The organism is Streptomyces flavotricini, assembly GCF_020639365.1.
In the GTDB taxonomy this organism is placed as follows: Bacteria; Actinomycetota; Actinomycetes; order Streptomycetales; family Streptomycetaceae; genus Streptomyces; species Streptomyces flavotricini.
Window position 1 is genome coordinate 3,631,519 of record NZ_JAINUL010000001.1, and the last position, 55,562, is coordinate 3,687,080.

At 71.5% G+C, this 55,562-nt stretch carries 57 protein-coding genes (2 of these 57 only partly in view); 22 read left to right on the forward strand and 35 right to left on the reverse strand.

Features of this window, described 5'->3' with window-relative positions; genetic code table 11:
* Window positions 1-119 carry the start of an RNA 5'-3' helicase PhoH2 gene (phoH2, locus tag K7B10_RS16170; RefSeq protein WP_229336711.1) on the reverse strand. The gene continues 1,198 nt to the left of window position 1, outside the view, so only the first 119 of its 1,317 coding nucleotides appear in the window; the start codon lies at window positions 117-119; its stop codon lies beyond the left edge, outside the window.
* 329 nt (window positions 120-448) lie between these two features.
* On the reverse strand, window positions 449-1,210 hold the full coding sequence (locus tag K7B10_RS16175) for an isoprenyl transferase (protein WP_030159549.1): 762 nt from the start codon (window positions 1,208-1,210) through the stop codon (window positions 449-451).
* 129 nt (window positions 1,211-1,339) lie between these two features.
* On the opposite strand from K7B10_RS16175, the gene mgrA reads away from it, so the two are divergent.
* Complete coding sequence (gene mgrA, locus K7B10_RS16180; RefSeq protein ID WP_308284590.1) at window positions 1,340-2,377, forward strand: L-glyceraldehyde 3-phosphate reductase; 1,038 nt, start codon at window positions 1,340-1,342, stop codon at window positions 2,375-2,377.
* 131 nt (window positions 2,378-2,508) lie between these two features.
* On the opposite strand, the gene K7B10_RS16185 is transcribed toward mgrA, so the two are convergent.
* Window positions 2,509-3,249, reverse strand: coding sequence for a prepilin peptidase (locus K7B10_RS16185; RefSeq protein ID WP_229336712.1), 741 nt, complete (start codon window positions 3,247-3,249; stop codon window positions 2,509-2,511).
* A gap of 70 nt (window positions 3,250-3,319) precedes the next feature.
* Between K7B10_RS16185 and K7B10_RS16190 the strand changes: the two genes are divergently transcribed.
* The 3 genes from K7B10_RS16190 to K7B10_RS16200 all read left to right on the forward strand — a co-directional run bounded on the left by K7B10_RS16190 (window position 3,320) and on the right by K7B10_RS16200 (window position 5,954).
* Complete coding sequence (locus tag K7B10_RS16190; RefSeq protein WP_229336713.1) at window positions 3,320-3,694, forward strand: DUF192 domain-containing protein; 375 nt, start codon at window positions 3,320-3,322, stop codon at window positions 3,692-3,694.
* A 59-nt stretch (window positions 3,695-3,753) separates the two neighbouring features.
* A complete protein-coding gene (locus K7B10_RS16195; RefSeq protein ID WP_229336714.1) occupies window positions 3,754-4,371 on the forward strand; it encodes an SMI1/KNR4 family protein in 618 nt (205 codons plus the stop codon).
* 296 nt (window positions 4,372-4,667) lie between these two features.
* Window positions 4,668-5,954: an ABC transporter substrate-binding protein gene (locus K7B10_RS16200; RefSeq protein ID WP_229336715.1), complete on the forward strand. Its 1,287-nt coding sequence runs from the start codon at window positions 4,668-4,670 to the stop codon at window positions 5,952-5,954.
* Window positions 5,955-6,168: 214 nt separating this feature from the next.
* Here the strand turns inward: K7B10_RS16200 and K7B10_RS16205 are convergent, their stop codons facing one another.
* The 4 genes from K7B10_RS16205 to K7B10_RS16220 form a co-directional block, all read right to left on the reverse strand.
* Entirely contained in the window at window positions 6,169-6,795 is a 627-nt protein-coding gene (locus tag K7B10_RS16205) for a hypothetical protein (protein ID WP_229336716.1), read from the reverse strand.
* A gap of 223 nt (window positions 6,796-7,018) precedes the next feature.
* Complete coding sequence (locus tag K7B10_RS16210) at window positions 7,019-7,339, reverse strand: nuclear transport factor 2 family protein (protein ID WP_229336717.1); 321 nt, start codon at window positions 7,337-7,339, stop codon at window positions 7,019-7,021.
* 173 nt (window positions 7,340-7,512) lie between these two features.
* The gene (locus K7B10_RS16215; RefSeq protein ID WP_229345125.1) at window positions 7,513-8,367 is read right to left on the reverse strand and encodes a polysaccharide deacetylase family protein; all 855 of its coding nucleotides are present in this window, start codon (window positions 8,365-8,367) and stop codon (window positions 7,513-7,515) included.
* 306 nt (window positions 8,368-8,673) lie between these two features.
* Window positions 8,674-10,263 (reverse strand): MDR family MFS transporter, encoded by a 1,590-nt coding sequence (locus K7B10_RS16220; RefSeq protein WP_229336718.1) that lies wholly within the window; start codon window positions 10,261-10,263, stop codon window positions 8,674-8,676.
* A gap of 122 nt (window positions 10,264-10,385) precedes the next feature.
* Between K7B10_RS16220 and K7B10_RS16225 the strand changes: the two genes are divergently transcribed.
* Complete coding sequence (locus tag K7B10_RS16225; protein WP_229336719.1) at window positions 10,386-10,964, forward strand: TetR/AcrR family transcriptional regulator; 579 nt, start codon at window positions 10,386-10,388, stop codon at window positions 10,962-10,964.
* Between the two features lie 545 nt (window positions 10,965-11,509).
* Window positions 11,510-12,514, forward strand: a complete 1,005-nt coding sequence (locus K7B10_RS16230; protein ID WP_229336720.1) for an SGNH/GDSL hydrolase family protein — start codon at window positions 11,510-11,512, stop codon at window positions 12,512-12,514.
* A gap of 109 nt (window positions 12,515-12,623) precedes the next feature.
* On the opposite strand, the gene K7B10_RS16235 is transcribed toward K7B10_RS16230, so the two are convergent.
* Complete coding sequence (locus K7B10_RS16235; RefSeq protein WP_229336721.1) at window positions 12,624-13,448, reverse strand: alpha/beta fold hydrolase; 825 nt, start codon at window positions 13,446-13,448, stop codon at window positions 12,624-12,626.
* Window positions 13,449-13,518: 70 nt separating this feature from the next.
* On the reverse strand, window positions 13,519-13,944 hold the full coding sequence (locus K7B10_RS16240; RefSeq protein WP_229336722.1) for a nuclear transport factor 2 family protein: 426 nt from the start codon (window positions 13,942-13,944) through the stop codon (window positions 13,519-13,521).
* 109 nt (window positions 13,945-14,053) lie between these two features.
* Here K7B10_RS16240 and K7B10_RS16245 point away from each other — a divergent pair, with 109 nt between their 5' ends.
* A complete protein-coding gene (locus K7B10_RS16245; RefSeq protein ID WP_229336723.1) occupies window positions 14,054-14,605 on the forward strand; it encodes a TetR/AcrR family transcriptional regulator in 552 nt (183 codons plus the stop codon).
* A gap of 111 nt (window positions 14,606-14,716) precedes the next feature.
* Here K7B10_RS16245 and K7B10_RS16250 read toward each other — a convergent pair whose 3' ends face one another.
* The 14 genes from K7B10_RS16250 to K7B10_RS16315 form a co-directional block, all read right to left on the reverse strand.
* On the reverse strand, window positions 14,717-15,364 hold the full coding sequence (locus tag K7B10_RS16250) for an OmpA family protein (RefSeq protein ID WP_229345128.1): 648 nt from the start codon (window positions 15,362-15,364) through the stop codon (window positions 14,717-14,719).
* 5 nt (window positions 15,365-15,369) lie between these two features.
* Window positions 15,370-15,954 (reverse strand): hypothetical protein, encoded by a 585-nt coding sequence (locus K7B10_RS16255; protein ID WP_229336724.1) that lies wholly within the window; start codon window positions 15,952-15,954, stop codon window positions 15,370-15,372.
* Window positions 15,955-15,984: 30 nt separating this feature from the next.
* The gene (locus tag K7B10_RS16260) at window positions 15,985-16,626 is read right to left on the reverse strand and encodes a pilus assembly protein TadG-related protein (RefSeq protein ID WP_308284591.1); all 642 of its coding nucleotides are present in this window, start codon (window positions 16,624-16,626) and stop codon (window positions 15,985-15,987) included.
* Window positions 16,623-16,823 (reverse strand): hypothetical protein, encoded by a 201-nt coding sequence (locus tag K7B10_RS16265; protein WP_229336726.1) that lies wholly within the window; start codon window positions 16,821-16,823, stop codon window positions 16,623-16,625. The genes K7B10_RS16260 and K7B10_RS16265 overlap by 4 nt, the downstream gene beginning before the upstream one ends.
* A gap of 110 nt (window positions 16,824-16,933) precedes the next feature.
* The gene (locus tag K7B10_RS16270; protein ID WP_229336727.1) at window positions 16,934-17,620 is read right to left on the reverse strand and encodes a response regulator; all 687 of its coding nucleotides are present in this window, start codon (window positions 17,618-17,620) and stop codon (window positions 16,934-16,936) included.
* Window positions 17,617-18,819 carry a sensor histidine kinase gene (locus K7B10_RS16275; RefSeq protein ID WP_229336728.1) on the reverse strand — a complete coding sequence of 401 codons (1,203 nt, stop codon included), beginning with the start codon at window positions 18,817-18,819 and terminating at the stop codon, window positions 17,617-17,619. Before K7B10_RS16275 ends, K7B10_RS16270 begins: the two co-directional genes overlap by 4 nt.
* Before the next feature lie 2 nt (window positions 18,820-18,821).
* Complete coding sequence (locus tag K7B10_RS16280) at window positions 18,822-19,715, reverse strand: DUF5936 domain-containing protein (RefSeq protein WP_229336729.1); 894 nt, start codon at window positions 19,713-19,715, stop codon at window positions 18,822-18,824.
* Between the two features lie 16 nt (window positions 19,716-19,731).
* Complete coding sequence (locus tag K7B10_RS16285; RefSeq protein ID WP_229336730.1) at window positions 19,732-20,670, reverse strand: type II secretion system F family protein; 939 nt, start codon at window positions 20,668-20,670, stop codon at window positions 19,732-19,734.
* Window positions 20,667-22,013: a TadA family conjugal transfer-associated ATPase gene (locus K7B10_RS16290; protein WP_229336731.1), complete on the reverse strand. Its 1,347-nt coding sequence runs from the start codon at window positions 22,011-22,013 to the stop codon at window positions 20,667-20,669. The genes K7B10_RS16285 and K7B10_RS16290 overlap by 4 nt, the downstream gene beginning before the upstream one ends.
* Window positions 22,014-22,020: 7 nt before the next feature.
* Window positions 22,021-22,398 (reverse strand): TadE/TadG family type IV pilus assembly protein, encoded by a 378-nt coding sequence (locus tag K7B10_RS16295; protein WP_229336732.1) that lies wholly within the window; start codon window positions 22,396-22,398, stop codon window positions 22,021-22,023.
* Window positions 22,395-22,769 (reverse strand): TadE family protein, encoded by a 375-nt coding sequence (locus tag K7B10_RS16300; protein ID WP_229336733.1) that lies wholly within the window; start codon window positions 22,767-22,769, stop codon window positions 22,395-22,397. Before K7B10_RS16300 ends, K7B10_RS16295 begins: the two co-directional genes overlap by 4 nt.
* A 3-nt stretch (window positions 22,770-22,772) precedes the next feature.
* Window positions 22,773-24,050 carry a CpaE/TadZ family protein gene (locus tag K7B10_RS16305; protein WP_229336734.1) on the reverse strand — a complete coding sequence of 426 codons (1,278 nt, stop codon included), beginning with the start codon at window positions 24,048-24,050 and terminating at the stop codon, window positions 22,773-22,775.
* Between the two features lie 7 nt (window positions 24,051-24,057).
* The gene (cpaB, locus tag K7B10_RS16310) at window positions 24,058-24,759 is read right to left on the reverse strand and encodes a Flp pilus assembly protein CpaB (RefSeq protein ID WP_229336735.1); all 702 of its coding nucleotides are present in this window, start codon (window positions 24,757-24,759) and stop codon (window positions 24,058-24,060) included.
* 39 nt (window positions 24,760-24,798) lie between these two features.
* A complete protein-coding gene (locus K7B10_RS16315) occupies window positions 24,799-25,716 on the reverse strand; it encodes a hypothetical protein (RefSeq protein WP_229336736.1) in 918 nt (305 codons plus the stop codon).
* 382 nt (window positions 25,717-26,098) lie between these two features.
* On the opposite strand from K7B10_RS16315, the gene K7B10_RS16320 reads away from it, so the two are divergent.
* Window positions 26,099-27,793, forward strand: coding sequence for a chitinase (locus K7B10_RS16320; protein ID WP_229336737.1), 1,695 nt, complete (start codon window positions 26,099-26,101; stop codon window positions 27,791-27,793).
* A 157-nt stretch (window positions 27,794-27,950) separates the two neighbouring features.
* Window positions 27,951-29,288 carry a M14 family metallopeptidase gene (locus tag K7B10_RS16325; protein ID WP_229336738.1) on the forward strand — a complete coding sequence of 446 codons (1,338 nt, stop codon included), beginning with the start codon at window positions 27,951-27,953 and terminating at the stop codon, window positions 29,286-29,288.
* A 46-nt stretch (window positions 29,289-29,334) separates the two neighbouring features.
* On the opposite strand, the gene K7B10_RS16330 is transcribed toward K7B10_RS16325, so the two are convergent.
* Window positions 29,335-30,894 (reverse strand): tetratricopeptide repeat protein, encoded by a 1,560-nt coding sequence (locus tag K7B10_RS16330; RefSeq protein ID WP_229336739.1) that lies wholly within the window; start codon window positions 30,892-30,894, stop codon window positions 29,335-29,337.
* A gap of 212 nt (window positions 30,895-31,106) precedes the next feature.
* Here K7B10_RS16330 and K7B10_RS16335 point away from each other — a divergent pair, with 212 nt between their 5' ends.
* Window positions 31,107-31,322: a hypothetical protein gene (locus tag K7B10_RS16335; protein ID WP_229336740.1), complete on the forward strand. Its 216-nt coding sequence runs from the start codon at window positions 31,107-31,109 to the stop codon at window positions 31,320-31,322.
* Window positions 31,323-31,329: 7 nt separating this feature from the next.
* Here K7B10_RS16335 and K7B10_RS16340 read toward each other — a convergent pair whose 3' ends face one another.
* Window positions 31,330-31,740 (reverse strand): RidA family protein, encoded by a 411-nt coding sequence (locus K7B10_RS16340; protein WP_229336741.1) that lies wholly within the window; start codon window positions 31,738-31,740, stop codon window positions 31,330-31,332.
* Window positions 31,737-32,510, reverse strand: a complete 774-nt coding sequence (locus K7B10_RS16345; protein WP_229336742.1) for an IclR family transcriptional regulator — start codon at window positions 32,508-32,510, stop codon at window positions 31,737-31,739. The genes K7B10_RS16340 and K7B10_RS16345 overlap by 4 nt, the downstream gene beginning before the upstream one ends.
* Window positions 32,511-32,670: 160 nt before the next feature.
* Here K7B10_RS16345 and K7B10_RS16350 point away from each other — a divergent pair, with 160 nt between their 5' ends.
* From K7B10_RS16350 to K7B10_RS16360, 3 genes are read left to right on the forward strand one after another with little or no spacing between them, the layout of a single operon-like run.
* Window positions 32,671-33,951, forward strand: a complete 1,281-nt coding sequence (locus tag K7B10_RS16350) for an amino acid deaminase (protein WP_229336743.1) — start codon at window positions 32,671-32,673, stop codon at window positions 33,949-33,951.
* Between the two features lie 13 nt (window positions 33,952-33,964).
* Window positions 33,965-35,536 (forward strand): N-acyl-D-amino-acid deacylase family protein, encoded by a 1,572-nt coding sequence (locus K7B10_RS16355; RefSeq protein WP_229336744.1) that lies wholly within the window; start codon window positions 33,965-33,967, stop codon window positions 35,534-35,536.
* 23 nt (window positions 35,537-35,559) lie between these two features.
* Entirely contained in the window at window positions 35,560-36,570 is a 1,011-nt protein-coding gene (locus tag K7B10_RS16360; protein WP_229336745.1) for a YdcF family protein, read from the forward strand.
* A 24-nt stretch (window positions 36,571-36,594) separates the two neighbouring features.
* Here the strand turns inward: K7B10_RS16360 and K7B10_RS16365 are convergent, their stop codons facing one another.
* Window positions 36,595-37,167 (reverse strand): GNAT family N-acetyltransferase, encoded by a 573-nt coding sequence (locus K7B10_RS16365; RefSeq protein ID WP_229336746.1) that lies wholly within the window; start codon window positions 37,165-37,167, stop codon window positions 36,595-36,597.
* Between the two features lie 100 nt (window positions 37,168-37,267).
* Between K7B10_RS16365 and K7B10_RS16370 the strand changes: the two genes are divergently transcribed.
* Window positions 37,268-37,453 (forward strand): hypothetical protein, encoded by a 186-nt coding sequence (locus tag K7B10_RS16370; RefSeq protein ID WP_030159484.1) that lies wholly within the window; start codon window positions 37,268-37,270, stop codon window positions 37,451-37,453.
* Between the two features lie 221 nt (window positions 37,454-37,674).
* The gene (locus K7B10_RS16375; RefSeq protein WP_229336747.1) at window positions 37,675-38,121 is read left to right on the forward strand and encodes a nitroreductase family deazaflavin-dependent oxidoreductase; all 447 of its coding nucleotides are present in this window, start codon (window positions 37,675-37,677) and stop codon (window positions 38,119-38,121) included.
* An 18-nt stretch (window positions 38,122-38,139) separates the two neighbouring features.
* Here the strand turns inward: K7B10_RS16375 and K7B10_RS16380 are convergent, their stop codons facing one another.
* Entirely contained in the window at window positions 38,140-38,616 is a 477-nt protein-coding gene (locus K7B10_RS16380; RefSeq protein WP_229336748.1) for a macro domain-containing protein, read from the reverse strand.
* 86 nt (window positions 38,617-38,702) lie between these two features.
* A complete protein-coding gene (locus K7B10_RS16385) occupies window positions 38,703-38,966 on the reverse strand; it encodes a hypothetical protein (RefSeq protein WP_229336749.1) in 264 nt (87 codons plus the stop codon).
* Window positions 38,967-39,306: 340 nt separating this feature from the next.
* Here K7B10_RS16385 and K7B10_RS16390 point away from each other — a divergent pair, with 340 nt between their 5' ends.
* Both K7B10_RS16390 and K7B10_RS16395 read left to right on the forward strand, forming a co-directional pair.
* On the forward strand, window positions 39,307-40,518 hold the full coding sequence (locus tag K7B10_RS16390; protein ID WP_229336750.1) for a pyridoxal phosphate-dependent aminotransferase: 1,212 nt from the start codon (window positions 39,307-39,309) through the stop codon (window positions 40,516-40,518).
* A 90-nt stretch (window positions 40,519-40,608) separates the two neighbouring features.
* Entirely contained in the window at window positions 40,609-41,022 is a 414-nt protein-coding gene (locus K7B10_RS16395; RefSeq protein WP_229336751.1) for an SCO4983 family protein, read from the forward strand.
* A 46-nt stretch (window positions 41,023-41,068) separates the two neighbouring features.
* On the opposite strand, the gene K7B10_RS16400 is transcribed toward K7B10_RS16395, so the two are convergent.
* Window positions 41,069-41,506: a hypothetical protein gene (locus K7B10_RS16400; RefSeq protein WP_229336752.1), complete on the reverse strand. Its 438-nt coding sequence runs from the start codon at window positions 41,504-41,506 to the stop codon at window positions 41,069-41,071.
* A 143-nt stretch (window positions 41,507-41,649) separates the two neighbouring features.
* Between K7B10_RS16400 and K7B10_RS16405 the strand changes: the two genes are divergently transcribed.
* The 4 genes from K7B10_RS16405 to K7B10_RS16420 are packed head-to-tail and all read left to right on the forward strand — an operon-like array spanning window position 41,650 to window position 46,178.
* Window positions 41,650-42,738, forward strand: coding sequence for a substrate-binding domain-containing protein (locus K7B10_RS16405; RefSeq protein ID WP_229336753.1), 1,089 nt, complete (start codon window positions 41,650-41,652; stop codon window positions 42,736-42,738).
* 14 nt (window positions 42,739-42,752) lie between these two features.
* Window positions 42,753-43,940: a toxic anion resistance protein gene (locus K7B10_RS16410; RefSeq protein ID WP_229336754.1), complete on the forward strand. Its 1,188-nt coding sequence runs from the start codon at window positions 42,753-42,755 to the stop codon at window positions 43,938-43,940.
* Complete coding sequence (locus K7B10_RS16415) at window positions 43,937-45,571, forward strand: substrate-binding and vWA domain-containing protein (protein ID WP_229336755.1); 1,635 nt, start codon at window positions 43,937-43,939, stop codon at window positions 45,569-45,571. Before K7B10_RS16410 ends, K7B10_RS16415 begins: the two co-directional genes overlap by 4 nt.
* The gene (locus tag K7B10_RS16420) at window positions 45,558-46,178 is read left to right on the forward strand and encodes a hypothetical protein (protein WP_229336756.1); all 621 of its coding nucleotides are present in this window, start codon (window positions 45,558-45,560) and stop codon (window positions 46,176-46,178) included. Before K7B10_RS16415 ends, K7B10_RS16420 begins: the two co-directional genes overlap by 14 nt.
* Before the next feature lie 82 nt (window positions 46,179-46,260).
* Here K7B10_RS16420 and K7B10_RS16425 read toward each other — a convergent pair whose 3' ends face one another.
* Entirely contained in the window at window positions 46,261-48,096 is a 1,836-nt protein-coding gene (locus K7B10_RS16425) for a phosphoenolpyruvate carboxykinase (GTP) (RefSeq protein WP_229336757.1), read from the reverse strand.
* 210 nt (window positions 48,097-48,306) lie between these two features.
* Between K7B10_RS16425 and trhA the strand changes: the two genes are divergently transcribed.
* Entirely contained in the window at window positions 48,307-48,984 is a 678-nt protein-coding gene (gene trhA / locus K7B10_RS16430) for a PAQR family membrane homeostasis protein TrhA (RefSeq protein WP_229336758.1), read from the forward strand.
* Window positions 48,985-49,050: 66 nt separating this feature from the next.
* Here trhA and K7B10_RS16435 read toward each other — a convergent pair whose 3' ends face one another.
* The 4 genes in view from K7B10_RS16435 to K7B10_RS16450 are tightly spaced (at most 40 nt apart) and all read right to left on the reverse strand, a layout consistent with a single transcriptional unit that may run on beyond the window.
* Complete coding sequence (locus K7B10_RS16435; RefSeq protein WP_229336759.1) at window positions 49,051-51,474, reverse strand: galactose oxidase family protein; 2,424 nt, start codon at window positions 51,472-51,474, stop codon at window positions 49,051-49,053.
* Between the two features lie 40 nt (window positions 51,475-51,514).
* Window positions 51,515-52,726 carry a glycosyltransferase gene (locus K7B10_RS16440; RefSeq protein ID WP_229336760.1) on the reverse strand — a complete coding sequence of 404 codons (1,212 nt, stop codon included), beginning with the start codon at window positions 52,724-52,726 and terminating at the stop codon, window positions 51,515-51,517.
* A gap of 6 nt (window positions 52,727-52,732) precedes the next feature.
* On the reverse strand, window positions 52,733-54,439 hold the full coding sequence (locus K7B10_RS16445) for an ArnT family glycosyltransferase (protein ID WP_372481422.1): 1,707 nt from the start codon (window positions 54,437-54,439) through the stop codon (window positions 52,733-52,735).
* Window positions 54,436-55,562, reverse strand: partial view of a glycosyltransferase gene (locus tag K7B10_RS16450; RefSeq protein ID WP_372481423.1) — the 3' portion only. The gene runs 157 nt beyond the window's last position; only the last 1,127 of its 1,284 coding nucleotides appear in the window; the start codon falls outside the window, past its right edge — the gene reads right to left on this strand; the stop codon is at window positions 54,436-54,438. Before K7B10_RS16450 ends, K7B10_RS16445 begins: the two co-directional genes overlap by 4 nt.

Below are 55,562 nucleotides of genomic sequence, written 5' to 3' on the forward strand. Positions count from 1 at the left end.
GGGAGCACGACCTCGTGCTCGTCGAAGCGCGTGATCGCGTTGGGGTCTGCCAGCAGGACGCTGGTGTCGAGGACGTAGGTCCGCCTGTCGGGCAGGCGGCGCTTTGTGCTGGTCACCACGGAAGGACGTACCCCCTCGGAAGAGGTCGGGCCATGAAGACCGGACCGGTCATCGGCACCCCTGCGGGGCCGATTTCCGGCCCTCCCACTCCGTCCGTGCGAACCGCACGTGCGTCCTGGTGCAAAGGGCCTCCCGGGCGGACGACCCCATGTCGCCCGCTGAGACTCGACACCCGTGGATCGGGCATCGACCTGAAAGGGATATTCCCCGATCAGGCCCGGCCATGCCATGGCATATGACGGACGCTCGGTGAATCCTCCCCCGGCTACCGCTGGGAGGTACTCCCAGGTGAAGGCCTCGCAGGAGGGGGCGTCAGTCCGCCCGGGCGTCAGGCTCCGTAGCGCCGGTGGCGGGCGGCGTAATCGCGCAGGGCCCGGAGGAAGTCGACCTTGCGGAAGGCCGGCCAGAACACCTCGCAGAAGTAGTACTCGGAATGCGCGCTCTGCCAGAGCATGAATCCGGACAGCCGCTGCTCGCCGCTGGTGCGGATCACGAGGTCCGGGTCGGGCTGGCCGCGCGTGTAGAGGTGCTCGGCGATGTGGTCGATGTCGAGGATCTCGGCGAGCTCCTCGAAGGAGGTGCCCTTCTCCGCGTGCTCCAGCAGCAGTGAGCGGACTGCGTCGGCGATCTCCTGGCGGCCGCCGTAGCCGACGGCGACGTTGACCAGTATCCCGTCCACGTCGTGGGTGGCCTGCTCGGCCTCCTTGAGCACGGACTGGGTCTGCGCGGGCAGGATGTCGAGGTTGCCCACGTGGTGGACGCGCCAGCGGCCGTCCGCGGCTAGGCCCCGGACGGTGTTCTCGATGATGTTGAGGAGCGGGCGGAGCTCGACCTCCGGACGGTCCAGATTGTCCGTGGACAGCATCCACAGGGTGACGACCTCGACGTCCGTCTCGGTGCACCAGCCCAGCATCTCGGAGATCTTGTCGGCCCCCGCCTGGTGGCCCTGCTCCGTCGTGCCTCCGGACGCCTTCGCCCAGCGCCTGTTCCCGTCCAGGATCACGCCGATGTGCTTGGGCGACGCGTCATGGTCGAGGCGGCCTTCCACCCGGCGTGCGTAGAGCCTGTACACCAGGTCGCGCAGCTTCACGATCTTCCAGCCCCTCCGTGCAATGCCCCCGTGCGGAATGCGGTCCTTCCCCCGAGGCGGCCACATTACTGCGCGGCGGGATCGGGTACCCAACTCGGTCTGTCACAAGTCCGTGATAGGGAGGACAACGTGACTGATAACAATCCCTATCGGGCAGAGCCCTCGCGCTACGACTCCATGGAGTACCGGCGCACCGGCCACAGCGGCCTCAAGCTCCCCGCCATCTCCCTCGGCCTCTGGCACAACTTCGGCGACGACAAGTCCCTGGAGTCCCAGCGGGCGATCCTCCGCCGCGCCTTCGACCTCGGGGTCACCCACTTCGACCTCGCGAACAACTACGGCCCGCCCCCCGGCTCGGCCGAGCTCAACTTCGGGAAGATCTTCGCGCAGGACTTCGCCTCCTACCGCGACCAGCTGATCCTCTCCACCAAGGCCGGCTACTTCATGCACGAGGGGCCGTACGGCGAGTGGGGCAGCCGCAAGTACCTGCTCAGCTCGCTCGACGCCTCGCTGAAGCGGATGGGCGTGGACTACGTCGACATCTTCTACTCCCACCGCTTCGACCCGGAGACCCCGCTCGAGGAGACCATGGGCGCGCTCGCGTCCGCGGTGCAGCAGGGCAAGGCGCTGTACGTGGGCGTCTCCTCGTACACGGCCGAGCAGACGGCCGAGGCGGCGAGGATCCTGCGCGAGATGGGCATCCGCCCGCTCATCCACCAGCCCTCCTACTCCATGATCAACCGCTGGACGGAGGAGGACGGACTGCTGGACACCCTGGAGGAGGCCGGCATGGGCTGCATCTCCTTCGCGCCGCTCGCGCAGGGGCTGCTGACCGGCAAGTACCTGAAGGGCATCCCGGAGGACTCCCGGGCGGCCGCGGGCAAGTCCCTGAACCCGGACCTGCTGTCGCAGGACGTGGTCCGCCGCCTCGTCGGCCTGAACGAGATCGCGGCGCGCCGCGGGCAGTCGCTGGCGCAGCTGGCGCTGAACTGGGTGCTCCGGGACGAGCGGATGACCTCGGCCCTGATCGGTGCTTCGAGCGTGTCCCAGCTGGAGCAGAACGTCGCCGCTCTGGGCGGCGCGCCGCTGTCGGAGCAGGAGCTGAAGGAGATCGACTCCTTCGCGGTGTCCACCCCCGGCACCAACATCTGGGCCCAGCGCGGCTGACCTGCGCTTTTGGGCGTGGGGTGGTGGAAACAAAAAACGGGCCGGTCCGTGGGGGGGATACGGACCGGCCCGAGGGGGGGGTTCCACCATAACCCTTCGTAAAGCCTGATGCGTGCATTGGCGCAAGATGATTACGCTCCGAAACCGCCCAGCAGCACTGCGGTGAGGGCACCGGCGGTCATGAAGGGGCCGAACGGGAAGGCCGTCCGGCGGCCTCCGGAGCCCCGCAGCACAAGGGCGAGGCCGTACAGGGCGCCGTAGAGGAAGCCGAGGAAGGCCCCGAGGGCCCATACCCCCCAGCCGTACCACCCAAGAGGGACCCCGAGCGCGAGCGCCAGCTTGACGTCTCCGAAGCCCAGGCCGGCGGGGTTGAGGAGGAAGAGCAGGAGGTACGCCCCCGCGAGCGCGCCCCCGCCGATCAGCGCCCCCGTCCAGGACCCCCCGGCGCCGGGCACGAGGGCCGCGCCGCCGAGCCCGAGGGCGAGACCGGCCGCGAGGGGCAGGGTCAGCACGTCGGGCAGCCGCTGCACGGCCAGATCCACGATCCCGAGCAGGAGCAGTACGGGCGCCACGGCGACGAACACCGCGGCCTCGGGCCGCCCGCCGACGGCTCCCCCCAGCACCCCGCACACCACACCGGCGACGCCGGCGGTCCACGCGGGGCCGGCCCCGTAGCGGTGGCGGGCGGACAGGGCCCCGCCTCCCCGGCAGTGGGACGGGCCCAGCCAGCCGGGGATGGGGTGGCCCTCGGGGCAGCGGTCGTGCCATGCGGCGTCCGGTTCGACGGACAGGCGGTACGCCGCCCGCGGCAGCAGCAGCCCCGCGGCGACGCCGTAGGCGACCGCGGCGGCGGTGATCACGAGCAGGACCATCCGCCGACCGTAGGCGCGGACACCGGCACCCGCATGGGCCCGGGGGCCCAACCACCCCTACCCTGCCGCCATGACCACCAGCAACGGCCTTCTCCGGCTCGGGCCGGACCTGCCGGCGGTGCCCCTGGAGATCGCGGCCTCCTACCGCGCCCGCACCCGCGGGCTCCTGGGCCGCGACGGCATCCCCGGCGCCGCCCTGCTCCTGACCCCGGCCGGGAGCGTGCACACGTTCCGGATGCGGTTCGCCATCGACGTGGCGTACCTCGACCGCCGCCTGCGCGTCATCGCCCTGACCACGATGGCGCCGAACCGCCTCGGCCTCCCCCGGCTCCGCTCCCGGCACGTCCTGGAGGCCGAGGCCGGCGCCATGGCCGCGTGGGGTCTGCGGGTCGGCTCCCTGCTCTCCGTCGAGGGCGGCGGTCCGCCCCGTCTCGGCCCTCGCTAGGCGCGGCGCGGGGACGGCGGTAGGTTGGGGCGGTTGAGCTGGGGTCTCAGGGGAGCGGCATGACGGAGAACGCGCGGATCAAGGCGCTGGAGCAGATCATGCCGGCGACGCACGGCGCCGACGAGGACATCGACTGGCCGGCTGTCGAAGCCACCTGGCGCACCCGGTTCCCGGCGGATTTCATCGCCTTCATGGGCCGCTTCGGCGCGGGCTCCATCAACGGCGAGGCGAGCATCCTCCTGCCCCTCCCCAAGCCCGGGCTCCAGTGGGCCCCGGCCGAGATGGCCGAGGAGACCGCCAACGCCCGCCAGCTCTGGGAGGCGGAGGGCGGCCGGGCCGCCTTCGGCGTCGACCCCGAGTCGATCATCGCGTGGGGCGTCACCGGCGGCTCCGACATCCTCTGCTGGCTCACCACCGACCCCGATCCGGAGCGCTGGCCGGTCCTGGTCGTCGGCCGGCACACCGCCGACGCCTTCGCCGTGTACCCGTACGGCATGGCGGAGTTCCTGTACCGGCTCTGCTCCGACGAGTTCGACGTGAGCCCGGTCAGCATCACCTTCTGGGACGGCGGGCACCTCAGCTTCGTGCACTGGCGCAAGGCCCAGCGGCGCTGGCAGGAGGGCCGCAACCCCGAGACGGGCGAGCCCGACCCGTACGCCGGCGAGTTCGCCGACTGAAGACCCGCGGCTCCGCCGCCCTGACCTGATCCGGACCCCCGACCCGTTCCGCGGCCCCAATGGGCCGGAATCGGGCCATTCGGCATGTCTACGCGCGTCCGATTTGTTGATCACATATCGGAAAACACCAGCAGGAAAAGCCGCACTTGGAGCATTGACCACAAGTTCCGACCCAATGGAATCAACCGCCCCCACGCAGGGGAGAATTCCGGCCAACGGGCCACGGACGGACACCCCAGCCCGGAGCAACTCATAAGCAGTAACGGGACTCAAAAGAAATTCAGGGGAATACACCCGTGCAACGAAGAATCTTCGGCCCGAGTGCGACCGCGGTGGTACTCGGTCTGCTGCTCCCGCTTTCCGGATGCGGCGATTCAGGCAACCGTGCAGGTGACAGCGGCACGATCCGCCTCGTCGCCGCGGAATACGGGGACAACGAGGCGACCAGTTCCAAGGCCTTCTGGGACAAGGTGACGGCGGATTTCACCAAGGCCAACCCCGGCATCAAGGTCGAGGTCCAGCTCATGCCCTGGGCCGACATCGACCGCGAGGTCTCCCGTATGGTCAAGTCCGGCAATGCTCCGGACATGGCCCTCATGGGCTCGTACTCGGACTTCGCGGCGCAGGACAAGCTCTATTCCGCCGACGAACTCCTCTCGGTCACCGCCGAGGCGAACTTCCTCCAGCCGCTGGCCGAGGCCGGCTCCGTCGGCAACACCCTCTACGGCCTGCCGTGGGTGGCCAGCAGCCGGCTGCTCTTCTACAACCAGGGCCTGTTCAAGCAGGTCGGCGTCAGCGAGCCGAAGACCTGGTCCGACCTGAAGTCCGCCGCCAAGGCGCTCAAGGACAAGGGCGTGAAGTACCCGTACGCCCTCCCCCTGGGACCGGAGGAGGCGCACGCGGAGGCGATGATCTGGGAGCTCAGCAACGGCGGCGGCTACGCCGACAGCAGCGGCAACTACAACCTGGCCTCCGACCAGAACATCTCGACCTTCCGCTGGCTCAAGGACAACCTGGTCGGCCCCGGCCTGACCGGGCCCGTCCCGCCGTCCCGGCTCAACCGCGCCGACGCCTTCGCCGCCTTCACCCGCGGCGAGGTCGGCATGCTGAACGGCTACCCGCAGCTCCTGCACGAGGCGCGCGCCAAGGGCATCGACGTCCGCACCGCACCCATGCCGGTCGCGGACGACCTCGGCGCCGGGGAGAACCCGCCGGCCGTGGGCGTCGCCGACTGGATGATGGCGTTCAAGGAGCACGGCAAGCGCGTGGAGATCGGCAAGTTCCTGGACTTCGTCTACCAGGACAAGAACCTGTCGGACTTCGCCGGCCGCTACCACCTGCTGCCGTCGACCGTCTCGGCCTCCCGCAACCCGTCGGGCGCCGGCCTCGACAGCAATGACCAGTTCTTCCTGACCGCCCTGCGCGGTGCGCAGTTGTACCCGGTGAACGACCCGTCGTGGGTGACGGTCAGCGACACCATCAAGCGCAACATCGGCCGCGCCGTGGAGCCGAACGGCGACGCGAAGGCCGTGCTGGAGGAGATCGCGGCCAAGGCGAACGAGGAGACCAGGAAGAGGCAGTGACCGAAGGAGCGCTGCCCGCAGCGGTACTTGACCGCTGAAAACGCCGAACATCCCGTCCGACACGGGACTTTCGACCCTGTCGCACCCCACCCCGTGCGGCAGAATGGCTGCCACGGCTCTTGATCCAAGGCCTGGGACCAGTCGCCGCCGACCACCCACAAGGTGCGCGGGGCGGCCGGCCCTCTCCCTCTTCGTCCCCTCCCCCGCCTCCGGGTCAGACCTTGCCGTTCTCCGTCGAGAACGCCGTCCGGTACTGCTCACAGCTGGAATCCCAGCGCAGCGTTCCCGTGAGCGTCCCGTAGCCCGAGCGCGTGACCGACCACTCCACCGTGTACTCGCCCGTGTCGCAGGCGATCCGCTTGCCGCCCGGGACCTTCGCGCGCCCCGTCGCCGGCCGGTTCGCCAGCTCCTGGTGCACCTCGACCGCCTTGGCGTGGTCCGACGAGCGCCGCAGCACGGCGTGCACGACGATCGGGTGCTTGCCGTCCTTCGTGGTCACGGCCTTCTTCACCAGCGTCGAGTCCGACACCGCCCAGCCGAAGTCGAACGACGGCTGCCACGCGAGGGTCTTGGGATCGGCAACATGGCGCTCGTAGTCGGGGGCGCCCGAGGGGCCGGGGCGGGTGACCGTCTTGTACTGCACTCCGGGGTAGAAGCGGAACTGCCCTTCCACCTTGTGCATCTCGTCCTTGGTCCACTGCGACTTCATCGTCTTCTCGCCGCCGGCCGGGTCCTGGAGGTACGTGCCGTCCGCTGCGGTGGCGGCGGCCTGGCCGAGGGCCGGGGCGAGGGCCGCAGCGGCGGTGGCGAGGGCGAGAACGGCGGTACGGGTGCGCTTCATGACCGGTCCAACGGGGGCCCGAGGCGGGCTGGAACGAGGCCGGGCGCGCTTTCACCCGTACGGGATCCGGGCGACGGGACGTCCCGTGGTCGCCCGGACGGCGGCCTGCCCCGCGGAAGCCGGGGCCGCCCCGGGGAACGGACCCCGGGGCGGCGGTACTGCGGGCTGCGGTACTACGGGCACCGGTACCGCGGGCGCCCGTACTGCGGGCAGCAGCGGAGGCTCAGGCCTGGCCCGTCTCGAAGCGGCTGACGCGGCCGCCGTCGGTGACGAACCGCCAGGCGGTGCGCATCTCGCCCCACGTGTCGTTGCGGTAGTCGACGATGAGCGCGAGGCCGCCGTCGGACTCCTTCTCGACGTCCATGTGCCCGCCCGAGGAGAAGATCTCCTTGTCGGCCCACTGGGCGATGTCGCGGTCCGAGCCGTCGTCGGACATCGTGGCGTCCGGGGTGAGGACGGCCTGGAAGGCGCTCCGGTCACCCGCGTTGACGGCGTTGACGAAGGCGCGGACGGTGGGGTCGGTCAGCTGGTCCGGTGGGATCACGGGGGCCTCCTGGGCGGTCGTACGGGAGCTCCCGTACGGGACTTTCCGTACGCGGGGCGCGCGCGGGCTCCGTACGGGCCGCGCGCCGGCCGCGCCGGCTCTGTGCGCGACCAGGCAACACCCCGGACGGCGCCGGGGCGACGACCTTCACCCGTTCGCCGCCGGACGGCGTGTCAGGAGCCGTCCGGGGCCGTGCGGACGGGGAATCCGGTGGGGCGGCCCTGACCCTCCAGCCAGGCCAGCGCCTGGTCGAGGGCCTCGACGGTCTGCGCGCGGTTGCCGCCGCCGTCGTGAAAGAGGACGGTCGGGCCGTTGCCGATCTCGCTCTTGAACGCGCTGACGATGGCGGCGACGCCGGGCTTCCCGAAGTCCCTGGTGTCGACGTTCCACCCGAGCGGGCGCATGCCGTTCGCGGCGGCGATGCGGCGGCTGTCGGGGGTGAACGCGCCACCGGGGGCGCGGTAGTACTCCACGTCGGCGCCGCCGCCCGCCGCGTCCTCGATCATCTTCTTCGCGTCCAGGATCTGCCGCTCCTGGTAGGCGACGGGCTTCTTGTCCATGGCCGTGTCGTGGTCCATGGTGTGGTCGCAGAGCCGGTGGCCGGCCGCGACGACGCGCTTGACGAGGTCGGGGTGGGCCTTGGCCTGCGGTCCGATCATGCAGAAGGTCGCCTTCACGTCGTGCTTCTTCAGTACGGCGAGGACCCGGGGGGTCCACTGGGGGTCCGGGCCGTCGTCGATGGTGATGTTGACGGCGTCGCCTCCGCCCTCGGAGGCGTGGGCTATGCCGTCGGGTATGCGCGACCGCGGCGCTCCGCCCGCGCCTTGGGCACCGCCGTCCTTCGCGCCGTCGCCGGGGGTGGCGGGGCCGGTGGTCCGGCGCGCCACGTTCTCGTGCGCGGGCCGCTGTACCGCCCCGTGCCCCGGCCCGACGAGGGTCGCCGCTCCCCACACCGTCCCGGCCACCGCGACGGCCGCCGCCACGACGACCGCCCCGGCCCGGATGCCCTTCCTGTCCGCGCGCGCCATGAAGCCCATGAACCGTCCCCTCCGCGTCCGTTTCCGTGTGCGCTCTGCCTTCCAGGACGACCCTCGAACGGGACGGGTTCCCGCCGATTCCCCCATAAAATCCGGCTAATAGGACCTTGGTCCTTGATCGTCCGTATTTGGGCCCCACCTGAAACAGGACGGAACCAGATCAACCTCCCCCGCATCACGGGGACTCATCTACCCCAGGGGTCACGGCGTCACCCCATGAAAAAGACCCGGCCCCGGCGGAAGAATCCGCCGGGGCCGGGTCGGGCCGGTGCGCGTGAACCGGGTGGTTCCGGAGCGTCAGTGGGCGAGGGACTCCGCCGGAGCCTGCGCCGCGGTGCCCTCGCCGGCGTCGTCGCCCTTGGCCGGACCCGCGCCCCGCAGCGGGACCTCCTTGACGAACCAGGCCGCCACGAAGCCCAGTACGGCGACACCCGCACCGAGGAGGAACGCCGAGTGCGTACCGGCGGCCACCGCGTGCTGGTAGGCGTCGCGGATCGCCGGCTCCAGCTTGGCCAGGCTGGCCGCGTCGAGCTGGGCGGAGCCCGCGGCGTGGGCGGCACCCGGGCCGAGGCGGTCGGTCATGGTCTGGGTGACCTGACTGGTGAACAGCGAGCCCATCAGGGCCACGCCGAACGAGCCGCCGAGCGTACGGAAGAGGGTGGCCGAGGAGGACGCGACGCCCATGTCCTTCATGTCCACGCTGTTCTGGGCGACCAGCATGGTGATCTGCATCAGGAAGCCGAGGCCGGCGCCGAGGACGGCCATGTAGACGCCGGACATCAGGCGGGTGGTGTCGGTGTCCATCTGGGCGAGCAGGAAGAGCCCCACGACCATGAGCGCGCCGCCCACGATCGGGAAGATCTTGTACTTGCCGCTGCTCGTGGTGACGCGGCCCGCGATCAGCGAGACGACCATCATCGAGAGCAGCATCGGCAGGAGCAGCAGACCGGAGTTGGTGGCGGAGGCGCCCTGGACCGACTGCTGGAAGAGCGGGAGGTAGAGCACGCCGCCGAACATCGCGAAGCCGACGAGGAAGCCGATGACCGACATGAGCGTGAAGTTGCGGCTGCGGAAGATGTGCAGCGGCATGACGGGCTCGGCGGCCCTGGTCTCGGCGAAAAGGAAGGCGGCGATGGAGACGACGCCGACGACGATCAGGCCGATGATCTGGCCGGAACCCCAGGCGTACTCGGTGCCGCCCCAGGTCGTGACGAGCACGGTGGAGGTGATGGCGACGGTCAGGAGGGCCGCGCCCAGGTAGTCGATCTTCGGCCGCTGCCCACCGGTCTTCTTCGGCAGGTGCAGGACGGCGGTGACCATGGCGAGCGCGACGGCGCCCAGCGGCAGGTTGATGTAGAAGGACCAGCGCCAGCCGAGGTGGTCGGTGATGGTGCCGCCGACCAGCGGTCCGCCGATCATGGCGAGGGCCATCACGCCGGCCATCATGCCCTGGTACTTGCCGCGTTCACGGGGCGGGATCAGGTCGCCGATGATCGCCATGACGCCGACCATCAGACCGCCGGCGCCGAGGCCCTGGACGGCGCGGAAGCCGATCAGCTGGGCCATGTCCTGGGCCATGCCGCTGAGCGCGGAGCCGATCAGGAAGATCACGATGGAGGTGAGGAAGGAGCCCTTCCGCCCGTACATGTCGCCGATCTTCCCCCAGATGGGAGTCGAGGCGGCGGTGGCGAGGGTGTACGCGGTGACCACCCAGGAGAGGTGCTCCAGACCGCCGAGCTCGCCGACGATCGTCGGCATCGCGGTACCGATGATCATGTTGTCGAGCATGGCCAGAAGCATTGCGATCATGAGAGCCATGAGGACGACACGGACGCTGCGCGGCTTCACCTCCTCGGAGATCTCCGCCGCTTTTATGTTTTCAGCCATGTCACTCCCCGTTTACCCATGCGCTCCAGGCCCTTACTTGCCGCCCGGCTAGTTCACTACACTGGGGAAAGTAGACCCGTCACTAGCCGGTCGTCAAGTAAGTAAGTAGTTTGAGGAGAACCATGTCCAGCAGCAGTCCGCAGGCGCGCCGCGGCAACACTCGCCAGCGCATCCAGGACGTCGCGCTGGAGCTCTTCGCCGAGCAGGGGTACGAGAAGACGTCGCTGCGCGAGATCGCGGAGCGGCTGGAGGTCACGAAGGCGGCGCTGTACTACCACTTCAAGACCAAGGAAGACATCATCATCAGCGTCTTCGAGGACCTGACCAGGCCGATCGACGAACTGATCGACTGGGCGGAGCGGCAGCCCCGGACGCTGGAGATGAAGCGCGAGGTGCTGCGCCGCTACAGCGAGGCGATGGCGGCGGGCGCTCCGCTCTACCGCTTCATGCAGGAGAACCAGGCGACGATGCGTGAACTGAGCATCGGGGAGACGGTGAAGCGCCGGCTGTTCACGCTGGTGGAGCTGTTGCGCACGGAGGACGGACCGCTGGCGGACCAGGTGCGGTGCGTGAGCGCGTTGTTCACCCTGCACGCGGGGATGATGTTCCTCCAGCACGTGGAGGGCGACCCGGAGGAAACCCGCCAGGCGGCACTGGAGGTCGCGACGGACCTCATCACCCAGGCGCACCAAGCGTCGTGAAGCGGGGGCGGACGGGCCGTGAGCCGTGGGGCCGTGGACCGTGAGCCGTGGGCAGGCCCGTGAGCCGTGGGGCCTTGAGGCCGTGGGGCCGTGGGGCCGTGGGGCCGTGGGCCGATGAGCGTCATGTGACGGCCCACCAGCCGGCCTGATCGGCGCAGCCGGACCCCGGGGCACCGACGGGCCGGAGGATGACTGTTCCCGGCCTTCGATGCCAGGTCCGGCCCGGCCTCCGCGACACCCGGCCACCCCGCCAAGCAGTCGGCGCGAGGACACAGACGGCAGCGAGCGAGCGGACTTCCGCGTGGTCCCCCTGGGGCTAACGGCACATTCGGCCGACACCCCATCACCGGGGAGGCGCGGGCGGCCCGCGGCCGAAGCCCTCATGGCGACACCCGAATGCCACCGGGGCGCCTCCCTGTCCCGCCGTTCACCCGATCCGGGGGTTTGAGCGCCCGGCCGCTACTCTCAGTAATCATGTCGACTACCTTGAGTTAAGCGCGTCGCCCGGATCGGCCGGTGGGGCGCCCCGACCCAAGGACACCACCATGTCGTCCCGCGCCACGTACGCCCTCGTATCCGCCCTCGCCCTCACGATCCTGACCGGCGCCCCGGCCGCGGCCGCCCCACCCCCGGCGCCCCTCGACTACACGGCCCTCGGCGACTCTTACAGCGCCGGCGCCTTCGTACGGCCCTGGGCCGTGGATGACGGCTGCGGCCGTTCCACCCTCAGCTATCCGCAGCAGGCCGCCCGCCGTCTCAACGTCCGCCTCACCGACGTCACGTGTTCCGCGGCCGAGGTCAGAGCCGGCGTCCTGGAGCAGCAGACCGAGTTCACCGGGCCACCGTCCGTCCCGCCCAAGGCCGGCTGGGCACCCCGGCCGGCCCAGATCAAGGCGGTCACCGCCGCCACCGATCTCGTCACGCTCGGGATCGGCGGCAATTCCGTCGGGTTCGTCGACATCGTCACGAAGTGCATCGAGCAGGGAATCGCGTCCTTCGGGACCGGCAGCCCCTGCTCCGCCCACTACACCCGCGGCTCCGGGAAGAGCCGGCTCGACGCCGGATTCACCGCTCTGGAAGCGGACTTCGCGACCACCCTCAAGGACATCCGGACCCGCGCACCCCACGCCAAGGTGGCGGTCATCGGGTACCCGGCCGTCGTCGCCGACGCCAAGGGCTGCTCCTTCGGGTCCTGGCGCCAGCTCGGCACCGTCACCAAGGGGGACATGCCCTTCCTCGACGCCCTGGAGCGCCGGGTCAACACCGTGCTGCGCACCGAGGCCCAACGCGCCGGCGCCGCCTACGTGGACACGTACACCTCCAGCACCGGGCACGGGGTCTGCTCGGCCCCGGGCCAGCGGTGGATCTACGGGATCAAGGACGACCTCACCGGCTCCGGCACCCAGAGCGACCCACCATCCAACCTCTGCCGCAGGGTCCCCGCCACCGGCGAAGCCTGTACGTTCCTCCACCCCAACCTCCCCGGCACCACCCACCAGGCAGCCCTGGTCACCCAAGCCCTCACCGAACTGGGGGCGATCAGGAGATGACCGCACCACGATCCGGGATCGAGACCCGCTCGGCCGGGGACCCGTGCCGCCCCCGGCGAGGACGAACGGATCCGCCCATCGGGAGGGAGGGCCGGTATGAGGCCGGCCGCTACATCGCCGCCGAGCGGATGAATGCCGTGAGGTCGTCGGCGTAGCGGTCCGGGTGGGTGAGGTGGGGGACGTGGCCGTCCCCCACCAGCGTGCGCATCCGGGCCCGGCCGCCGAGGGCGGTCGCGAGCTTGCCGACGATCACCGGGAACCACGGCGGGCTCTCGCTGCCGAAGGTCAGCAGCGCGGGGCCGGGGAAGCCGTCGAGGCGGGCCAGGTCCAGGCGGGCCCAGTCCGGGTCGCCGTGTTCGTCGGCGAACGTGGGGGCGTTGGCGGTGATCGTCCGGCGGAACCTCTCGGGCATGTACTCCCAGCCGCCCGGGCCCACGGCGACGTCGTCCACGAACCGCTGCGCACCCGCCCGGTCCTCGCCCGCGCGCAGGGCCGCGAGGACTCCGTCGAGGGCGGCCTCCATGGCCCGGAGCACGGGACGGAGCTGGCGGTCCTCGTCTCCGACGATGCCCATGAGCGGCGGCTCGTGCGCGCTCAGGCTGCGCAGCAGCTCGGGGCGGCGGGTGGCGAGGCCGAGGGCGGTGGAGGCGCCGAAGGAGTTCGCGGCCACGTGGGCCGGGGCGCCGAGGATCTCGATGAGCGACGCGAGGTCGTCCTCGTCCTGGCGCCGGCTGCCCTGACCCGGTGGGCGCTCGCTGCGGCTGTGGCCCCGGCGGTCGTAGACCAGGACGCGGAACGACTGCGCGAGGCGGGGGACGACGCGCCGCCAGGTCTCGTGGTCGACCCACGAGCCGTGGACGAGGACCAGGGGTTCGCCCTCGCCCACGACCTCACAGTAGAGGTCCACGCCGTTCACGCGAGCCCGTCCCGTCATGCCGAGTCTCCTCACAGGGGGGTGAGTGATCGCGCAGAGACATACCGCGGGGTGCGGGACGGCACACCTGTCAGGTGAGGCGGCGGTCCTCGGCGGTGATCGGGATGTCGTTGATGCTGGCCTCGCGGCGGCGCATCAGCCCGTTGCCGTCGAACTCCCACTGCTCGTTGCCGTGGCTGCGCCACCACTGGCCGGAGGCGTCGTGCCACTCGTACTCGAAGCGGACGGAGATGCGGTTGCCGGTGTACGCCCACAGCTCCTTGCGGAGCCGGTAGTCGAGCTCGCGCTCCCACTTATCGGTGAGGAACTCCCGGATCTCGTCGCGGCCGCTGAGGAAGCGGTCGCGGTTACGCCAGAACGAGTTCTCGGTGTAGGCGAGGGCCACGCGCTCGGGGTCGCGGCTGTTCCAGGCGTCCTCGGCGGCCTGGACCTTGGCGCGGGCGGATTCCTCGGTGAAGGGAGGCAGGGGCGGGCGTACGACGGGGGTGTCGGTCATGGCGGTCACCTCGGCGGGGAGAAAGCGGTAAAGGGTCTGAGAACGTTCGTTCTCAGACCCTAGAGAACGAGCGTTCTCAACGCAAGCGATCCTGGGCTACGCTGCCTTCATGGACGATGACGAGGCCCGGACCCGGCTGCTGGACGCGGCGGAGGCGCTGTTCTACGCCGAGGGCATCCAGGCCGTCGGCATGGACCGCATCCGCACCGAGTCGGGCGTGCCGCTCAAGCGGCTCTACAAGGTGTTCCCGGCCAAGGAAGCCCTGGTCACGGCCTACCTCGTACGCCGCGACCTGCGGTGGACGGCCGACCTGCGGGGCGCGGTGGCGGAGGCCGCCGATCCGGTCGGGGCGGTCTTCGAGTGGCTGGCCGCGTGGTTCTCGGAGCCGGACTTCCGGGGCTGCGCGTTCCTGAACGCGTACGGGGAGCTGGGCACCGGCCCCGCCGCCGTGCTGGACGTCGTGCGCCGCCACAAGGCGGAGCTGCGGGAGCTGCTGGCGGAGGCCGCCGGGCCGGGACACGAGGGGCTGGCGGACCAGCTGCTGATCCTGGTCGAGGGTGCCACGGTGGTGGCGGCCCTGGACCCCGGCCCGGATCCGGCCCGCCGGGCCGGCAAGGCGGCGGCCGCACTCCTCGCCCGGGCGGGCGCAGGCACGCGCTAGACGGAACGCGCTCAACTCACCCCGCGCCGGGCCCCGGACGCGCCGGGTGCCGGGCCGCCCGCAGCCCGGCGGGGCCCTTCGGGGTCCGACCCGCGATCCTCGATACGGGGACTAGCTGCCGCCGGCGGGGGCGCTGCGGGGGAAGGTGATCTCGACGCGGCGGTTCTTCTTGCGGCCTTCCTCGGTGCCGTTGTCGGCGATGGGGTAGTCCTCGCTGTAGCCGCGTACGTCGTAGATGACGCCGGAGCTGGTGACGGTCTTGGCGAGCTCGGCCTGAACGGCGTCGGCGCGCTGCTTGGACAGCTCCTTGCCGTGCTCGTAGCTGCCCTGGTCGTCGGTGAACCCGAAGACCCGGACGCGGGTCGCCTTCTGCGTGTTGATCTCGTTGGCGATGGCCTGTATCCGGGCGGCTGCCTGGGCGTTGAAGACGGCGCTGTTCTCGGGGAAGAGCACCTCGGACTGCAGGGCCATCATGACGGTCTGATTGGTCTCCTGCCGCCGCTGCTCACCCCCGAGATCTTCGACGACCTCGGCGATGTCCAGAACCTTGATCGGAGCCAGGGTTCCACCCTGAGGGATCTTCAGACCGGGCGAGCTCGAGTCGATGGGCACGGGCGCGGAGGCCGACGGCTCGGTGCCGGGGGGCACGGAGGGCTTGACCCCGTCGGCGTGGGCGCTCGCCGCGCCGATGAAGTGGGCCCCGGCGATGACGAGGCCGACGACGGCTGTGGATGCGGAGACGCGGTGGCGTTTATTCATGGGGGTCACCCGGAGATTTTGATGGTGGCCGTTGCGAAGGTGGGGAGGTTGAACTCAACCTCTGCAGTGTTCGTCGGGGGCGCGGGAAACTGGACGAAGAACGGCATCGACTTGCCCGCTCCGATCGAGTTCACGCCTGTGGTGCACAGACACCTTCCTTCGGTGTCGCGCAGCACGTAATAGCGCTTCTTGCCTGCCTTGTCGACCAGCGTGGCCCCCGCAACCGACTCTCCGCTGCCCGTAAGCTCGTTGCCGCGCCATGCCGTGGTGTGGCTGAAGTCCTTGTCGCCGTTGTTCTTGAACTGGCCGCTCACCGTGAGGAAGCCGCCTGCATCGCGCTTGGCCTCATTGACTTCGAGGACAACCCCGTCCTCCCCGACTGCCGTCGCGATCACCGCGGGTGGGGCTGAACTCTGGTTCCCGGCTGACGGTTCCTGCGAGGCGCCTCCTGCCGGTTTCGGGGCGGAGGAGCTTTGCGCACCTGACGGCTTGTCGTCACTGCCGCCGCATCCGGCCAACGTGAGGGCCAAGACCGCCGCAACCGCAACGGCCGCTCCCCCGCGCACCTGCGCCTTGTGCCGCATGCTCATCTACGCCGTTTCCTTGTCTCTCGTTCGCTGTCAGTCGACCAGTCGCACGCTGAAGAGCGTTCTCGTCAGCCGGGACAACGGGCCTGGTTTCGCCGGATCCAACGTGAGGGTCTTCCCACTGCACACGAAGGTGACACTCCCCGCCCCAGGCGAGGGAGATGGGCTCGGTGTCGGTGCCGGTGTGGTCGTGGGTGTGGGAGCCGGGGTGGGGGCCGACCGCAGAGTGCACCGCGGTTCGATCAGGGCCGTGGCCGTGGCTTTGCCCTTCATGCCGCCGACACCCGGCACGACCGAGTTTCCGACTGTGCCGTTGGTCGTGACCTTGACCGTGAACTTGGGCATGGCCGGTTCACACTCCGCCGCGGCATCGTTCAAGGTGGCGAAGTCGACGGCCTTCCCGCATGCGCCCTTCCCATTGAGGAGATCGCCGTTGACGATCTTCTCCCAGTCAGCGGGCGTGAGGCTGAGCAGGTCGAGGCCCAGAAATACGTTGTCCCTCGCTTCGCGCGCGGCGGCGAGCGCCGCGGCATCCGCCGCGCCCTGGGCATTGCTGCGTGTCGCACCGGCCATGCCGACCGCGAAGAACGCCAGCGCGGCGAAGAGCAGGCCGGCGACCACCACGATGTAGATGGGGAAGGCCTGCCCTCGATCACCAAGTCGAGGTCGAGTCACTTGCCCGCTGTGATGGCGGTGATCTGATCCTTGATCTTGTTGGTGATGCTCTGGCCGATGCCCGTGCCGACGATCGCGCCGATGATGACCACTACCACCAGGATGATGCCCAGGTATTCGAAGGCCGTCTGGCCCCGGTCCCGTTCGGCCTTCGTTCCGTACCGCTGCCGCATCCTCGCCAGGGTGTTCTGCAACATGGGGGTTTCCTCCCGGGCCGGTGACGCTGTTGGTTTGCGGACCGTACGGGGAGTCACCAGTGATAACCAAGGGTCCCGGGGCCCAATTACGGACCCACTGCGCACTCCGTCTACCCATGTCCGCTCACCCCTGGACGGGCGGTTCCCAGCCAGCGCGCTATCGCCTCGCTGCGGCTCGTGCTCTGGAGCTTCGCGAAGATCCGGTTGATGTGGTTCTTCACCGTCTTCTCGCTGATGAAGCAGGTGGTCGCGATCTGCTGGTTGCTCATCCCGGACGCGATCAGATCCATGATCTCCACCTCCCTCGAACTCAAGCCGAAGAGAACCGAGTTGTGCAGTCGCTCTGGAGAGCGTGCCACACTTCGTTGCGGTTGCGAAGAGGTCCGGAGTTCTGCGAGGAGTGCGCTCGCCGCCGTCACCGTGAAGTGGGGGCGGCCCTCGCGGACGTCACGGACCGCGCGGACCAGGTCCTCGGGTGTGAATTCGCCGTGCACCAGATAGCCGCCCGCGCCCAGCAGGAGCGCTTCTCGGACCACCTCCGACTCCCGGCTGTACGTCAGCATCAGTACGGGCGCCAGCTGTACGAGGTGCGGCAGAGCCGAGATGCCGTCGACGCCCGGCATACGCACGTCCAGCAGGATCACGTCCGGGGCGTGCCGGCGGGTCAGGCGGAGGGCTTCGCGGCCGTCCGCCGCCTGGGCCGCGACCTCCATGTCCTGCACCGTCGCCAGCAGTGCGGCGAGGCCGGCCCGCACCACCGGGTTGTCGTCTGCGATCAGGACGCGGAGCGGCTTCACGGGCTCCCCTCCGGGGTCAGTGCCGCGAGCGGGAGGTCCAGACGGACCACCGTCCCGGGGCCGGACCGCCTCGGTCCGATGTGCAGGCGGGCGCCGATCGCCGCCGCTCGTTCCGTCATGCCGAGGAGGCCGAAGCGGTCCCCGCGGTGGCGGGCGTCCGGCGGGAGGCCGCAGCCGTCGTCCTCGACGGTCAGGGTGAGGTCGTCGGCGCCCACCTCCGCCTCGACCAGCACGTGCGAGGCCCCCGCGTGGCGGCGGGCGTTCTCCAGGGCCTCCGAGGTGATGGACAGGACGTGGTGCGCGACCGCGGCGGGGAACACCGGGAGGACTCCCCGCGTGCGGAACTCCGCGTCCGCGCCGACCAGCCGGCGGAGTTCGGACGACAGCGAGACCCCCGGCGCCCGCGTCCCCCCTCGCAGGTCGGTCAGGAGTGCCCGGGACTCCGCCGCCGCCGCGCGGGCCGCGCCGGAGAGGAAGGAGGCCTGGCGGCGCAGGGCCGCCGGGTCCGTGGTGCGGGCGAGGGCGTCCGCAGCCAGGGCCAGGCCGTGCAGGGTCTTCGCCACCGAGTCGTGCATCTCGCGCGCCAGGTGGTCCCGTTCGGCGCGCACCGCCTCGGCCGCCGCCAGCCGGGCCCGCGTCTCCGTCAGGGCCTGGCTGGCCGCGCCGAAGCGGAAGAGCAGGTCCCGGAGCGAGGCCCCGGCCGCGCCCGCCAGCAGGCACAGCGCCGGCAGGGTCAGCCCGCCCGCCAAGGCGGCCACGGCCACCGCCGCCAGGGCCGCGTAGACCGCCGAGCCGCGCCACCCGTAGACCAGCCCGGCCAGCAGCGGTGTGCAGAGCACGGCGAAGCCGAGGGGCGACTCGGGCCGCGCCGTGACCAGCAGCAGCCCGCAGCACGCCAGGTCCGGGGCCAGCAGCCACCGGTGGCGCAGCAGCAGCGGCCCGAAACGCTCCCAGTCGCGGAAGAGGACGTACGAGAGCATGAAGGTGAGCAGGATCGCGCCGCCCACGAGGTACGTCGGCCCGCCGGCGGCCGTGCGCCCCAGGGCCAGCGGCGCGCCCAGGCCGATCATCACCATCCGGAAGGCGAAGACCCGGCGGGAGAGCGCCCGCAGGGCGTTGGTCCCGAGCGCCGGGGAGGGCTCCCCCGCCGTCTTCCCGCGTACGGAGCGCCGCGCGAGGGGGATGTGGAGGACCGCCATGTTCACCCGCCCCCGAGCAGCGCGCCGAAGTCGACGTCCGCGCCGTACACGAAGCCGCAGACCAGCAGGATCAGCGTTCCCGGCAGCATGAACATGGTCACCGCGAAGGTGGCCTTCGGGACCGCCCGGGCCGCCCGGCGACGGGCGTTCTGGGCGTCCGTACGGCGCATGTCCTCGGCGATCGCGATCAGCGTGTCGACGATCGGCGAGCCCAGCTCCTCGCCCTGCAGGAGCGCGGTGACGAACTGCGCCACCTGCTCGGAGTCGTTGCGCCGCCGCAGCTCGTCGAAGGCCTGGCGGCGGCTGACGCCCATGTCCATCTGCTGCAGGGTGATCCGGATCTCGTCCGACCAGGGGCCGTCGTACTTGGCCGCCACGCGCTCCAGCGCCTGCCGGAAGCCTAGCCCCGCGCTCACCACGACCGCGAGCACGTCCAGGAAGTCCGGCAGGGTCCGCTCGATGTGGTCGCGGCGGACCCGGATCGCCGACCACAGGCCGACCTCGATCCAGAACAGGCCGAACGCGACCATCAGCAGGGCCGGTACGAGCCGGCCGTTGATCAGCATCGAGAAGGCGCCGAGCGCGCCCAGGAACCCGTACACGGCGCGGCGGGCCGCGTATCGGTCTATGGTCAGGCCCGCAGGATTGCCCGCCAGGTCGATCTGGCGGCGCTTGCGGGCGACCCGGTTCGGGCCCATCAGCCGCAGGACGAGCGGTGCCCAGCGGATGCCCAGCCGGTCGACGGCGGAGCCGACGGCCGTCGTACGGGTGGCGCCGACCTCCAGGGCGAGCGCGAGGTCGCTCGGCAGTTTGACCTCGGCGCGGTAGAGGCGGATGCCGTGGAAGACGCCGAAGACCGACACCCCCAGCAACAGGGCCAGCAGCAGTGCCGTCATGTCCGTCGTCGCCCCCTCACACGTCGATCTTCGAGAGCCGGCGGATCAGCACGAAGCCCAGCGTGAACAGCCCGATCGCCACCAGCACCGCCGTCTGGCCGATGAAGGCGCCGGTCATCCGGTCCAGCGCGCCCGGCATCATCGCGTTCACCAGCAGCAGCGAGCCGAGTCCGATGGCCGGCACCAGATAGGCCGTCACGGTCACCTGGGAGAGCTGGGTGCGGACCTCGCGCCGCGTCTCCTTGCGCTGCTCCAGCGTCACGGTCAGGTTGCGCAGGCTGCCGACGATCGCGCCGCCCGCCCGCGCGGACAGCACCAGCGTCGAGACCAGTACGACCAGTTCCCGCGAGGGCAGCCGTTCGGCGATCTCGCCCAGCGACTCCTCGATGGAGTGGCCGACGGCGAGGCGGTCGGCGACCCGCGAGAGCTCCTCGCCCGCCGGTGCCTCCAGCTCCTCCGCCGCTATGGCGATGGCCGTACGCAGGGCCAGCCCGGCCTGGGTGGCGTTGGCGAGGATGCGGGCGAGCTCGGGCAGCTGGTTGATGAAGCGCTCGTTGCGGCGCGCCCGCTGCCAGTTGAGGAACGCGTCGGCCGCCCACAGGCCGATCAGCGCGGCCACCGGGCCGAAGAACGGGGCCAGGAAACTCGCCGCGACCAGCCACACCCCGGCGACGGACATCAGCACGTAGACGAAGAACTCGCCGGGGGTGAGGTCCAGACCGGTCACGGCCAGCTTCAGCTCGATCCGCTTGCCGAGCGCGGTCCGGCGCAGGCGCCGGTCCACACCGGCGAAGCGGCGCGTGCGGCCGGACCGCTCCGGCGCGCCGTCCGCGGCGAGGCGTTCGACGAGGGCGGCTCGCTGGGCGCGGCCGGCGGCGTACGCCTGGACGCCCGCGACCACGAGGACGCAGGCCAGCAGGGTGACGCCGAGGGTGAGGAGGATCAGTGGGTTCACAGGACGGTCCGGGTGATGCGGGTGGCGAGCTGGTCGTCGGAGATGGCGACCCCGAAGGCTTGTGGGATCGGCTGGTTGTTCATGTAGAGGCGGTCCGCGATCCGGCGCGGCAGCGGGTAGTACTCGAAGTACCCGTGTACGCGGCCGTCGGCGCCCATCGGCTGGGCGGCGAACCGGCAGACGGTGGTGATGCGGAAGGGCTCGCGGCCGTGCGAGTCGAGGATGGCGATCTCGGTGAGGCGGCGCGAGCCGTCGCCGAAGCGGGTCAGCTGGACGACCACGTTCACCGCGCTGTTGATCTGGTCCTGGAGGGCCTCGAAGGGGACCTCCACCTCGGACATCGAGGCGAGGGTCTGCAGGCGCATGAGCGCGTCCTCGGCGCTGTTCGCGTGGACGGTGGCGAGGGAGCCGTCGTGGCCGGTGGACATCGCCTGGAGCATGTCCAGGGTCTCGCCGCCGCGGACCTCGCCGACGATGATGCGGTCGGGACGCATGCGCAGGGAGTTGCGTACGAGGTCGCGGATGGTGATCCGGCCCTTGCCCTCCACGTTCGCCGGGCGGGATTCGAGGCGGATGACGTGCGCCTGCTGGAGCTGGAGCTCCGCCGAGTCCTCGATGGTGATGATCCGCTCGCCTTCCGGGATCAGGCCGGAGAGGGCGTTGAGGAGCGTGGTCTTCCCGGTGCCGGTGGCCCCGGACACGATGACGTTCATCTTCGCCTGGACCAGGCCGGACAGCAGCAGGAGCATCTGCTCGTCCAGCGAGCCGAGGCCGATCATCTCGTGCAGGGTGAACGCGCGCGGGAAGCGCCGGATCGTGAGCGTGGCCCCGGTCAGGGACAGCGGCGGGATGATCACGTTGACGCGCTCGCCGCTGGGCAGGCGGGCGTCGACCATCGGGTTCGCCTCGTCCACACGGCGGTTGACGGTGGAGACGATGCGCTCGATGGTCTGCATCAGCTGCTCGTTCGAGGCGAAGCGCAGGGGCAGCTGCTCGACGCGGCCGGCGCGCTCGACGAAGATCTGGTCCGGTCCGTTGACCATGATCTCGGAGATCGAGGCGTCTTCGAGGAGCGGTTCGAGCACGCCGAGGCCGAGCGCCTCGTCCACGACCCGGCGGATCAGCTGCGCCCGCTCGACGGTGGACAGGACCGGGCCCTCGCGGCTGATGATGTGCCCGAGTACGCGCTCCAGCCGGGCCCGGCGCTCGGCGGGCGCGAGCGCCGACATCTCGGCGAGGTCGATCTCCTCCAGCAGCTTCGCCCGGTACGCGGAGACCAGCCGGCCGTCCTCGCGCGGACCGTGCCGGTCGTCGGGGGTGTTGACGCGGGAACGCAGGCTCATGGTGCGGTCACCCCTTCGGATCGTCGTTGGGCATGACGGCCGTGCGTTCGGCCGTGTACGAGTCCAGGCCGGGCACGATCGACCTGACGGTGATGCGGGCCGTCGCCGTGACCGCGTCGGGCCCCGGGTCGACGTCGATCTGCGCGAGCGAGGCGAGGCCGGGCCGGATCGCCGCCTTGCCGGCCGCCGCCCCGCCCTCGCCCCTGCGGGCCTCCACGCGGGCCGCGGTACGGGCGGCGGTGTCCGCCTGCTGCTCCACGTACGCGACCCAGCCGAGCTGGATCCCGCAGAGCGCGACGAACAGCAGGATCGGGATGAAGCCGATGTACTCCAGGGCGACTTGGCCCCGGTCGCGGTGCCGGTTCCGGTGTGGGTGCCGGTTCACTCGTCCTCCTTCGCGGAGCCGCCCTCGCCCGTGATCGGGGTGCCGATGTCCAGGCCCGGGAAGAAGACCGGGAGCCCCAGCTCCACGGTCGCCTTGTAGACGTCGCCGGACTCGCCGCAGCTCACGCTCACGTGCCAGGCGGTCCCGATGTGGCGCCGCGCCGCGGCGTCACAGGCCCCCGCCCCGTGCACCGCGCCCACCCGGGCCGCCTCGTCCGCCGCGTTGCCCGCCAGGGAGAACGCGTACCCGATCAGTACGCACTCCCACACCGCCGCCACGAGCAGCAGGATCAGCGGCACCATGCCGACGAACTCGAGCGCCACCTGCCCGCGATCGCGCCGGGCGGCCCGTACGGGTCTCCGCGCGGACATCCGTCAGCCCTCCCGGCCGCGGCGCAGCCGTGCCACCGGGCCCGTGGCCCGTACGGCGAGGGCCGCGCCCGGGTTTCCCGCGCCGGCGGCTTCGGGCGCCGCCGCGGACGGGGCGGTCAGCAGGCCGAGTTCGCCGGCCAGCGTCCACAGCGCCTGCTTCACGCTGGAGCGGTTGTCGAGGTCCTGCACCCGGCCCGCGTCCACCACCGCCTGGAGCTCCTTGAAGGCCGCCGGGACCGGGGTCCGGGTGGCCCGCGTCTTCGTGATCTTCTCGATCAGCGAGGGCTGGATCTCCGTGTGCTTGCTCCAGCGGTTGACCACCATCGCGGTGTCCTCCGCCTTGCGGACCTGGAGCCGCTCCCACATCCGGACCAGCCGCTTGGCCGCCCGTACGCAGACCACGTCGGGCGTGGTGACCAGGACCGCCACGTCCGCCATCTCCACCGCGGCCGCGTTCGCGCCGGTGACCTGGGTGCCGCAGTCGATGACGACGAGCTCGTACCGGCTGCGCAGGGCGCCGACGATGTGCCGGGCGGCGCGTTCGTCGACCTCCTCGCCTCGCTCTCCCTCCGCCGGGGCCAGCAGCAGCGCGAGCCCCGTCCGGTCCTCGTACACCGCGTCCTGGAGCACGCGCGGGGAGATGTCGTGGATCCCGGCGAGGTCGGCGATCGAGCGCCGGAACTGCACGTCGAGGTACGAGCCGACGTCGCCGGCCTGGAGGTCCATGTCGACGAGTGCCGTGCGCCGCCCAGAGGCGGCCGCGGCCAGCGCGAACTGGACGGCGGTGAAGGTGGTGCCGACGCCGCCCTTGGCCCCGGTGACGGTGACCACCGTGCCGCCCGGGCCGGTGAACACGTCGGCTCCCCGGCCCAGGTGGCGGCGTACGCCGACGGACCACTGGGCGGCGGCCTGCACGCGGGCGGCGAGTTCCTCGTAGGCGAGCGGCAGCCCGATCAGGCCCCGCGCGCCCGAGTCCATGGCGGCGGAGAAGACCGCCGGGCCGGCGTCCGAGGACACCAGCACCACGCCCACCGCCGGGAAGCGGAGCGCGACCTCGCGGATGAGGTCGAGCGCGGGCACCGGGCCGATCCGCTCGTGGACGAGGACGACCTCGGGCAGTTCGTCGATGGACTCGGCGGCCAGCCGCCCCAGGGTGTCGAGCAGCGTGGTGGAGTCGGGGACCGGGGCGCCCGGCTCGGCGGCCGGGAGCTGGCTCAGGAGGGTGGAGATGGCGCGGGCGGCGTCCGGGTCGCCGGCCGCGGGGAGGATTCGGGTGGTCATCCGGGCCTCACTTGTCCCCGTCGAGGGTGTACGTACGGTCGCCCGGGCCGGGCGCGGAGTCGGTGCCGGGGGCCACCAGGGCCAGGCGTACGTGCTCCGCGAAGGACTCGGCGTACGCGACGCGCTGGGTGTCCTTGGTGTTCAGGGCGAAGGTGATCGGGACCGCCTCGGCGGGGCCCTTCCTGTCGCTGTCCTTGTCGAGGGCGGTGAGCTTGCCGACGTTCAGGACGCGGGCGTTCGCCACGATGATCACCGAGCGGGAGGGCTCGGTGTCCTTGGCGCCCTTGAAGGTGGCGATGATGTTGACCTTGGCCCCGGAGTAGATCTTGCCGGCCACGCCGGTCGCCGCGTCGATCATGATGGCGATCTCCTGCTCCCCGGGCTGGAGCTGCGGCTTGTCGACGAACATGTCCGACTGGAGCAGTGAGCCCTTGCGCAGGGTGGTGAGCGCGATCTTGTCCTTGAGCAGGCCGAGGTCGGTGACGGCGGTGTCGGACAGCCAGCGCCGGGGGATGGAGACTTCCTCGAACTGGCCCGCCGACAGCGGGCTGTAGGGAGGGACGTCCCCCTTGGCGCGATAGGCGGTGACCTCGGCCCCGACCTTGGAATTGACGTCGCCGATCACCACGAGGACCCCGCCGAACGCCGCGAGGGCGCACAGGACCGACAGGAGCAGCAGGATGACGCCGCGGCGCTGGCGTGAGTTCATGGGCCGTACTACCTCGCCGTTCTTCGATCGTTCAGCCGGTCAGTGTCTTGGTCTGGGGACGCCGGCGAAGGCCGACGCCGCCTTCCGCTCCCCGGGCTCGGCCGGCGGCGGGGCGGCCAGGGGTGCGGCGCAGAAGCCGCAGCGGTCGCCGATGAGTTCGAGGCCGCACCAGTGGCACTCCTCGCGGCGGACCGAGGCGACCAGCTGGTAGAGCACGGACGGGTCGGGGATGGCGGCGGCGAACTCGACCAGCTTCGCCGTGGCCCACCAGGCGGGCGAGTCGGCCGGGAGCGGGTTCTCCATGACGCCCTGGACCCGCCAGGCGGGGGCCAGTTCGGCCGCCACCCAGTCGGAGGCGAGCTGGCCGCGCGCGAAGGTGAGGTGGGTGGCGTACGCGGGGCCGGGCGGCAGGGCGGAGCCCCCGGCGTGCGCGCCGCCCCCGCCCGAGCCGGTCAGCTTGGCCAGGTGCGGGGTCGGGTGGGCCAGTACGGCGAACTGCGCGCTCGGCGACCACGAGCGGGCGTGCGCCTTGAGACCGACCGGGACCCGGTCCAGTTTGGCGACGGAGCCCAGCAGGGCTCCGGCGTGGATGTAGTGGGACAGCAGCCGGGCGGCGGAGGCGATGACTCCGGGGCTGAAGTCGCAGACGCTGAGCTGGCGCAGCTGACGGACCAGCAGGGCCGTGGCCAGCGGGGGCAGATCGATGTCGAGGAGGGCGATCCGGTCGGTCTCCAGGATGGCCCGCACGGTGTGCAGCCGCCGGACGGTCGCGGCCGGCAGCCAGGGCGGCACGACGGCCACGAGGTGTCCGTGGCGCTCCAGCAGGGCGCTCGTCTCGGCGAGGGCGCCCGCGAGGTCGAGCTGTCCGGGCGGGTGCAGGACGACGGCCGGCGGTGTGTGCCGGTCGGGGGCCGGCAGCACCAGATCGGCACTGGTGACGGCAATGGCGGTCGGCACGCGAATCCCCCTGTTCACCCCGTACGCCCCATACGTCGGCGCCGACGTCACGTACGCGCACCCCTGCGCGACCGCAAACAATCGACGCCCTTCCCCCTTGCCCCAGCACCATATCCGCGTCGTCCCTGGCAGGGCAGGGCCTTGGTAATTCCCGTACGGGCGGGCCCGGTCACAGGTGGCGGGAAACCCGGACATCCAGGATCGGAGGGTCGATCAATTCAAGCCACATTGCAAAGGGCCTTGACAGGGGGATTGGTCTGGACCAACTTGGCCCCAACGCGGCGACGCGCCAACGGGGTTTCCCCCACCCACGGCCCCGGGTGCGTTCGTTCACCAGTTCCACCTCCCCCTTCACATCCCCTTCTCCCCCCACGGAGACCACGTGAACCGCATACGCTCGCTCGCCCTCCTGGGCGCCGCCACCCTGACCGCAGGCGGCCTGACCGCCCTCGCGACCGGCACCGCGCAGGCCGCCGACATCAACGTCGTCCGCAACGGAGGCTTCGAGTCCGGGCTCGCCGACTGGACCTGCAGCTCCGGGAGCGGGGCCGTCGTCTCCTCCCCCGTCCGCACGGGGGCCGCCGCCCTCAAAGGAACGCCGGCGGGTCAGGACAGCGCGCAGTGCAGTCAGACCGTCAAGGTCAAGCCGAACTCGACGTACACGCTCAGCGAGCAGGTGCAGGGCTCGTACGTGTACCTCGGCGTGACCGGGACCGGCACGCAGGACGTGTCCACCTGGACCCCCGGCTCGGGCGGCGGCTGGCAGCAGCTCTCCACCACCTTCACCACGGGCGCGAGCACCACGCAGGTGACGGTGTGGACGCACGGCTGGTACGGACAGCCCGCCTACGTCGTCGACGACTTCAGCGTCTTCGGCCCGGACGGGGGCGGCGGCACCGACCCCGGCCCGTCCGTCCCCGGCGCCCCGGCCGGCGCCGCCGTTTCCGGCCAGAGCGCGAACGGGCTCACCCTTTCGTGGAACGCGGTCAGCGGCGCGAGCGGCTACTACGTCTATCAGGACGGAGTCCGCGTCAAGACCGTGTCCGGCTCCCCCGCCCAGATCACCGGGCTCACCGCCGCCACCTCGTACTCCTTCCAGGTGAGCGCGTACAACGCGGCGGGCGAGGGCCCGAAGTCGGCGGCGGTGACCGGCACGACGACCGGCGGCGGCAACCCGGACCCGAACCCGTCGGTGCCCAAGCACGCGCTGACCGGCTACTGGCAGAACTTCAACAACGGCGCGACCGTCCAGAAGATCTCCGACGTCCCGGCCCAGTACGACATCATCGCGGTCTCCTTCGCCGATGCCACGACCACGCCCGGGGCCATCGCCTTCAACCTCGACTCGGCCGGTCTCGGCGGCTACACGGTCGCCCAGTTCAAGGCCGACATCGCCGCGAAGAAGGCCGCCGGCAAGTCCGTCATCCTCTCCATCGGCGGCGAGAAGGGCACCATCTCGGTGAACGACCCGACCTCCGCGAACAACCTGGCGAACTCGGCGTACGCGCTGATGCAGGAGTACGGCTTCAGCGGGATCGACATCGACCTGGAGAACGGCCTCAACCCGACCTACATGACGCAGGCGCTGCGCTCGCTGTCCGCCAAGGCCGGCTCCTCGCTCGTCATCACGATGGCCCCGCAGACCATCGACATGCAGTCCACGTCGGGCGGCTACTTCAAGACGGCTCTGAACATCAAGGACATCCTGACCGTCGTCAACATGCAGTACTACAACAGCGGCTCGATGAACGGCTGCGACGGCAAGGTCTACTCGCAGGGCTCGGTGGACTTCCTCACCGCACTGGCCTGCATCCAGCTGGAGGGCGGGCTCGACCCCTCGCAGGTGGGCATCGGCGTGCCGGCCTCGCCGAGCGGCGCGGGCAGCGGGTACGTCTCCCCGACCATCGTGAACAACGCCCTGGACTGCCTGGCCAGGGGCACGAACTGCGGGTCCTTCAAGCCGTCGAGGACCTACCCGGGACTGCGCGGCGCGATGACCTGGTCGACCAACTGGGACGCCAAGGCGGGTAGCGCTTGGTCCAACTCGGTGGGTCCGAAGGTTCACGCCCTGCCCTAGGCGGTACGTGTGGGGGTGGCCGTCCCGGTGGGTGGCCGTCCGGCGGGCCGCCATCCCGGCGGATCTGGCCGGAATGGAGTTCTTGACCGGGACATGCCAGAAGAGCACGCTGTGCGCGTCCGCACGGCTACCCCCACACTCCCACCCAGGAGAACGCATGCGGCTCCACACCCGACGCAGGGCCGCCGTCACGGCGGCCCTGCTCGCTCTCGCGCTCGGCGCACCCGCCTACGGCATGAGCGCGACGGCGGCCCCGCCGCCGACCCCCTCGACCGCCACCCAGGACGAGGCCGTCACCCAGTACGAGATCAAGGGCCCGGCCACGGCGGCCGAACGCACGGCCCTGCTCCGTACGGGCGTCTCGATCGACGAGGTCGACGCCCGCTCGGTCGTCGTCAGCGCCGACCCCATGCAGGCCAAGGAGCTGCGGGCGCTCGGCTACAAGCTGACCGCGCTGCCAGGGCCGCCCGACCGCTCCGAGCGGGGGGTCGCGGCGAACCCGATGGATTTCCCGTCCAAGGACTCGATGTACCACAACTACGCCGAGGCCGGCGCGGAGATCGACCAGCGCATCGCGCAGTACCCCTCGATCATGAGCAAGAAGGTGATCGGGAAGTCGTACCAGGGCCGGGACATCGTCGCCATCAAGATCAGCGACAACGTCGCCACCGACGAGAACGAGCCCGAAGTGCTCTTCACGCACCACCAGCACGCCCGCGAGCACCTGACCGTCGAGATGGCGCTCTACCTGCTCAAGGAGTTCGGCTCCAAGTACGGCACCGACTCGCGGATCACCAACATGGTCAACGGCCGCGAGATCTGGATCGTGCCGGACCTCAACCCGGACGGCGGCGAGTACGACATCGCCACCGGCTCGTACCGCTCCTGGCGCAAGAACCGGCAGCCGAACGCCGGCTCCTCGTACGTCGGCACCGACCTGAACCGCAACTGGGACTACAAGTGGGGCTGCTGCGGCGGCTCCAGCAGCAGCAAGAGCTCCGAGACCTACCGCGGGGCGGCCGGCGAGTCGGCCCCCGAGGTGAAGGTGGTCGCGGACTTCGTGCGCAGCCGCGTGATCGGCGGCAAGCAGCAGATCACCGCGTCGATCGACTTCCACACGTACAGCCAGCTGGTGCTGTGGCCCTTCGGGTGGACGTACAACGACACCGCGCCGGGCCTGACGGCGGACGACCTCGCCGTCTACAAGACCATCGGCACGAGCATGGCCCGCAGCAACGGCTACACGCCGGAGCAGTCGAGCGACCTGTACATCACGGACGGGACGATCGACGACTGGCTGTGGGGCAACCAGAAGATCTTCACGTACACCTTCGAGATGTACCCGTCCGAGTCCGGCAGCGGGGGCGGCTTCTACCCGCCGGACGAGGTGATCGAGCGCGAGACGGCGCGCAACCGCGACGCCGTGCTGCAGCTTCTGGAGAACGCGGACTGCATGTACCGCTCGATCGGGAAGCAGGCGCAGTACTGCACGTGATCCGGGAGCCGGACCGGGGGCGCCCCACCGCCAGGGGGGCGCCCCTTCAGCTTTCGGAGCGGCCGCTCGGGAGGGCGGGCGCCGCCTGCCCCGCGATCCGCAGGAGCGCGCCCGTGACCTCGACGTCCGGGTGCGCGGGGCCGAGCACCCGGACGCGCGCGCGGTGGATCTCTTCGAGGAGCGGCCGGGCGGCGTCCGGGCCGTCGAGTGCCAGTACCGCGTAGGCGAGGGCCGTCCTGGTCAGCAGCGTGTGGGGGTGTTCGGCGCCCAGCACCCGGGTCCGGGCGTCCCGCACCTGTTCGTACAGCGGCCTTGCCGCTCGCGGGTCGTGACGGTGCGTCACGACAGCGCGGTTGTGGCGGATGCCCAGGGTGACACGGGACTCGTCGCCCAGTGCGCGCTTGGACTGTTCACACAGGTGCCCGAGCAGCACCCGGGCAGCGGGCATGTCGACGGCCGCCAGGATGACGGACAGGACGTTGCCGGCGGCGAGGGTGGAGGGATGGTCCTCGCCCAGGACGCACAGAGCATCGATGTGCGTCTGCTCGGCCAGTTCCAGCGAACGGTGCGGGTCCCCGTCGGCGTGGACGAGCCTGGCGTGGCGAGCACGCGCCTTCAGGGTCAGCGGGTGCGCCCGGCCCAGGTGCTGCGTCGCGTCGGCGACGATGCGCTCCAGCGATTTCCGGCCGTGCGCGGCGGAGCGCGTGCCCTTCCAGTGCACCTGCGCCGCCTGGATCCGGGCGGCGAACAGCACGGGGTGGTGCGCCTCGTACTCCGCCACGAGGTCCGGCAGCAGGCGGGCCAGCTGGTCCTCGGCTTCGTCGATCTCGCCGACCATCTTGGCCGCGTGGGCCCCGCCGAGCCGGGAGAGCAGGGTGATCCGGTCGTCGGAGCCATCGCGTGCCACTTCCCGGTAGAGCCTGCGCCCCTGCGCCGCATCGCCCGCGGACGCCGTCCAGGCCGCCAGCCGGAGGCGGGCGAGCCGCGTGAGCGTGTGCTCCTCCCCGAGGGCCGCGCGGCACTCGGCCAGCAGGGTGTCGGTCGCGGCCCTCGCCGCGCGGCGGTTTCCCGCCTCCCCGACCCAGTACGCGGCCACGTGCCGGACGGCCAGCGCCTCCGGATCCCGCAGCCCGTGCGCCTCCAGGACGCTGCGCTGGAGTTCCCACGCGACATCGCGGGCCTGGCGGTACATGCCCAGGGCCGCGAGCTCACCGATGGCGGCGGCCGTGCGAGACGTGTGCCGGTCTTTCGGCCAGCCGATCCCGGGGCCCGGTCGGCGTCCCGCCAGTGGGTCGTCCCAGCCGAACACCCCCTCGGTTCCCGTGACCGGGGGCTGCGCGGCATGGCCGCGGTCCCGGTCGTCGAGCGCCTCCCACCGGGCCTGCCAGGCCCTCCGGTCCAGCCAGGGGGCGGCGGCCGGGTGGTCCTGCTCGGTGTTGGCGAGCAGGACCGCGACCAGGTCCGCGAGCTTCCCGGTGCATTCCCTCCCGGCCCTCGTATCCGCCCTGCGCAGCAGGTCGGAAACGGTCGACTTGGGCAGGGAAGTGCCCATCGCCCCGGCCGCGTTCACGATCTGCCTGTAGCGCATCCCGGTGGCTTCGTTCAAGGACCGCAGATCCGAACGGAACTGGCTCCACGAGTCTTTCATGGGCCGATCTTCCCGGACGCCGGGACGGCGCGGGCCGTTTCCGGGACGCCCGCGGCGCCGTCCGGGACGCAACCGGACCGTCCCGGAATCCGCATGGCCGGCCCCGCAGGTGTTGACCTGGGGCTCCACGGCCGGGGACAAGCCGCGGCCGTGACGTGAAGGAGCCTGCCGTGCCCGTTTCCCCGAACCCGTCCGGGTCCAAGTCCACCTTCGAACCCGAGTCCGGGCCGGGTTCCGCGACCCGTCCGCGCCGCCCGTACTTCGAGCTGCGCGTCGGCGACTTCGAGATGAGCCTGGGGCGGCGGCCCGCCCGGCTGATCGGCTGGCTGGGGTCCGCCCTCGTCTCCGCGGGCGGGGTGTGGCTGGGCGTCAACTGGCCTTTCTGAGGCCCGGTCAGCCGAGGACGGCGAGGGCGTCGATCTCGATGAGGAGGCCCGCGGGGAGGCCCACGTAGACCGTGGTGCGGGCGGCCGGGGCCTCCTTCAGGCCCTGCTCCTCGAAGTAGGCGTTGTACAGGGCGTTCATCTCGGCGAAGTGGTCCGTGTCGGTCAGGTAGACGCGGATCATCATCACGTCGTCCCAGCCCGCGCCGCCGGCCTCCAGTACGGAGCGGACGTTCTCCAGCGTCTGGAGGGTCTGCTCGCGCAGGGTCGGGCCGGCGGGGGTGGGCGCCTGGCCGTCCACGTGCGGGAGGAAGCCGACCTGTCCGGCGACCTGGAGGATGTTCCCCTTGCGCACGCCGTGCGAGAAGCGGGCGGGCGGGGTGGTGTGGGTGTCGGGGGTGATGGCGGTCTTCTCGGTCACGGGGTGTCCTCGTCGTTCTGTGGGACGTGCGGGGAGCCGGAGTACTCCCGGCTGATGGTGTCGGCGGTGCGCAGGACCAGGGGGAGCAGTTCGAGCAGCCCCTCGGCGGTGACGACCACGCTGGGCGCGGAGACGGACAGGGCGGCGACGGCCTGGCCACCGGGCCCGCGCACGGGCGCGCCCAGGCAGTTGACGGACTCCTCGTGCCCGCCGAGATCGGTGGCCCAGCCCTGGTCCCGTACGCGGGCCAGCTCGCGCAGGAAGGCCTGCGCGTCGGGGGTGGAGCGGGCGGTGTGGCGGGGGTAGTCGACGCGCTCGGCGAGGCTGCGCCGCTCGGCCTCGGGGAGGTCGGCGAGCAGCACCTTCGCGACGGCGGCGACCGTGAGGGGGACGGGGCGGCCGATGCGGGAGTACATGCGGACGGGGTAGCGGCTCTCGACCTTGTCGATGTACACCACCTCGTCGTCCTGGTGGAGGGCGAGGTGCACGGTGTGGCCGGTGAGGCGGTTGAGCTCGACGAGGTGGGGGTGGGCGACGGTGCGGACGTCGAGGCTCTCGACTGCTTCGGCGGCGAGCGCGAAGAGCTGGGCCCCCAGGCGGTAGCGGCCGTCGGGCTGGCGGTAGACGAAGCCGTGCTCGTGCAGGGTGCGCAGGAGGCGCAGGGCGGTGCTCTTGTGCACGCCGAGCTCCTCGGCGACCTCCCCGAGACCCGCCGCGCCCTTGGCGAGCAGCGGCAGGATGCCGAGCGCCCTGTCCACCGACTGGCTCACGCCGCGTCCTTCCCTGCTGCCGTAGCCGTCCGCCGCGCGCGGGCTTTGCGGAACCCGCCCACGCGGCCGGCCGTTGACCCCACGTATGCAGGATGCTAGACAGCAAGCGGCACAACACGCAACGCACGTTGCAGAGAATGCAACGCGAGGAGGAATCCGCATGGGCAGCGACGCAGTCCGACGGCTCGCCGACGAACCGCTCGACCACCGGTTCAAGGGGCTGCCGCCCGACGCCGAGCGGGCGGGGCTCACCGTCGGGCAGCTGGCCGCCGAGAAGCGGGACCTCTACTCCGGCGGTTTCACCACCCCCGTCCTGACGCTCGACGCCGAAGCGCTGGAGCACAACCTCACCGCCCTCGGCACCTACGCCGCCCGCCACGGCCTCGCCTTCGCCCCGCACGGCAAGACCTGCATGGCTCCGCAGCTCTTCCGGCGCCAGCTCGACCACGGCGCCTGGGGCATCACCGCCGCCGTCCCCCACCAGGCCCGCGTCTACCGGGCCTTCGGCATCCAGCGGATCTTCCTCGCCAACGAGCTCGTCGACCCGGCCGCGCTGCGCTGGGTGGCCGCCGAGCTCGCCGCCGACCCCGGCTTCCGCTTCGTCTGCTACGTGGACTCCGTCCGCGGGGTGCAGCTCATGGACCGGGCCCTGCGGGGGCAGCCCCAGGTCGTCGACGTCGTCGTCGAGCTCGGCGCCGGCGAGGGCGCCCGCACCGGTGCCCGGACCGACGAGGACTGCCGGGCCGTCGCCGACGCCGTGGCCGAGTCCGCCACCCTGCGCCTCGTCGGCATCGCCGGGTACGAGGCCGAGGTCCCCGGCGCGGATCCGGAATCCGTCCACGCGTACCTGCGCCGGCTCACGGCGCTGGCCGTCGAGTTCGACCGGGCCGGGCGGTTCGCCGCCGACCTCTCGGAGATCGTCGTCAGCGCCGGCGGCTCCGCCTGGTTCGACGCCGTCGCCGACGTGTTCGCCGAACTCCCGGAGCTCTCGCGACCGGTGCTGAGGCTCCTGCGCTCCGGTGCGTACGTCTCCCACGACCACGGCTGGTACACCCGCCTGACCCCCTTCAACCGCGTCCCGGAGGAGGGCGGCCTGCGCCCCGCCTTCCGGCTCTGGACCCAGGTCGTCTCCCGCCCCTCCCCCACGCAGGCCTTCGTCAACGCCGGCAAGCGCGACATCGCGTACGACCTCGGCCTGCCCGAGGCCGAGCTGGTGCGCGACGCGCTGACCGGCGAGGAGCGCCCGGCCGCCGGAGTCCGCGTGGTCAAACTCTCCGACCAGCACGCCTGGCTGGAGACCGAGGCCGCGGACGACGTGAACGTCGGGGACTGGGTGGCGCTCGGCATGTCCCACCCCTGCACGATCTTCGAGAAGTGGCCGCTGATCCCGGTCGTCGAGGCCGACGGCACGGTCACCGACTACGTCCGCACCTTCTTCTAGCCGAGCCGCGCCGGTGGACCTGGTCATCCGCGGGGCCCGCGTCGTCGACGGCACGGGCGGGCCCTCGTACACCGCCGACGTGGGCGTCCACGAGGGCCGGATCGCCGAGATCGGCCGGATCCGCTCCGGCGGCCGGCGCACCGTCGACGCGTACGGGCTCGCCCTGGCCCCCGGCTTCGTCGACATGCACGCGCACAGCGACCTCGCCCTGCTCCGCGACCCGGACCACAGCGCCAAGGCCGCACAGGGCGTGACCCTCGAAGTCCTGGGCCAGGACGGGCTCTCGTACGCGCCCGTCGACGACCGCACCCTCGCCGAGGTGCGGGCGGCCATCACCGGCTGGAACGGCGCGGGCGAGGACGTCGCGTTCGACTGGCGGGACGTGGGCGGCTACCTGGACCGGCTCGACCGCTCCGGCATCGCCGTCAACGCCGCGTACCTCGTCCCGCAGGGCACCGTCCGCGCGTACGCCCTCGGCTGGGGCGACCGTCCCGCGACCCCCGCCGAGCTCGACCGGATGCGCACGCTCGTCGCCGAGGGCCTCGCGCAGGGCGCGGTCGGCATGTCCTCGGGGCTCACCTACACCCCCGGCATGTACGCGTCCGGCACCGAACTGGCGGAGCTGTGCCGGGTGGTGGCCTCGTACGGCGGCTACTACTGCCCGCACCACCGCTCGTACGGGCGCGGCGCGCTGGCCGCGTACGCCGAGATGGTCGCCCTGGCCCGGGAGGCGGGCTGCGCGCTGCACCTCGCGCACGCCACCATGAACTTCGCGGAGAACGAGGGCCGGGCGGGCGAGCTGCTCTCCCTCCTCGACCGGGCCCTCGCCGACGGGGCCGACATCAGCCTCGACTCGTACCCGTACACCCCCGGCTGCACCACGCTCGTGGCGCTGCTGCCCGGCTGGGCGAACGAGGGCGGGCCGCGGGCCGTGCTCGCACGGCTGCGCGACGACGCCGAGGCAGAGCGGATCCGGTACGCGCTGGAGGTGACCGGGTCGGACGGCTGCCACGGCGTCCCGGTCGACTGGGCGACGATCGAGATCGCGGGGACGGCGGACCCGGCGCACGGGGCGTGCGTGGGCACGCGCCTGCGGGACTGGGAGGGTGCCCGGCGGCTGCTGCTGGCGGACCGGCTCGGGCCGACGGTCCTCCAGCACGTCGGGCACGAGGAGAACGTCCGGGCGATCATGCGGCACCGGGTGCACACCGGTGGCTCCGACGGGATCCTGCAGGGCGCGAAACCGCATCCGCGGGCGTACGGGACCTTCCCGCACTACCTGGGCCACTACGTGCGCGAGCTCGGCGTGCTCTCGCTCGAGGAGTGCGTGGCCCATCTGGCGGGCCGTCCGGCGGCCCGACTGCGGCTCCCGGACCGGGGGTTGGTGCGGGCCGGGTACCTGGCCGACCTCGTGCTCTTCGATCCGGACACGGTCGCGGCCGGGTCGACCTACGAGAACCCGCGCGTGCTGCCGGCCGGCATCCCGCACGTGCTGATCGACGGACGGTTCGTCATGCGGGACGGGCGCAGGACGGACGTCCTGGCGGGGCGGTCGGTCCGCAGGACGCCGTACAGGGGTCGTTGACGGCCCCGCCTACGATGGGCGGCATGCTCGCCTTTGTCCCCGCCGCGCTGTTTTTCGTCCTCTTCTGCGTGAGTGTGCGGGAGGACCGCCGGCGCTTCCGGAACGCGGTCCTCCTGGGCCTCACCCTCATGTTCGGCTCGATCGGCCTGCTGTTCCAGATACCTGAACTGCCGTCACCGCTGGACGCCATCGCGGTCCTGCTGGTGCTGGCCGTGCCGGCGCTCGGCACTCTCGTCCTCGGCGGCTACCTGATCCGCAACGGCCTGACGATGCTCCGCAAGGAGGGCCGCAGCCCGACCAACATGCTGTCCATGGCGGCGGGCCTGGGCATCTTCGCGCTGATCGCGCTGGTCCTGGGGGTGGCGGGGCGGGGCTCCCGGGTCGTGGACACGATGGTGGCGGGCCTGGTCATGCTCGTCGGCTACGTCTCCTTCATCTTCCTCTGCTTCCTGGCGTACGCCTTCCTGTACGGGCGGATCACCGTGCGCGGCGACGTGGACTACGTGGTGATGCTGGGCTCCGGGCTCATCTGCGGCGAGCGGGTGTCCCCGCTGCTGGCTTCCCGGCTGGAGAAGGGCCGGCAGATCCACGCCGCCCAGGTGGCCCGCGGCGGGCGGACTCCGCTGCTGCTGGTCTCGGGCGGGCAGGGGTCGGACGAGAAGCTCTCGGAGGCGCGGGCGATGGCCGACTGGCTGATCGCGCGGGGCGTCCCGGAGGAGCAGGTACGGCTGGAGGACCGCTCGGCCACGACGAAGGAGAACCTCGCCTTCAGCCGCACGATCATGGCCGAAGCCGACCCCGACTACCGATGCGTGGTCGTCACCAACAACTTCCACGCGTTCCGGGCCGCGATGACCGCCCGCACGGCCGGGGTCAACGGCCAGGTGCTCGGCTCCCCGACGGCCACGTACTTCTGGCCGAGCGCCACCCTCCGCGAGTTCGTCGCGGTCTTCTGGGAGCACCGGACGGTGAACCTGAGCATCTGCGCGGGGATAGTGGCCGTGACGGCGCTGGCGGCCGTCGCCTCGGCGTAGGCGCCGCGACGGGCGGCGGGAACGTCACAGGGCGCGCTCGCGTGCGTGCAGGTGTCCGTCGGCGGGATGGGCGGGCGGATCCGCGGCCAGGACCCCCCTCAGCTCGTACCCGCATTTCTGCGCGACGCGGCACGACGCCGGGTTGTCCACCTGGTGCAGGAGCTCCAGGCGCGTCAGCCCGCGGTCGCCGAAGGAGGCGAAGGCCCAGTCGGTCAGCGCCCGCAGGGCGCGCGGCGCCACGTCCCGGCCGCGGGCGTGGGCGGCGGTCCAGTAGCCGACCTCGGCGGACGCGGCTCCGGGGACGGCGCCCTTGAGGACCACGTGCCCGGCTATCGGCCCCTCCCCTTCCCCGTCGGCCCGGGGCTCCACGACGGCGAAGGTGAGGCGGCTGCCCGTTTCCCATCCCCGCTGCTGGTCCCTGACCCACCGCTCCGCGCTCGCCCCGTCGTGGACGGCGGCGCCCGTCCAGCGGCGCAGGGCTGCGTCCCGGTACACCTCGACCAGCTCGGCGCTGTCGGCCGGCCGCCACGGACGCAGCCGGAGAGCGGGGGCGGTCGGCGTGGCGGCGGCCTCCAGCCGCGGAGTGATCTTGTCCATGGAGGGAGGGTACGAGTCCGAGGTGCGTTCATGGGGATGTCGCCGGAGGATGAGGGAACCGGGGGGCATGGAAGCAGGCGCATTCCGAGGAGGTATCCCGATGGACAGTGAATCGGGCCAGCAGCCCAATCGGCCGGCCAAGCTCTTCAGCGGCGGGGAACGGCCGTACGACCCCGAGGACCTCGTGATGGTGCAAGGCATGGAGCCGACTCCGGAGCGGCTCGAGAAGGCGCGCCAGCTGATCGAGAAGGAGGGTCCGCAGGTCATCGAGCGCTACCTGCCCTAGCCGGGCGGTGGCGCCGCACGAAGCTGCTGGTGGCCCCGACCGGGGGCGGCGTTTCCCGGGCCGGGGCCGCACGTCGTCCGCCCGTCGTCCGCGTGTGGTCCGGGCGTGGTCCGTACGTGGGCCGGGCGTCACCTGGACGTGTGTCCGGCGGGTGCCGACCGCATCCGGAGACGGAGAAGGATCGTTAAGTCGCGCGGGGGCCCTGACTCGGAGGCACCGCCATGCAGACGCTCACCATCGACTGGGACCACCCCACCGACCCGCGCCAGAGCCGCGAACGGGACCACGTACGGGACTACGTGACCACCGGCGGACTCGACGGCCACCTGTGGCACGGGGTCCCCACCCTCCTGCTCACCACGCTCGACCGCGCCACGGGCCTGACCTCCCGGACCCCCCTCATCTACGTCGAGGACGGGGGCCGCCACATCGTGCTCGCGGCCCACTGGGGCGCCCCGGAGCACCCGGCCTGGTACCGGAACCTGACCGCCCACCCGGAGGTCCGCCTCCAGGTCGGTGCGGCCGTCTTCCAGGCCACGGCCCGCACGGCCCGCCCCGTGGAGCGCGAGGTGTACTGGCCGGCGATGACGGCCCTGTGGCCCCTCTTCGACGACTACCAGGTGGCGGCCTCCCCGCGCGAGATCCCCCTGGTGATCATCACCTCGTAGCCCCGGCGGCGCCCGCACTCAGGCGTGGTCGTAGACGGTCACGGCCACGCCCCGGGCGCACAGGGCCTCGGTGACCAGCGGTTCGACGCGGGACCACTTGCCTCCGGCGAGACCGCAGCCGATGCGGGGCATGTGGACCGAGGCCCCGAGCGCGAGCGCGTGCCCGCCGAGCGCCGCCAGGCAGCGCTCCAGCGCCTCGTAGCGGATGGGCGGGCCGCCACTGCCCGTGCGGATGCCCCGCTGGGCGACCATGTTGGCCACCCACGTGTCCGGCCGCACCTGGACCAGCCGCACCGCGCCGAGGCCGAAGTCGTTGCCGCTGCGCCCCCGGTGCCAGGCCCGGAAATCCTTCTCGGGCCCGGGCCAGCGCTTCGAGAGCGCCAGCACGAAGCCCTTGCCCCAGCCTCCGATGTCGTTGCAGACGTGCGCGATGATCTTCGGCCCCTTGGCCTGCGGGCCGGTCGCGTCCCCCGCGACGATCCGAAGCTGCTCCATGTGCCGCCCCTTTCCCCCGCCCACGACCCTACGGGCGGCCACCGACAACGGCGCCGGCGCCCGCCAGGGGAACCGGGGCCGGGGGGCTACAGGTATTCGCGGGCGAATTCCATCGCCCATTCCACCGCCGCGACCGGGACGCTGCCCGACAGCGGATCGATGGTCAGGCGGGCGGCCTCCCAGCCCTGGTCGTGCTCGCGGTGGATCGCGAAGTGCGCCGCTTCGACCTCCTCGGTGCCTCCACCACCTCCACCGCCCTCCCCGCCCCCGCCGCCCTCCCCGCTCCGCGGTGCGACCAGGAACTCGATCGCCCGGTCGTCGCCGTCCGTGCCCACCGTGCTGATCGCCATGCCGCCGACCATGAATTCCACCGCTCCGACCCCGCCCTCTCGCGCCCCGACCGACCGTCCGGGACAAGCCTGCGCCGCGGCCCGTGCCCGACGCATGAGTGCGCGTACTCATGCCCGTACTCGGGCCCCGTACGCACACCCCGACGTGACGAGTGCAACACCACACGTCCGGCGTCTTGTGGAGTCCACCCATTCCGCAGGCGGCAACGGCGCGGTGGCCGCCGTTTCCAAGGGCGGACCGGGCCGCCACCGTCCCATCATGCGAAACGGGACATATCAGCCCCCCATTCCTGCCGCGAATACCGCGGCGGAGCGGCCGTCCGGCCCGTAAGCTCCCGTCATGCAGGTGATCCAGTCAACGAAACTCGCCAACGTCTGCTACGAGATCCGCGGGCCCGTGCTCGAAGAGGCCATGCGGCTCGAAGCAGCAGGTCATCGCATCCTCAAGCTGAACACCGGCAACCCCGCGGCCTTCGGCTTCGAGTGCCCGCCGGAGATCCTCGAGGACATGCTCCGCAACCTGGGCAACGCCCACGGGTACGGGGACGCGAAGGGGCTGCTCTCCGCGCGCCGCGCGGTCATGCAGCACTACCAGACCAAGGGCATCGAGCTGGACGTCGAGGACATCTACCTCGGCAACGGCGTCTCCGAGCTGATCCAGATGTCGATGCAGGCGCTGCTCGACGACGGCGACGAGGTGCTGGTCCCGGCACCGGACTACCCCCTCTGGACCGCCTCCGTCAGCCTCGCCGGCGGCACCGCCGTGCACTACCGCTGCGACGAGCAGTCCGACTGGATGCCGGACCTCGCCGACATCGAGCGCAAGGTCACCGACCGCACCCGCGCGATCGTGATCATCAACCCGAACAACCCGACCGGCGCCGTCTACGACGACGAGATGCTGCGCGGGCTCACCGACATCGCCCGCCGCCACAACCTGATCGTCTGCTCCGACGAGATCTACGACCGGATCCTGTACGACGGCGCCACGCACACCAACACCGCCACCATCGCGCCCGACCTGCTGACGCTCACGTTCAACGGGCTGTCCAAGAACTACCGCGTCGCCGGCTACCGGGCCGGCTGGATGGCGGTCTGCGGCCCCAAGAAGCACGCCTCGTCGTACATCGAGGGCCTGACGATCCTGGCCAACATGCGGCTGTGCGCGAACATGCCCTCGCAGCACGCCGTCGCGACCGCGCTGGGCGGCCGGCAGTCGATCAACGACCTGGTCCTTCCGGGCGGGCGCCTGCTGGAGCAGCGCGACACGGCGTACGACCTGCTGACGCAGATCCCCGGCATCACCTGCGTGAAGCCGAAGGGCGCGCTGTACCTCTTCCCGAAGCTGGACCCGGCCGTCTACAAGATCAAGGACGACCGGCAGATGGTCCTCGACCTGCTGCGGGCCGAGAAGATCATGGTGGTGCACGGTACGGGCTTCAACTGGCCCGAGCCCGACCACTTCCGGATCGTGACGCTGCCGAACGCCAAGGACCTGGCGGACGCGGTGACCCGGATCGGGAAGTTCCTGGACGGCTACGGCCAGCCGTAGCCGGTGCGGCGGGGGCCTTTGCCGGATCCGGCACAACTTTAGAACCGATCCAATGTAGGATGGCCTCCTGACCACGCAGGAGGCCTCCTCATGTACGAGCCGATCCGCACGAAGTCGGTCGTCCAGCGTGTGGGCGGCCACCACTCCGACAGCCACGCCGGGTACCCGCACAGCAGCCGCGCCGAGGCGCTGGACATGCAGCTCGCCGGGCACCTGGCGGCGCTGCTCGCCGTCACGGACGAGCTCGGCCTCGACGGCGCCGCCGCGCGTATCGCCGCGCAGGTCGCGCGGCTGCGCGGCTCCGATCCGGCGCGGGCGGCCCGCGCCGACCTCGCGGATGCCGGCGAGCTCGGCGCCCTGCACCAGCGGGCGCACGCCCTCGCGGGGCGGGCGCTGGTCGTCGCCGCGTCGCGTGCCGACACCACTGTCGCGATCCTCGCCGCCGAGCGCATGGACGCGCATGCCGCTGCACTGGCCTCGCGGGATCTGGCCGGCAGCCTCTGATCGGCCCCGGTCCGGGGCCGCGGAGGCTCCGGACCGGGTGCCACCTTCATCCGGCGGACGGGGCTCCGGCCGGCGTGAACTCCGCCGCGGCGACCCCGCACCAAGGCGTCGTCGACACCGGCCAGATCGGGCCCAGCGCCTCCGCGCGTTCCGTCGCGGCCGGGGCCACTCCCGGGAGTTTCACCAGGGCCTGGGGCGCGCGGGCGGCGGCCGGGTCCGGGGTGGCCCTCTCGCGGAACTCGACCGTGACCACGTACGCGCCCCCGCCCTCGGGGCGGCCCGTCACCTCCACCGTCGCCACCACGCGGTGGCTGCCGGGGTCGATCCGGCAGCCCGTGACCCGTACGTCCTCCACCGCCGGGCGCGGCGGCGCCGCGCCCGGTTCGCCGCTGGCCCACACGTACAGGCCCAGCGGGGCGAACACCAGCAGGCCGGCCAGGACCGTCAGGCCGACCGCCCAGCCCTGCCACTTCAACGCGCTCACGCCCATGGGACGATCCTCCCGGCCCGCCGCCCCGCCTGCCAGCACCGGCCGATCCACACAGCATTTCGAAGTGGGACCGCCTGGACACCTGACGTTCATTCAACTTGACGCGGAATGTGGGTTTCCGCGAGCACTCTGCACCCGTGAGACGCATCCTAGGCATCGCTCTGGCGGTCCTCCTCCTCGGCGGCGTGATCGCCGTCGCGCTCGCCGGAGGAGAGGAGACCCCGCCCACGGCAACGAAGACCGTGAAGGGCGTCATCGGATCCGAGAAGTCCGAATACTTCCGGGACCCTGACGTCGTCAAAGCCCTGGCCGACAAGGGCTACACCGTGAAGACCGAAACCTCCGGCTCCTGGGCGATGGACCAACTCGCCCTCAAGGAATTCGACTTCGCCTTCCCCAGCAGCAGCGAGCCCGCCCCGGAGATCGAGGCGGCGGCCGGCGTCAAGGGCGCCCAGACCACGAAGCCGTTCTTCTCCCCGCTCGTGGTCATCGCCCGCGCCAACGCCGCGAAGGTCCTCGCCGACAACAACCTCGTCAAGGTGGAGCCCGGCAGGAAGTGGGGGACCCTCCTCATGGGCCCCTACCTCAAGGCGGCCGCCGAGGACCGCAACTGGCAGGACCTGTCCGGCTCGGCCGCCCACGCCGAACTCAACGGCAGGCTGTTCATCAAGACCACGGACCCGGCGACGTCCAATTCCGGGGCGCTGTTCCTGGCCGCCACCTCGAACGTCGCCAACGACAAGACGGTCGTCTCCGACCAGGCCGGGATCGACCGCACCGCGCCCCTGATGCAGAAGCTGATCCGCGTCCAGGGCGCCCTGGAGCCGAGCACGGACGACCCGTTCCGGGCCTTCATCTCGGGCAGCGGCGAGCCGCTCATCCTGGCGTACGAGTCCCAGGTGGCCTCCCTGCTCCAGCAGAAGCCGGAAACGGGCGCCGCCGACAACATGGTCGTCCTCTACCCGGACACCACCGTCAACTCCCCGCACACCTTCGTGCCGATCAGCGAGAACGCCAAGGAGCTCGGCTCCCTCCTCGCCAACGACCCGAAACTGCGCCAGCTGGCCGTCCGGCACGGGTTCCGGCCCCAGAACGGGGTGCCCGAGTTCACCGCGGCCACCGCCTCGCACGCCGCGTACCTCAACCCGGAGCTGACCGGCATCCGCCAGGTCAGCGCACCGACCGTCAAGATCCTGATGGCGCTCGCAGCGCGCGCCAAGGGCTAGGGGGGCCTTCGCACATGACTCTGACACCACCTGAGGAGAGCCCGCTCGTCCTCACCGCCCCCGACCCCGTCGCCCCCGTCAAGCGGGAGCGGGCCTCGGGCCTCGTACCGCTCCAGGACGGGGTCCGCGAGGAGATGACCCGCCGGGCCGGGGAGTACGTCGGCTCGCTCGCCGGGATCGACACGCGCTCCCCCGAGTTCGCGAGCCGCGTCGGGGAGATATCGGGGCTCGGCGCCGGCGACATCCGCAGCGCCGCCCAGCAGTCCAACCGGATGCTCGACCGGGCCGTGCGCTCGCTCGGCTCCGAGGGGGGCGGCGACGCCCAGTCCCGCGTCGCGGGCTCCCTGGTCGAACTGCGCCGCACCGTCCAGGACCTCGACCCGCGGGACACGCCCGCCAAGGGGGCCCGCAGGCTGCTGGCGAAGCTGCCGGGCGGCAACAGGTTCCGCGACCACGTGGCCACGTACGCCTCCTCGCAGGCCACGCTCAACGCCATCGTGGGCGGGCTGCGCAGCGGCCAGGACGAGCTGCGCCGTGACAACGCGGCCCTGCACACCGAGCGGGCCCGCCTGTGGGAGACCATGGGCAAGCTCCAGGAGTACGCGGTCCTCACCGAGGCCCTGGACACGGCCGTGGAGGAGCGGATCGCCGAAACCGGGCACACCGACCCGGCGGCGGCCGACGTGATGCGCGCCGACCTGCTCTTCCCGGTCCGGCAGAAGCACCAGGACCTGCTGACCCAGCTGGCTGTCTGCGCGCAGGGCTACCTGGCGATGGACGTGGTCAGGCGCAACAACGACGAGCTGATCAAGGGAGTCGACCGGGCCGCCACCACCACCGTGTCCGCGCTGCGGATCGCCGTGATGCTGGCTTCGGCCCTCGACAGCCAGAGCAGGGTGATCGAGCAGGTCGACGCCCTGAAGGGGACCACCGAGGAGCTGATCCGGGGCAACGCGGACATGCTGTCCCTGCAGAGCGGCGAGATCCAGCGGATCGCGGCCGACCCGGCGGTGGGCGCGGAGACCCTGCGCACGGCCTTCGCGCAGATCTACGAGACCTTGGACGCGATCGACGCGTTCAAGGCTCAGGCGACCGAGAACATGGCCGCCACCGTGGAGTCCCTGACCGGGGAGCTGCGGACCGCCTCGGCCCATCTGGCCCGTACGCGCACCTCCGGCGTGCTGGACGGCGGTCCCCGATGAGCGACGGTGGCATCCTCGGCACGCGCACCGCGCCGGTGCGCGGACGGCTGACCGCGGCGGTCGCGCTCGCCGCGACCCTGCTCGGGGCCTCGGCCTGTGACGCCGGCTCCCCGGATCCGGCGAAGCCCACGCAGTCGAAGTACCAGGAGGGCAGGCTGCGGGTGCTGGCCTCCAGCGAACTGGCCGACATGGAGCCGGTGCTGAAGGCGGCGAAGGCCGCCACCGGGGTCGGTGTCGAGCTCACCTGGTCCGGCACCCTGGACGCGGCCGAGCAGGTGGCCTCCGGGAAGGCCGACGGCAAGTACGACGCCATCTGGCTGTCCTCCAACGACTACCTGAGGCTGCGTCCCGAGGCCGCCGGGAAGCTCAGCAGCGAGACGCCGGTGATGTCCTCGCCGGTCGCGCTGGGCGTACGGGCGGACGCGCTGGCCCGGCTCGGCTGGAAGCCGGAGGAGGTGACCTGGTCGGCGGTGCACGAGGCCGTCGCCGCCGGGAAGCTGACGTACGGGATGACCGACCCGGTGCGCTCCAACTCCGGTTTCTCGGCGCTGGTCTCGGTGGCCTCCGGGCTGTCGGGCGCGCAGGCGGCGCTGACCGACGCGGACGTGAAGACGGCGCAGCCCAAGCTGAAGTCGTTCTTCGCCGGGCAGAAGCTGACCTCGGGCTCCTCGGGCTGGCTGGCCACGGCGTACGCCCAGCGCGGGGACGTGGACGCGCTGGTGAACTACGAGTCCGTGCTGCTGTCCATGAACCGCGACGCGAAGGCGGGTCTGACGGTGATCCGGCCGCGCGACGGGGTGGTCACCGCCCACTACCCGCTGACCCTGCTGACCTCGGCCCCGGCCGGGGCCCGCGAGTCGGGGCGGGCCCTGACCGACTACCTCAGCGGCGCCGAGGCCCAGAAGGCGATCACCGAGAAGACCTTCCGCCGTCCGGTCACCGCCGGGGTGCAGCCCGCCGCCGGGCTGAACGCGGACAAGCGGCGCGAGCTGCCCTTCCCGGGCACCCGCTCGGTGGCGGACGGGCTGCTGGCCTCGTACGAGAACGAGCTGCGGCGGCCCTCGCGCACGGTGTACGTGCTGGACACCTCGGGCTCGATGGAGGAACAGGACCGCATCGGGCGGCTGCGCTCGGCGCTCACCGAGCTGACGGGGACGGGTGATTCGGGAACCGGGCAGCGGTTCCGGGACCGCGAGGAGGTGACGCTCCTGCCGTTCGGCGACAAGGTGAAGGAGGTGCTGACGCACGTCGTCGAGCCGGGCAACCCGGGGCCCGCGCTGGATGCGATCCGGGGCGATGTGAAGTCGCTCCGGCCCGAGGGGGGTACGGCGGTGTACGGCAGTCTGAAGGCCGCGTACGAGCACCTGGGTCAGGGCAACGCGGACGCGTTCACCTCGATCGTGCTGATGACGGACGGGCAGAGCGGCGACAGGGCGAAGGACTTCGACTCCTTCTACGCCGGACTGCCGGACGCCCGGAAGCACACGCCCGTCTTCGCGGTTCTGTTCGGGGACTCGGACCGCAAGGAGCTCACCCACATCACCGAACTGACCGGCGGGCGGCTCTTCGACGCCACCGACGGCAACGGTTCGCTGGACGGAGCCTTCGAGGAGATCCGTGGCTACCAGTAGATCCGTCGCCAGGGCGCTGCGCTACCTGGAGTCGGGCAAGAACCTGGCGGGCAGCGCCTGCGGGGTGGTCGGGCTGGGCCTGACCGTCACCGGGGTGGCGGGCACGTACTGGCCGGTGGTCGTGGCGGGGCTGTACGGGGCGGGCGCGCTGATCGCCCCGCCGGAGCGGCCGGCGCCGCCCGAGCCGCGCGGGCCCTCGCAGCAGCTGGACGGCATACGGGAGCGGTTCGGCCGGCTGCGGGAGTACGTGGCCGAGGTGGACCTGCCGGATCCGGCCGAGGGCCGGCTCGCGGAGCTGATGGAGCTGTACGGGGCGCTGCTGGCGCCGGGGTGGGTGGCCGATGTGCTGGCCGCCGACCCGGAGTCGGTGCACGCGCTGTCGCGGGCGATCGGGCTGGACGTGCCGGAGTGCGTGGACACGTACAACCGGACGCGCTGGTGGACCCGGCTCACGCCCGGCGGGGAGTCGCCGGAACGGCACCTGGAGCGGCAGCTGTCGCTGCTGCGCGAGGAGGCGGAACGCCTGACGGCGGACCTCCGCGAAGCAGAGGCCCGCCGTCAGCAGACGCACACGACCTACCTGGAGGAGCGCGGACAACACTCCTGACAGGTACTCGGTGCTGCGGTGGGAACCGCTTGGTCGGGGGCTCCCACACTCAGGTGCCCGGAGTCCGCTCCGGGCAGGTCTTTCAGCCCAGGCGCTCGACGAGCGCGTGGTACTGGTCCCACAGCTCCTTGGGAGTGTGGTCGCCGTAGGTGTTCAGGTGCTCCGGGACCAGGGAGGCCTCGTCGCGCCAGACCTCCTTGTCGACGGTGAGCAGGAAGTCCAGGTCCGCCTCGGGGAGGTCCAGGCCGTCCAGGTCGAGGGAGTCCTTGGTCGGCAGGATGCCGATGGCGGTCTCGACTCCGGCGGCCTTGCCGTCGAGGCGCTCGACGATCCACTTCAGGACGCGGCTGTTCTCGCCGAATCCGGGCCACACGAACTTGCCCGCGTCGTTCTTGCGGAACCAGTTCACGTAGTAGATCTTCGGGAGCTTGGACTGGTCCTTGCCCTTGGCCACGTCGACCCAGTGGCCCATGTAGTCGCCCATGTTGTAGCCGCAGAACGGCAGCATGGCGAACGGGTCGCGGCGCAGCTCGCCGACCTTGCCCTCGGCGGCGGCGGTCTTCTCGGAGGCGATGTTCGAGCCGATGAAGACGCCGTGGTTCCAGTCGAAGGACTCGGTGACCAGCGGGACGGCGGAGGCGCGGCGGCCGCCGAAGAGGATCGCGGAGATCGGGACGCCCTTGGGGTCCTCCCACTCGGGGGCGATCGTCGGGCACTGGGAGGCCGGGACGGCGAAGCGGGCGTTGGGGTGGGCCGCCGGGGTCTCGGACTCCGGGGTCCAGGCGTTGCCCTTCCAGTCGATGAGGTGCGCGGGCGCCTCTTCGGTCATGCCCTCCCACCAGACGTCGGAGCCGTCCGGGGTGAGCGCGACGTTGGTGAAGACGGTGTTCGCGTACATCGTCTTCATGGCGTTGGCGTTGGTGTGCTCGCCGGTGCCGGGGGCGACGCCGAAGAAGCCGGCCTCGGGGTTGATCGCGTACAGGCGACCGTCCTCGCCGAAGCGCATCCAGGCGATGTCGTCGCCGATGGTCTCGACCGTCCAGCCGGGGATCGTGGGCTCCAGCATGGCCAGGTTCGTCTTGCCGCAGGCGCTCGGGAACGCGGCGGCGACGTACTTCGCCTCACCCTGCGGCGGGGTGAGCTTGAGGATCAGCATGTGCTCGGCGAGCCAGCCCTCGTCGCGCGCCATGACGGACGCGATGCGCAGGGCGTAGCACTTCTTGCCGAGCAGGGCGTTGCCGCCGTAGCCCGATCCGTACGACCAGATCTCGCGGGTCTCCGGGAAGTGCGAGATGTACTTGGTGGTGTTGCAGGGCCACGGCACGTCGGCCTGGCCCTCGGCGAGCGGAGCGCCGAGGGTGTGGACGGCCTTGACGAAGAACCCGTCGGTGCCGAGCTCGTCGAGGACGGGCTTGCCCATGCGGGTCATGGTGCGCATGGCGACGGCGACGTAGGCGGAGTCGGTGATCTCGACGCCGATCGCGGAGAGCTCGGAGCCGAGGGGGCCCATGCAGAAGGGGACGACGTACATCGTCCGGCCCTTCATGGAGCCGCGGAAGATGCCCTTCTCTCCCGCGAAGATCTCCTTCATCTCCGCCGGGGCCTTCCAGTGGTTGGTCGGGCCCGCGTCCTCCTCCTTCTCGGAGCAGATGAAGGTCCGGTCCTCGACGCGCGCGACGTCGGACGGGTCGGAGGCGGCGTAGTACGAGTTGGGTCGCTTGCCCTCGTCCAGCTTCTTGAACGTGCCCTTGGCGACGAGCTCCGCGCACAGGCGCTCGTACTCGGCCTCGGAGCCGTCGCACCAGACGACCCGGTCGGGCTGGGTGATCGCTGCGATCTCGTCCACCCAGGAGATCAGCTCTGCATGCCGGGTGGGGAGGGTCGAACCGGAAAGGGGAGCCGCGTTCTCGCGCGCCACGATTGCTCCTTGAAGAGGGGTTGTTTGGTGTTTGCCCCGTGGGGGCTGCGACCCGGATGCTTCGCGCTCCGCTCATCCGGTGCCGACCGCACTCATCTGATCATCCGGTGCGTGTGCGCATATGTCCAGGGGGCTTCTCACGTGAGCATCGCCACTCCCGTCAATCTTCCGTAAAGCGCACTAACGGAAACCTACGGACCCGTAGGTAGCATGGCGGCCATGACTTCTGACGCCGCCGCCGCTCCGGCCGCACCGGAGGCCAAGCCGCTGATGCGCGGCTGGCTGCACACCGGGATGTTCCCTGCCGTGGTCGTCGCGGGCCTGGTGCTGATGATCTTCACCGAGTCGACGCGGGCGCGGGTGGCGTGCGGGGTGTACATCCTCACGGCCTGCCTGCTGTTCGGCGTCAGCGCCGTGTACCACCGCGGCACATGGGGTCCGCGGGGCGAGGCCGTCCTGCGGCGTCTCGACCACGCCAATATTTTTCTGATCATCGCAGGGACCTATACCCCGCTGACGGTGCTCCTGCTCCCGCCCTCCACCGGACGGACGCTCCTGTGGGCGGTGTGGATCGCGGCCGCGGCCGGCATAGCCTTCCGCGTCTTCTGGGTCGGCGCCCCGCGCTGGCTGTACACCCCGTGCTACATAGCGATGGGCTGGGCCGCGGTCTTCTTCCTGCCCGACTTCCTGCGCACCGGCGGCATCGCCGTCCTGGTCCTGGTGATCGTCGGCGGCCTGCTCTACAGCGCGGGCGGCGTGATCTACGGGATCAAGCGCCCGAACCCCTCCCCCCGCTTCTTCGGGTTCCACGAGGTCTTCCACTCGCTGACCCTGGCCGCCTTCGTGGCCCACTACGTCGGCATCTCGCTCGCCGCGTACCAGCACTGAGCCGGGTCTCGACCCCGGCGGAGCCCCGGCGCCGAAGGGCGCCGGGGCTCCGTGCGTCACGGGCGGCTACGTGCAGGCGTAGCCGTCGCCGTCCGGGTCCAGGCGCAGCGGGTCGCTGCCGTTGACCTTCATGCGCTTCGGGTACTGGTGGGAGGCCAGCCAGTCGCAGCGGGCCTTCGTCGTCTCCTTCACCTCCGCCGGGAACTTCGTCGGCACGCACTGGCTCGCCGTGCCGTAGTGCCGGTCGCAGCCGGCGACGGCCGGGGTGACGGGCGCCGAGTCCCGCTTCCCGGGGTTCTGCCGGGGGGCCGCCTGCGGCGCGTCCGCGAAGTCGTGGACGTGCGGGGACGGGGCCTCGTCCGCGGCCGCGAGCGCCGGGGCGCCGCCCAGGTGCACCCAGGTCGCCACCGAGGGGATGCCGTTGGCGTCGACGCCGAAGAGCATGTACCAGCCGGGCGGGGCCAGGTTCGGGTTGCTGGTGACGTTGAGGTCGACGGTGGTGGTGTCGACCACCGACAACGGCAGGTCCACGTACCGCTGGTTCGGGTCCGAGGAGTGGGTGACCGCCGCCGGGCGGATCAGCTCCGCCTTGGCGATCGGCCGGTCGACGGTGATCCGCTGCGTGTCCCCGTACACCCACTGCGTGTCGATCACCGAGGTGAGCTTCGGGCGCGCTCCCTTGAACAGGTAGGGCGGGGTGTAGATCGACACGTTGTTGTTGTACGTGCCGTTGCCGGGGTTGTCGCCGACCGCCATGACCCGGCCGTCGGGCAGCAGGAAGGCGCCCGAGTGGTAGGTCCGCGGGATCGGGTCGGCCGGCAGTCCGGCCTTGTAGGTGTTGGTCACCGGGTCGAAGAACGAGGCCTCGTACACCGGGTCGGCCCGGTCGTGCAGCCCGCCGCCGGTCTCCAGCACCTTGCCGTCCGGCAGCAGTACGGCCGACACGTACATCTTGCCCTCGGCCCCGGTCTGCGCCCGCTTGACGCCGCCCACGTCGACCAGGCCCTGCGGCAGGTCGGGGCCGGCGGTGTACGCGGGGCTCGCCGCCTTCAGGTCGATCAGCTCGGTGAGCCGGTTCGCCGCCGGGTTCGACTCGTTGTTGCCGCCGCCGACCGTCAGGACCCGCTGGTCCTGGGCGGGCGGCAGCAGCACGCTCGCCGACTCGTCGCGTTCGTCCTTCTTGCGGAGCCCGGGCACGTCCGTGATCGTGTTCGCGCCGTAGTCGTAGATCGAAGCGCCGCTGCCCTGCGTGCCGTTGCCGAAGGTGTGGCTGCCGGAGTAGAAGAGCCGCCCGTCCTGCATCAGGATCATCGACGGGTACAGGCCCCAGTAGGACCAGGTCTGGTTGACCTCGTTCATGGGCAGCCACTTGTTCTGCGCCGCCGAGAACCTCTCCGCCGTGACGTTGCCCGTGGAGTCCTCCTTCAGGCCGCCGAAGGAGATCACGTCGCCGTTGCCGAGGATCGTCGCCGACGGGTACCAGTGCCCGCCGTTCAGGTCGTTGGTCTTCGTGTACGCCTCGGTCGCCGGGTCGAAGACGTAGGAGTCCTTCAGCCCCTGGTAGCCGATCTTGCCGTCGGCGGAGGGGTATCCCTTGTTCCCGCTCATCACGAGCACGCGGCCGTCCGACAGCTGCACGTGCCCCGAGCAGAACATGTCCACCGGCGTCGGGATCGTCTTGAAGGACCCGTTCGCCGGGTCGTACACGGCCGAGGTGAACGTGCCCGCGTTGAACTGCGCGATGTCGTTGCCCGAGCCCGCGATCAGCAGCACCTTGCCGTTCTTCAGAACCACGGCGTGCATCGAGCGCACCGGGTTCTTGGCCGGGATCACCTCCCACCTGCCCTTGGCGCACTCGTCGGGCGTGCCCGTGCAGCCCGGCTGCGGCGGGGCCGCGCCCACCTCCTCCAGCGCGTAGTCGTCGGTGGTGAGCGTGCCCACCCCGTAGACCGAGAGCCCCCACGTGATCTTGTCGGTGCCGGGCGGGACGGCGGGTGTACGGACCTCCGTGCGCGCCCAGCCGGCGCTGACCGGCGGATTCTGCAGGTCGGTCCAGTACTGCCAGCCCGCGGTGGCGTCGTGGCGGAACACGGTCACGGACACGTCCGGGGTGTTCGACTTGTACCAGGCGGACAGGTCGTACTGCCGGCCCGGCACGACGGTGGGCGCACAGGTGGTGTTCTCGGTGACGAGCGCCTTGCGGTCGCCGCTGAGGCGGCGGGTGAGCGAGACCCTCATGGCCTTGGTGCCGCTGTGCGCGTCGGCGACGGTGGCGAAGGTGAAGTCGTTGTCGCCCCAGCCGGACTTCTCCCAGCAGGACGGCATGTCCTCGCCGGGTGCGCCGGCGGTCTCGAAACCGGAATTGGTGAGCAGGTTGGGCGGTCCGGCCGTGGCCTGTTGCGGTGCGGTGAGCAGCAGGCCCGCGGTCATCGCCCCGACGGCGGCCAGGGCGGCGCGCCGCCCGGCCTTCCGCCGGATGTTCGCTGGCATGGACGGTTCCCTTCTGTTCTGTGCGGCGGCTCTGTACGGCTCAGCTCCTGGTGGTGCGTCCCGTACGCGCGGTACGGGTCCCCCGCGGCAGGTAGACGAGGGCCTCGGTGGCGGCGAACCGCAGGACGAAGGTGGTGACCAGGGCCAGCGCGGTGGCGGGCAGCACCTCCATGCCGAGGCGGGCGACGAACAGGGCGATCAGCGGGATCCGCAGCAGGAGATCGGCGTTGGCCAGCAGGGCGAAGCGGCCGACCCGGTCCGCCCAGTGCCGGTGCCGGCGCCGGTCGCGGAAGAGCAGGGTCTCGATGAGGACGAAGTTCCAGAGCACCCCGGCCTGGTTGGCGGCGATCTCGGCCGGCAGGTAGTGCACCCCGGCGTGCGTGAGCAGCCACAGCGCGAACAGGTTCGGGACGAAGCCGGAGAGCCCGATCAGCCCGAATCCGATCATCCGGGCCAGCGGGGTCGCGGAACGCAGCGCGGCGAGGTGGGCGAGGAACCGCAGCCCCTCGCGGGCCCCGGACTTGGACTCGCCCGAGTAGCGGTCCTGGAAGACGAACGGCACCTCGGCGACCTTGGCGGGCCGGCAGCGCACCGCCAGCTCCAGCAGGATCTTGTAGCCGAGCGGTTTGAGGGCGTCCGCGGTGGCCGCCGGGCGGCGCAGGGCGAAGAAGCCGCTCATCGGGTCGCTGATCCCGCGCAGGGCGCGCGGGAAGAGCCCCTTGGCGAGCCAGGTCGCGCCGCGCGAGACGGCGATGCGGTGGCTCCCGGCGAGTCCGGCCCGGCTGCCGCCGGGGATGTAGCGGGAGGCGACGACGAGGTCGGCTCCGGTGCGCTCGCCCTCGCCGACGAGCTCGGGCACCAGGTGGGGAGGGTGCTGGAGGTCGGCGTCCATGACGACGATCCAGTCCGTGCCGGCAAGTTTCAGGCCTTCGACGACGGCGCCGCCGAGGCCCCCGACCGCCCGCTCGCGGTGCAGGACGCAGACCCGGAAGGGCAGGTCGAGGGCGGCCTTCTCGATGACGGCGGGGGTGTCGTCCGTGGAGTCGTCCACGAACAGCACCTCGCAGGGCAGGCGGGCGGGGAGGGAGCCGGCGAGCCGGCTCAGCAACTCGGCTATGTTCCCGGCCTCGTTGAAGGTCGGGATGATGAGGGTGACGCTGCCCGGCGCCGCCTCCCCGCCCCCGCCCCCTTCGCCCGGAATAGAAGCTTCCGGATTACTCGGGGCGTGCGGGGTCCACAGGTCCTCGCTCATGGCGGATCAGCTCCCGTCGGCTCGGTCGGTCCTGCGGATCTCGATGCGGTCCTCGCCGGAGCCGAAGACGGCCACCGGGCTCGAATGCTCCAGCGCGGCCTTCACGTTGGGCAGGTCCACCGCGTCCCGGCGGACGGTGGGCGAGGAGACCACGTAGTCGATGTCGCGCCAGCCGCGCGGCAGGGTCCTGGTGACGGCGGGGTCGAGGTCGGCCTTGTAGAACCAGATGGCGCCGAGTCCGGGCTCGAAGCCGTGGTGGACGGCGTCCAGCCAGAGCGCGTCGTCGACCAGGACCCGGGTGCGCCCGGGGTCGGGGACCTCCCGGCCGAGCCAGGCGGCGGCCGCCCGGTACGGGGCGTTCGCGTCGGCCGTGAGCGCGGTGCGGTCGCCCTCGTACCAGCGCGGCAGGACGTACGCCGCGGCGGCCGCGGCGAGTACGCCGATCAGCGCCCGGCGCCCGTACGTCAGGGACCGGCGCTCCCCCGGCGTACGGCGGCGGCGCAGCACGGCGTGCGTGACGCTGGCCGCGCCCCCGGCGAGGACCAGCGCGAGGAACGGCAGCGCCTGGATCACGTACATCGCGGGCAGATATCCGGAGGGCCGCATCGCGACGGCCGCCAGGATCACGGCGGCGAGCGCCGGGCCGGCGAGCGCGCGGGCGGTGACCGACCACCTGAGGGTGGCGAGCAGCAGGAGCGCTCCGGCCAGCCCGCCGAGCGGCAGGACGGTGTCGTAGTACAGCCAGGACCGCAGCACGCCGTTCGAACCGGAGCCGCGGGCGAGGATGAAGCCCGAGCCCGGGCGGCTCATCTGGTAGGTGATGCCGTCGATCAGCGAGACGTGCCCGGCTCCGGGCAGCAGCTCGCTGTTGAGCAGCGCGTACAAGGGGTACGAGAGCCCGATCAGCGCGCAGGCGGTGATGGCGCCGGTGACGGCGAACTTGCGGGTGTCGCGGTGGCTGTGGCGCCACATGGTCACCAGCAACGCCGGGAGCACCACCAGCATCGTCTCCTTGGTCAGGACGGCGGTGGCGGCCGCGAGCCCCGATCCGAAGTGGTGCCACAGGTGGCGGCTGGGGGACGCGGCCAGACAGAAGGCCAGCAGCATCCACATCACGGCGAGGTTGTCGAGGAAGATCTCCCGCTGGAGCACGACGGAGAGCGGGGAGAGTCCGAAGAGGGCCATCGCGAGGCCCGCGGCCCAGCGCGGCAGCCAGAGCCGGCGGGCGAGTACGTAGATCAGCACCGAGCTCGCGGCGGAGACGGCGATCATCGAGAAGCGCATCGGCGCGACGGTCATCCAGTCGGGCACGAGCAGCGAGGGCAGGTAGGTCAGGCCGGCCACCTGTATCCAGCCGAGCGGCGGATGGTCGTACCAGTACGTGTAGTGCGCGAGGCCGTCGCCCTGCTGGACGGCCCACGCCTGGGCGAGGTACGTGCCCTCGTCGTCGCTCAGGGTCGGGAAGTGCGTGATGTTCCAGCCCTGGACGAGGACGATCGCGAGCAGGACGGCCCCGCAGAGCAGCAGGTCGGGGCGGGAGGAGCGGAAGCGGACGAGGGGGTGGGCCGGGGCGGGCGGCCGGACCCCGAGTCCGCCGTGACGTGTCCGCTGCTGCGGGACCAAAGGTGGGTGGGCGGTGGCGCCGGCAGTGGCGGTGGCATCGGCGGCGGCGCCGGACCGGGGATCAGTGGCCGTGGGCAGGGTGGCGGTCACTGGTTGCCGTCCTCTCGGATCGCGGTGGACGCGCCGGCGGCACCCGCCCCGGCGGTGGCGCTGATCGGAGCGAGGTGGGCGCCGGTGTGGCTGGTCAGCTCCCACTCGTTGCGGCCGCGCTGCTCGCGCCAGACCGCCCGGATCGCGGCGCCCGCCAGCATCACCTGGTAGAACGGGCCGCCGACGATGAGCTTGAGGTAGTGCACGAAGCGGACGCGCAGCCCGTACTGGCGGCCGAAGTCGTGCAGGCCGACGATCTCGAACACGAACGTCACCATCGCCGTGATCATGGGGAGGAAGGTGATGATCGCGATGCCGACGGGCACGTCGAGCAGGACGGCCACGGCGAAGTTGAGCGGGATGATCACCCCGGAGGCGGCCTGCATGAACGGGGTCATCAGCGTGTAGCGGGCCAGCCAGCGCTGACCGCGGCCGGGCAGCTGCCGCCAGTCCTTCTTCCGGTAGACCTGCAGGAAGCCCTGGTTCCAGCGGGTGCGCTGCTTGAGCAGGCTCATCAGCGAGCCGGGCGTCTCCTCGCGGGTGACCATGTCGCTGTCGTACGCGACGACCACCTTCTTGCCGACCGAGGAGAGGCGTACGCCCAGGTCGCAGTCCTCGGCCAGGCAGTTCTGGTCCCAGCCGCCGGCCTCCCGGAGCACCTCGGTGCGCACGAAGACGGTGTTGCCGCCGAGGGGGATGAACCCCTTCTCGGCGTGCAGGTGCAGCCGGGAACGGAACCAGAAGAAGTACTCCAGGCAGTTGCGCAGGCTGTACCAGGAGGAGTGGAAGTTGATGAGCTGGACCCCGCCCTGGACCACGTCGGCCGCGGTGGAGCGGAAGGCGTGGTCGACGTGGGCGAGGAGCTCGGGGTGGACCTGGTCCTCGGCGTCGAAGACCCCGACGATGTCGCCCCGGCAGTGCGGGAGGGCGGTGTTGAGGGCCTTCGGCTTGTTCTTGGCCTCGTGGTGGTCGACGACGACCCGTACGCGCTCGGGCGCCCGCGCGGCGGCGGCTTCGGCGACGGCGGAGGTCTCCGGGTCGTCGTGGCCGACGATGACGATGATCTCGTAGTCGCCGTGGCTCGATTCGAGCAGCCGCTCGATCGTGTGGCGCAGGACCGCCT

Bases quoted from the DNA above. Each gene is read 5' to 3' on its own strand.
- K7B10_RS16215 (WP_229345125.1), bottom strand. From the start codon at position 8,367: ATGGCGCGCGCGGACAGGAAGGGCATCCGGGCCGGGGCGGTCGTCGTG.
- K7B10_RS16300 (WP_229336733.1), bottom strand. From the start codon at position 22,769: ATGTCCGCGCGGAGACCCGTACGGGCCGCCCGGCGCGATCGCGGGCAG.
- K7B10_RS16290 (WP_229336731.1), bottom strand. From the start codon at position 22,013: ATGAGCCTGCGTTCCCGCGTCAACACCCCCGACGACCGGCACGGTCCG.
- K7B10_RS16205 (WP_229336716.1), bottom strand. From the start codon at position 6,795: ATGAAGCGCACCCGTACCGCCGTTCTCGCCCTCGCCACCGCCGCTGCG.
- K7B10_RS16380 (WP_229336748.1), bottom strand. From the start codon at position 38,616: ATGGAGCAGCTTCGGATCGTCGCGGGGGACGCGACCGGCCCGCAGGCC.
- K7B10_RS16225 (WP_229336719.1), top strand. From the start codon at position 10,386: ATGTCCAGCAGCAGTCCGCAGGCGCGCCGCGGCAACACTCGCCAGCGC.
- K7B10_RS16385 (WP_229336749.1), bottom strand. From the start codon at position 38,966: ATGGCGATCAGCACGGTGGGCACGGACGGCGACGACCGGGCGATCGAG.
- trhA (WP_229336758.1), top strand. From the start codon at position 48,307: ATGGCGGCCATGACTTCTGACGCCGCCGCCGCTCCGGCCGCACCGGAG.
- K7B10_RS16370 (WP_030159484.1), top strand. From the start codon at position 37,268: ATGGACAGTGAATCGGGCCAGCAGCCCAATCGGCCGGCCAAGCTCTTC.
- K7B10_RS16190 (WP_229336713.1), top strand. From the start codon at position 3,320: ATGACCACCAGCAACGGCCTTCTCCGGCTCGGGCCGGACCTGCCGGCG.
- K7B10_RS16410 (WP_229336754.1), top strand. From the start codon at position 42,753: ATGACTCTGACACCACCTGAGGAGAGCCCGCTCGTCCTCACCGCCCCC.
- K7B10_RS16230 (WP_229336720.1), top strand. From the start codon at position 11,510: ATGTCGTCCCGCGCCACGTACGCCCTCGTATCCGCCCTCGCCCTCACG.
- K7B10_RS16275 (WP_229336728.1), bottom strand. From the start codon at position 18,819: ATGGCGGTCCTCCACATCCCCCTCGCGCGGCGCTCCGTACGCGGGAAG.
- K7B10_RS16360 (WP_229336745.1), top strand. From the start codon at position 35,560: ATGCTCGCCTTTGTCCCCGCCGCGCTGTTTTTCGTCCTCTTCTGCGTG.
- K7B10_RS16245 (WP_229336723.1), top strand. From the start codon at position 14,054: ATGGACGATGACGAGGCCCGGACCCGGCTGCTGGACGCGGCGGAGGCG.
- K7B10_RS16305 (WP_229336734.1), bottom strand. From the start codon at position 24,050: ATGACCACCCGAATCCTCCCCGCGGCCGGCGACCCGGACGCCGCCCGC.
- K7B10_RS16395 (WP_229336751.1), top strand. From the start codon at position 40,609: ATGTACGAGCCGATCCGCACGAAGTCGGTCGTCCAGCGTGTGGGCGGC.
- K7B10_RS16415 (WP_229336755.1), top strand. From the start codon at position 43,937: ATGAGCGACGGTGGCATCCTCGGCACGCGCACCGCGCCGGTGCGCGGA.
- K7B10_RS16265 (WP_229336726.1), bottom strand. From the start codon at position 16,823: ATGTTGCAGAACACCCTGGCGAGGATGCGGCAGCGGTACGGAACGAAG.
- K7B10_RS16390 (WP_229336750.1), top strand. From the start codon at position 39,307: ATGCAGGTGATCCAGTCAACGAAACTCGCCAACGTCTGCTACGAGATC.
- K7B10_RS16220 (WP_229336718.1), bottom strand. From the start codon at position 10,263: ATGGCTGAAAACATAAAAGCGGCGGAGATCTCCGAGGAGGTGAAGCCG.
- K7B10_RS16235 (WP_229336721.1), bottom strand. From the start codon at position 13,448: ATGACGGGACGGGCTCGCGTGAACGGCGTGGACCTCTACTGTGAGGTC.
- K7B10_RS16185 (WP_229336712.1), bottom strand. From the start codon at position 3,249: ATGGTCCTGCTCGTGATCACCGCCGCCGCGGTCGCCTACGGCGTCGCC.
- K7B10_RS16250 (WP_229345128.1), bottom strand. From the start codon at position 15,364: ATGAATAAACGCCACCGCGTCTCCGCATCCACAGCCGTCGTCGGCCTC.
- K7B10_RS16440 (WP_229336760.1), bottom strand. From the start codon at position 52,726: ATGAGCGAGGACCTGTGGACCCCGCACGCCCCGAGTAATCCGGAAGCT.
- K7B10_RS16350 (WP_229336743.1), top strand. From the start codon at position 32,671: ATGGGCAGCGACGCAGTCCGACGGCTCGCCGACGAACCGCTCGACCAC.
- K7B10_RS16435 (WP_229336759.1), bottom strand. From the start codon at position 51,474: ATGCCAGCGAACATCCGGCGGAAGGCCGGGCGGCGCGCCGCCCTGGCC.
- K7B10_RS16195 (WP_229336714.1), top strand. From the start codon at position 3,754: ATGACGGAGAACGCGCGGATCAAGGCGCTGGAGCAGATCATGCCGGCG.
- K7B10_RS16375 (WP_229336747.1), top strand. From the start codon at position 37,675: ATGCAGACGCTCACCATCGACTGGGACCACCCCACCGACCCGCGCCAG.
- cpaB (WP_229336735.1), bottom strand. From the start codon at position 24,759: ATGAACTCACGCCAGCGCCGCGGCGTCATCCTGCTGCTCCTGTCGGTC.
- K7B10_RS16365 (WP_229336746.1), bottom strand. From the start codon at position 37,167: ATGGACAAGATCACTCCGCGGCTGGAGGCCGCCGCCACGCCGACCGCC.
- K7B10_RS16240 (WP_229336722.1), bottom strand. From the start codon at position 13,944: ATGACCGACACCCCCGTCGTACGCCCGCCCCTGCCTCCCTTCACCGAG.
- K7B10_RS16325 (WP_229336738.1), top strand. From the start codon at position 27,951: ATGCGGCTCCACACCCGACGCAGGGCCGCCGTCACGGCGGCCCTGCTC.
- K7B10_RS16255 (WP_229336724.1), bottom strand. From the start codon at position 15,954: ATGAGCATGCGGCACAAGGCGCAGGTGCGCGGGGGAGCGGCCGTTGCG.
- K7B10_RS16280 (WP_229336729.1), bottom strand. From the start codon at position 19,715: ATGACGGCACTGCTGCTGGCCCTGTTGCTGGGGGTGTCGGTCTTCGGC.